Here is a 55639-nt window from a genome sequence, read left to right as displayed (position 1 = left end):
ACAAGCCGCAGATTGGGCAATCGAGTGATCGTGGTCTCGATCGCGACTTTCATATCCAGACGTGCGATGTTGATGCCGATGCAGGTGTGCGGCCCGGTGCCGAAGTGCATACTCTTCCGCATTTCGGCCGCGGGACGGTCGATGTCGAATCGCTCGGGACAAGCGAAGACTGCTTCGTCATTGTTGGCCGATTGGACCAATGCAAAGATGTTCGCACCCTGAGGAATCCGATGGCCGCGGATCTCCACGTCCTCCTTGACGTGGCGTACGATTCCGCGGGCAGGAGTGAGCCGGCGAAGCGACTCTTCAACAACCCTCGGCACCAGACTCAGATCATTGCGGACTCGCTCGAGCAGGTCGCGGTCTTGGCTGAGTTTGTAGAGCGTGAAGCTGATGCCACCGGCACTGGTCTCGAATCCGGCGATGACCAACTGTCCTACCACACCGAGGATTTCACGGTCGGTGAGACTCTTCTCGCTGTGCTCCTGGGCCAGGATCAAGCCGCTGATCAGGTCGGCATGAGGTTCGGCGCGCCGTCGTGCAATCGCATCGAGCAGGTACTCGTTGAAACCGACCTGATCGCTCGCCAACTCCAGACGTCGGGCAGCGGAGATCGACGGGACGAACAATTCGGTGATACCCAACGTCCAATTCCGAAACTTCTGCCGATCTTCTGCAGGCACACCCAGGACTTTGATGAGCACATCGATCGGCATTGGCGTGGCGAACCGCTCCACGAGGTCAGCTCGACCGTCACCAACGAAGTCGTCGACCAGAGAATTGGCGGCCGCCCGGATCACCCCTTCGTGTTGTTTCACTGCGGCCGGTGTCAGCGGCTTGGCTGCCAACTTGCGGATCCGGGTGTGCTCCGGCGGGTCGGTGTTGATCAATGCGGGCTGCCAGGGCGCATAGCCGTGGGGCAGAAGGTGTTTCAATTCCTCGGGCACCTCGCCAACGAGATCGTCCGGCATGCAACCGAATCGGTCGATGTCTTTGACGATCGCCAGCACATCGTCGTACCTGCTGACCACCCAGGCATCGAGCTCGGGAACGTGCAGCACCGGCGCGTATTCGCGCATCGGTCCGAACAGAGGGCAGGTGTCCCAGGTGCTGCGAAACACCTCCATCATCGATGGCTGCGTATCGGTTTGGTCAGTCACGGTCATACCTCGGGTCGGGTGTAGGGCGGGTAATCGGGCGAATCCGGAAAGCACTGCAAGAGACCGGGATCCTCCGCCAGCAGCCGCTTCCAGTACTTGCGGTAGTGCCGGAACGTCATGAAATCCTGGTCCTCGCCGTAGACCACCTGGCCGTCGTACTCCCAGCGCACCAACGACCACCAGTTCAGGATGTCGCTGTTGATAGGCCATTTCAGCCAGTTCATTGTCTGACCGACCGCGTGCAGCTCCCTGCCCAATTCGTCTACGCAGTCGATGACCTGGGTGAGCACTCGCCCGTCCCGACCGCGTTGCGCACGCCGAGTACCCCCGACGACCAGCGCCTTGATCCCGTCGCGAATGTAGAAGCCGGTGGTGACGGTCTCCGTCGTCCCCTCGATCGGGTCCTCGTCGAATGCCAGCGAGGTCTGCGGATCATAGAGATGCCAGCCGCTCTGCGGGGACGCGAACACGTACGGCCAACCCGCGCGGAGCGGGTCTGACACGTCGGCATGTCGCGGTCCCCAGCCGCGGTCACGCAGGCCGCCGCAATTGATATCGATCTTCTCCCCCTCGATGTCGAGGGTGCCTCTGATCCATCCGGCGTGCTCGTAGTGGCCGACCGAAAAGTCGCCCTCCTTCTTGACCCAGTTCTTGATACCCGGATCCTCGTCGCCGCTGCTGGAGAGCTTCATGTAGTGCGGCTCGGCGCTCGCAGTCCACGTCAGATCGAACTTGACCCCATGTCGGTCATAGCCGAGCCGGTATTCCTGTTGTGGCTCGATCATGCGGCAGCTCAACGAGTTCGACAGTGTGAAGTCGTACATCTGCGCGCCGTCTGGTATCGCCAGGTGCTGATCCCACCCGTAGTACAGGCAGTTGTAGACATCCTCGCCGGTGTGGTCCCACATCGCTGGGCCGGCCACCACCAGGTTCATGTTCGGCCGGAAGTAGAAGTAGATGAAGCCGCACAGGTTCCGCTCCGGGACGGTAAACCCGAACAGGCTGTTCTCGCTCCAGTAAGGGTCGGCGCTGCGCTCGTGGAAATACTCGTCGGCGATGTCGATCTTGTCGGTCCACCCCATCGTCACACCAGCCCTGCAGCCTGCGGAGAATCCAGATCCAGCGCCATATCGGCATACCGGCGGATCTGATCGACGATGATCCGGTCGCCGCGTTCACTGGACTCGACTTGGCTGGCCATACCGACAAAGAGCAGCACCCCGTACATCGCGCCTTCCCGGTAGGCGGACCAACACGAGTCGAAGTCATAGCCCTCGACACCCGAAAAGAGCAGTCGGTCATGGTATTCGGCGATCAGCTCACGCTCGGACGCGCGGCGGTCGACCGTGGGCAGTGACGACCCGAGGTAGTACGCGGGGTCCAGACCTGGCGGCCCCAACCGCACCGTCTGGAAGTCGACGACGACAGCTCGCCCGGCCGCCGGATCGGTGCTGAACATCAGGTTGTCGCTGCGAAAGTCCCCGTGCTGAACGACGGTGGGAGGCTTCCAGCTGCGCACCCACTCGCCGGCACGGGGTACCACCGCCTCGAACAGCCTCACATGCGACGGGTCCAGATGGTCACCGAATCGGTCCAGGAAGGGCGTAAGGCCGGCCGGCAGGGAATCGAATACCCCCAAGGTGCGCCGCGGGTCGGCGAGCCACTCCAGGCGTGCCAACGCAGCGCTGTTCCACAACGGTGCCTGGAACTTCACGAGTTCGCCCAGTGCCGTCGAACACTCGGACAACGTCGCCACCTCGAGCACGTTGCCTGGACACATCTCGATCCCCAGATCCTCGAGGACCAGGTTGAATGACTGTGCGTCCTCCGAAAGCCGGGCCGAATAGCACTGTGCCACTGAAAATTCGGGCACCATGGGGGCGATATCGCGGTAGAAGAGCGTCTCTAATTCGTACATGCCCATCGCGACCGCGAGCCCGCGGCTGCCCGGGTCACCGCTGGGGAACTTCACCACGACCGACGCGGGCGCGGCCGTCGGCCTCGTGTAAGTCAACGTGGCTCGCACCATCCGGGCGATGATCCCGCCTTCGACCGGCTCGAGATCGACTGCAGCGAGATCGGCTTCGGCGAGAAGTCCCGCTTCGGTAAGCACGGCATGAAACCAGTCGCGCGTCATCAAGTCCGCCGAGTCGAGGATCGGTGGCGCAGTGGCGTTGCTCATCGGCTTGGGCTCCTACCGGACAGGGGATTTGAGGCGTCGGGCTCGGATGTCGAGACAATCTCGAACAACTTATTCGAACAATATGTACGATCTGCTGAGTGTTGTCAATCACCCCGAACGGAGACCTGCCCATGAACTCGAACCTGCGCATCCTCGGCGTATGGAGCGGCGCTGCGTTCTTTCTGCTCTGGCTGATCGGGTTCGTGTTCTTTGCGCAGTGGATTCCGCCGATACCCCCGTCGGATTCGGCCGACCAGGTCGCCGATCTCTTCCAGGCCCGATCGGTGCCCATCCGGATCGGGATGGTGCTGATGACGATCGGTACCGTGTTTTATCTGCCGTGGACCACGATGCTCTCCGACCTGATCAAGGAAATCGACGGCGGGTCAATCTTTCTCGCCGGTACTCAACTGGCGGCCGGCGTGGTTTCGGCAATGACATTCTTCGTGCCGGCATTCCTCTGGACCGCGGCCGCGTTCCGCCCGCAACGAAGCCCGGAAATCACCCAGGCGCTCGTCGATCTCGGTTGGTTGTTCTTCATCACCCCGATCGCACCCTTCATCCTGCAGTATGTGATCTTGGCGATCGCCATCTTCCGCGACAAACGACCCCGCCCTGCCTTCCCGCGCTGGACGGCCTATCTTCAACTGTGGGTGAGCATTTCATTCCTGCCGGCCCTCGGCGCGATGTTTCTGAAGACTGGGCCGTTCGCCTGGAACGGGCTGCTGGTGTGGTGGATTCCGTTCGCCATGTTCACCGGGTACTTCGCGCTGATGATCACTCTTAGCTGGCGAGCAGTGCGGCCGGCGGGCCAACCAGCCGAAATCGGTTGAGCAGCTAGCCTGTTGGGGCGTACAGCGTCCGCCAGACCACCGTGGTCATACCGTCGAGCTTGTCATCGACATCGGCGCCGGTGCTCGTCAGCTCGTACAGTCCGCGTTCGATCATCCAGGTAAGCCACGGCGCTACGAGGGCCACGTCAATGTCGGCAGGGATGAAACCGGTCTCTTGCTGGCGGCGGAACCCGACCCGCAGATCCTCGGCCCGACGCTGCATGACGCCGGCGAACTGAGCACGAACCCGCGGATCGTAGGTGGCGGTCTCGACTACGGCAGCCAGCAGGTACCGGTGGTCGGTGTAGGCGTCCGCGATCTGCTTGAGCGCCGCCTTCAAGTCATCGGGGGTCGACCCCGGCGGCAAGCTGAACCACGCGTCGGCAGCCTCGCCGACTGTCTGGGTCACCCGCTCGGCCAACTCCATCAGCAGAGCGCCCTTGTCCTCGAAGTACACGTAGAAAGTGGAGCGTGCGATCTCCGCACCCGTGATGAGCTGTTCCACACTGATTTCGGCGAATCCGATGCCTTCAGCCAGCAGTTCTTCGGCCGTCGCGAACAGCTTGCGAGCGATTTCTTCGCGCCGCGTCGCGCGGCTGACCCTCCCCTTTCGAACCGTCACTGCCATCGCGCGATACGCCTGCCCGTCCTCGAAGAGTTGGCTAACTCACCGGATTCTACGCAGCGCCCCTTCCGTCGACGCGGATCAGCGCAGATTCAGGCGGCGCAGGTCAACTCACCGCGGCGTTCGTTCACGGGCTGGGATTTCCTCCAGGTTCGCCGACCGCAACACCACGCCCATCACGATGAGGAACGCGGCGTAGGCGAATAGCGCCAGCCAGAAGACGAATACGCCGCGCCACGAGAACGGCCCGTCGTGGAAGAAGAAGGCCAGCACATCGGGGATGAAGGCGGCCGCGACCCAGAAGTTGAGGTACCCGACCCAACGCGGCAGCACCGAGCGCTTGTCCGTCAGGATCGCGGTGCCGACTGCGATGTTCTGAATCATGAACGGCGCGATCGGCGTCAAGAACAGCAACCAGGCGATGTCGTTGAGGGTGACCGTCAGTTCCGCTGTTCGGTCCGGCCGGAACGCGATGATCGCCATCAGCAGCATCGGTATCAGTAACAGGACACCGGTCGCGGCGCCGGTGACCACTTGGATGATGGTCAGCAGCGGCGTGCGCCCCTCGATGCGCAACATCGCCAGCGCGATCAACGCGATCAACGGGAACACCAGACAGATGCCGAGTTGCGCGATCACCATGCCGATCAGTACCCGGGTGTCGTGGCTGTAGAAGGCGACGACCTCATCCGTGGTGCTCGACGATCCCAGCGGCAGGGGTAGTACGCCGGCGATGAGCCAGCCGATCAGGGTCACTACGACGGCGGCCGGTCCTGCCCAGGCGCACACGTTTTTCAGAGTCGTGGACATGGATCAGCTGCGAACGGTTGGACGGTAACTGGCAACGATCTTGTCGGCCACGAGCTTGGCGGTTTCCGCGCACGCGGTCGTTCCGCCGTTGGCGTATTCCTTGACCGCGTCGCCGACGTTCCACAGCCCCTCGATCGGGGTTTCGTGGGGTAGGTCGAATCCGGCGACCGCCCGCTGCGGCGGCCAGCCGTCGCGGGTGACGGCGATGTTGAGAACCTTTGCCCGGCTGTCGAAGTCGTCGATGGTGTCGCGAAGGTCGTCGAGCAGCAGCTGGGTCTCGGCGGCCTCGTCGAAGTCTCCGATCGAGGGCTGGGGCACCGAGGTCCCGACATAGAGGTGCCAGCCAGGCGGGGCCATCTCCGGACAGAGATCGGTGAAATTGGCGATGTAGGCCAGCCGCCGCGATTTCGCGAAGCTGAGCATTCCGGGAGCGGCGATCAGCGGTTCGGTGCTGGCGAAGTTGACCGAGATCATCGCCGTGGGCCGGTCACCGCGGGCGACCAGCTCACGGTAGTCGGCCGGAACGTCATCGATACCGAGCAGCGTCAGCGTCGCTGCGGGCCCGACGTCGCTGATCACGATTGGCGCGTTCACCGTGATCGGCTCGCCGTCGCGTAGGACCTCGACCCCGGCCACCTTGCCGTCAGCCGACACAATGCCGGTCACCGCCGTCGACAGCCAGATCTGGCCGCCGTCGCGTTCGACGGCCGCAGCCAAGCCTTTCCAGATGCCGATGGTTCCTTCGGGGTGGAAGCCGAACCGCTTGAACGCGCTCTTGCGGGTGAAGTAGGTCAGGAACACCCGCGCGGGCAGATCTTCGGAGCCCACAGCGAAGATCGAGGCGCACATGTTGCGAAAGATGCCGTGCACGCCTTCGTTCTTGGTGTACTTCGCCACCCATTGCGCGGTGGAGATCTCGTCCTCGGGCAGGCCCGAGTCGCTGCGGGCGGCGCCGATTCCCTTCACCAGCTTGGCGCCCTGCCGGGTCAGCTTGCCCAGCAACAGGCCCCAGCCGCCACCGGTGACGTCGACGTCCTTACCGCCGATGCGGTACAGCAGCGGCGGTTTGGGCTCCCTGATGTCGAACGGTGCACCGACCTCCGCGCATGTCTCCTCAGTGATACCGCCGACCTCGATCACGATGGCACCGTTGTTCACCTTGAAGCCGTCGATGTCGTCGGTGGATGCCCGTCCGCCGACCTTGTCGAGGCGCTCCACGACCAAGGTTCGAAAGCCGCTGTGCGCCAATCGGGCTGCGGTGAACAACCCTCCGGCACCGGCGCCGATCACAACGACGTCGAAATCTGTTGTTGCCATGGATTTTTCTCCTCTTCCGTGGTCAGTACGAACGGGGCAGTCCCAGTGAGGTCTGGGCGATGAAGTTGAGAACCATCTCTCGGCTGACCGGAGCAGTACGCATCAGCCGCGTGACGAACCACAGCTCCGACAAGCCGTATTCATGGGACAGGCCGTTGCCGCCGTGTGTCTGGATGGCTTGATCCAGTGCGGCAAGCGCAGCCTCCGACGCGGCGAACTTGGCCATGTTGGCCGCTTCGCCTGCCTGCTCGCCGGCGTCGAACAACTCGGCGCTGCGCATGGTGGCCAGCCGGCCCACTTCGACATTGATGTGACATTCGGCCAGCGGGTGGGCCACGCCCTGGTGTGCGCCGATCGGCGTCGACCACACCGTGCGCTCGTTGGCATAGAGTGCGGCCTTGTCGACCGCATAGCGACCGAGGCCGCCACACAAGGCGCCCACCAGGATACGTTCCGGGTTGAGGCCGTCGAACACCTGTCGCAGCCCGTTGCCGACGCTGCCGATCAGGGCGTCCTCGCCCACTTCGACCTCGTCGAGAAAGACCGTGAACTGCTGGTCGGGCGACACGATCGAGGTGTCGATCTGCTGGTAGCTCAACCCTGGCGAGTCGGTGGGCACCACGAACAGCGAGAGCCGGGACTTGTCGGGTGTCGATTCGTCGGCGTCGCGGGTGACGAGCAGGATCGCGTCAGCCTGGTCGACTGCCGAGATGTAGTACTTCGCACCAGAGATCCGCCATCCGCCCTCCTTGGTGCGCCGCGCTGTGGTTTTGACGTTGTGGCTGTTGGACCCGGCGTCGGGCTCAGTGAGCCCGAAGGCCATCTTCTGCGAACCGTCGGCGATCGCCGGCAGCCAGCGGCGCTTCATCTCCTCAGATCCATGGTGGGCGAGGATGCTTCCGCAGATGGCCGGCGAGATCACCCAGATCAGCAACGGCATGCCGTGCGCGGCGAGTTCCTCGACCACCACGACCGCCTCGGCCATGCCTCCTCCGCCGCCGCCGTATTCCTCAGGAAGGTGTACGCCGAGCAGCCCGGCCACGCCGAGGTCCTTCCAGAGCTCGTCGATATCGCCACCGGCCCGGGCCCGCTCCAGAAAGTATTGCGGGCCATAGCGATCGGCGATGGCCGCGACGGTCGCGCGGATCGCGCTGTGTTCGTCAGAATCGTGGACGAGTCCAGGCATTGGCTACCTTCCGGTGAATTCGGGTGTGGTCTTGGTCGCGAACGCGGCGATGGCGGCGGCTGCGTCGGCGGTGTCGCCGGTCAACCGCAGCCCGTGCGTCTCCGCGATGAGCTGAGTCGGCAGGTCGCGGTGCCACGACTCCCGCAGCAATCGGCGCATGGTGGCGAACGCCTTCGTCGGGCCGTGCGCGAGCTCGCCGGCGACGACTTCGGCGCGTTGTCGCAGTTGGCCACCGGGAACGATCTCGTTGATCAGCCCCCAGTCGCGGGCCTCCTCGACGCTGATCGGGGTGTTGCGCAGGTAGGCCGCCGCAGCGCGACGGGCACCGATCAGACGGGGCAGATGCCAGGTGCCACCACCGTCACCGGAAACGCCGATCCCGGCGAATGCGGTGACGAAACGGGTTCCCTCGGCTGCGATTACGAGGTCGGCGGCGTAGACGTATCCCAGTGCCCCGCCGGCCACGGCCCCGTGCGCGGCGGTGACGATCGGCACGTCGAGCCGACTGAGGACGGTGAACGCTTCGTGGAACGGGACGGTCATCTCGACGAAGAGGTCGCCGAAGCGCGCACGCCCGCCGTCGAGGAAGAACGCGATGTCGCCGCCGACCGACAACGAGGGGCCCTCCCCGCGAATGAGCACACACCGCACCGTGTCGTCCGCGGCGATGCGCCGTGCGACCGCGAGTGTCTCTTGCGCGACGCGTAGGTCAATGGCGTTGCGGTCATCGGGCCGGTTCAGACACAGCGTGGCCACCCCGTCGTCGACGCGGTAGTCGATCGTCTCCAAACGTGGCGGCGCATCGAGTGCCGCATGCCAGGCCGCGGTGTCGGTGAGCTGGTGCAGTGTCGTGATGCGCCCGTCGGCGGCGAACTCAAGCAGGTGAACGAACTCGGCGTCGAGCGGCTGACCGGACCGGCGCGCCGTTCCTCGGTAACGGCCGATCACCATCAGCCGTCCGTCACTCAGTTGCTGGAAGTCGCCGGGCACGGCGCGGGCGGTGAAGTGCCGACCGATACGCCACCAGAGGTTTGCGCACATCGCGTCTGCCCCGGCATGTCGCCCGCCCATGCCCAGCGGCAGCCCCTCGGCGGCGTGCCCGACGAAATCAGGATGGAGCAGCGCGTCGATACCGTCGCGATCGCCGGTGGCGAGCGCCTCATACAGCCGTTGGGCCGCAGCCACCTTCGCATCGCCGAGAATCTCAGGCGACACAGCGCACAACCGCCGAAGTGGCTTCGGCCGAGTAGGCACAGACTTCCATTTCGCCTCCCGAGTAAGTCAGCCGGCCAGACCACGGGCCAGGCCGTCGCGAGGCCGTAGGGCTGGGGTCAGCGTGCGAATATTTCTAATTTTCATTTGAATCAGTACCTGCAGGCCAACATCGCCATACGAGGCGACCGTAGCATGTTTTCTATTTGATGTTAAATTTGGCGCAGCCAGACGGAGGGAGCCGCGGATTACCACCGAGACACTGCTGGACACCGGCAGTCACACCATCGTGAGAATCCCGCTGCCCCTGCCACTACGAGATCTGAGGGTCGTCAACTCCTATGCGGTCGGCACCGCAGGTGGTGTGACGCTGATCGACCCGGGGTGGGCCAGCCGCGAATCGGAGACGATGCTCCTGATGGCGCTGGACTCGATGGGCTACGCCCCCACTGACATCCGGCAGATTCTGGTCACCCACGCGCACTGGGATCACTACACGCAGGCGGTGAAATGGCGTGACGAGCTGGGTGTTGAGATATTGCTCGGGGCCGAAGAGCGGCACAGCATCGAGGGATTCGACGCTCTCGCTGGTGTCCATCCCAACCAGGTGCCGGTGTTGATCCGGGCAGGTGCGCAGGAGTTGGCCCGGGCTGTCGCAGCACTTCGCTGGGAGCCCTACGAACGCGACATGCCGTTCACGGCGCCGGATCGCTGGCTGAGCGACGGCGACCTCGTCGACGCGGATGGCGTCACGATCACCGCGCGGGCGACGCCTGGCCACACCCGTGGCCACACGGTCTTCGAAGCGTCCGGCATGGCCTTCACCGGGGATCACCTGCTCCCCCGCATCACCCCGTCCATCGCCTTCGAACGGGTTCCGGAGCGGCTGCCGCTGCGCTCATTTCTGCGGTCGCTGCAACTGTTCCTTCACCTTCCGGACGCGCGCATGCTGCCCGCACACGGCGATACCGACCACCGCACCCGCCAACGGGCACAAGAGCTGCTCGACCACCACGACGTGCGCCTGACGACCATTGCCGACCTGGTCGTGGCCGGCGCTTCGACGGCGTTCGAGGCCGCCCGTCGAATGCGCTGGACCCGATCCGAACGTTCACTGTCAGAGCTGGAGACCATTCACCAGATGGTCGCGGTCCTGGAAGTGTCGGCGCACCTCGAGTTGCTGGTGAGTACCGGCGTGTTGCGGGCAGACGAATCCGGCGAGGTGACGACCTTCGCCGTGTGTTGAGCTCAGAACTTAATCAGCTCTCCGGCACCTGAAGGCCACGGACCGTCAGCGTCGTCATCGCATCGATGACTTGTCGGTAGGCTTTGGTGTCTTTGAGGCCCATCCAGTCGCCGTGCAGCGATACGGACAAGACCATCGCGAACATCGCGCGCACAGTCGGACCCAGATCGAAGCCGGAGAAACCGCGTTCGACCGATTCGGTGCCGACAACTTCCTCGATGACAGTGAGCACCTCGGCGAAGGCCTGATCCACCTGGCGGGCCGCCGCCTCAGGGAGGTCGTCGAATTGGCGGGCGGCCATCAATGCGAGAAGGACCTCCCGCTCACCGTGGAGGACCTCGAACAGTCCCGTGTAGAGATCGAGTCCCTCGTCGTAAGGACTGCGCACGCCGTGTTGGCGGCCGCGGTAGTCAGTCAGGTACTGCTCGATGAAGGACGTGAACGGGGTGACGACCGCTTCTTGGAACAGGTTGGCCTTCGTGCCGAAGTGACGGAAGATCATCACTTCCGTCACCCCGGCACGTTCGGCGATGTCGCGGGTCGACGTGCCCTTGTAGCCACGCTCGGCGAAGATGGCACGCGCTGCGGTGAGCAACAACTGGCGTCCCCGGCCTCGCACGCTCGCGGGGGCTTTTGCAGCGGCCATGGCACGTGACACTAGCCTGTTGCGAACTCGATCTTGGCCCGACGGTAGAGCAACACGGTGTTCACGGTCATGCCGGCCGCGAAGAACAGCGTCGGCAGCCAGATGCCGACGATGCCGTCCCACGAGAACGGTCCGGCTTTGAAGAAGACGGCTGCGACGCCGCCGGCGCCGATCGTTGCCACCCACAGGTTCATGTATGCCGCCCAGCGAGGCCACGTGGGGTTCGGCCGCGTGTCCATGAAACCCGCAATCGCCATGCAGACGTATTGCATGGAGTACGTGGGGATCAGCATCGTCCACACCAACCATCCGTAGTCGTTGAAGCCGCGGATGATCTCCGGGCTGATGTCGGGCCGAAAGCTCGCCAATAGCCAGAACAGGCAGATGATCTGGAAGAAGGCGACGAGAATGACGGCGCCGCCGAACTGGATTGGCGCGAGCAGCGCGCCGCGACCCTCGATCTTGCGAATCTCCTTGGAGATGACCGTGTAGAACGGCAGCAGGAAGCTGGATGCGAACAGCGCACCGATCAGCCCGATGCGGATCGAAGCCTGATTGTCGAGGTAGAACTTGGCGATATCGGCTGCGCTCGCGCCGGGCGACGGTGGGGGGAAGAACCCCGCGAGGAAGACGAAGGGAACTCCGAAACCGACGATAGCGACGGGCCAGGCCCAGATACAGGCGTAGTGCAATCGGCGACGGATTGCCGCAGCGGCCGGCGTCGTCTTGTCAGTGCCTACTGAAGGATAGGTGGTGGACATTGTATGCCTTTCTCCTAGAGTCGATTTCAGACGATCTGTTGGGAAACTCCGAACAGGACGACGAGCACGCCGCAGGTCACGACGCAATAGGCCTCGAAGACGACGCGAAGCGCGACGGGCGCGTGCCGTAGTTCCATGAAATACAGTCCGATGAAGCGGACTTTGACGAACGCGATGAGCAGGATGCTGAACCCGGCGAGGGAGTGCCCGCCACCCGCGCCGGGCGTATGGTGGCTGCCGCCCAATGACCAGGTCAACAGCGTCGCAAGAATCAGAACGAGCCAGACGATGCTGGTTCGTGTTCGCAGAAGAGGTGCGATCGTATCCATCGACTCGCTCAATTCAGAAGGTAGATAAGGGGAAACAGGACAATCCAGAGCAGGTCGACCATGTGCCAGAAGCAGCCCCCACCTTCGAGCCAAGCAAGTTGGCGTGCGTCATGGCGTTTCCGGCGGGCAGAAACCAGGAGATAGGTCAGCACCGCCAGACCGAGGATCAGATGGAACCAATGCAGTCCGGTCAGCAGGAAATAGAACATGTAGAACGTGTTCGTCTGTGGCGTGATGCCGACATCGATCTTGCCGACATACTCGACCACCTTGAGGACCGAGAACGCGAGACCACACGCAATCGCGCCGGCGATCAAACCTGGTGCGGGCCGCGGGTTTCTACTGCGGACGGCGGACACTGCCAGCACCACGAGCACCGAGCTCACCAGCAGTAGAAGGGTGTTGATCAGACCGAAGGTGGTGTTGAGGTGCGACTGGGCGCTGTCAAACAGCGCAACGTCCTTGCTGCGGTATACCAGGAAGGTTCCGAACAACACGGCGAAGACCGCCATGTCGCCCAGGATGAAGATCCATATTCCGGGCTCGCCCGGAATATGCCCTTTGGCCTGGTCGGGCGTCGTGACGGACTCGGCGACTTCGGTGGTGCTCAACGAAACAACCTGTGGCGCAGCGACGTCTGACTGCGTTGTGCGCGCATGACGGCACGGGCGGCCTGCTGACCGGGAACGCCGCAGATTCCGGCGCTGGGATGCGTGCTGGCCCCGCTGAGGAACAAGCATTCGACAGGTGTGCGATAACCGGCAGCGCCGCGCAACGGCCGCAACGGGCCAAAGCGGGTAGCGACCGGATCAACATGGTAGACGTTGCCGTCGGGTGCGCGGAAGCGCGCCTCGATGTCTTCAGGTGTCAGCACCTGGCGGTCGATCTCCAGTTTCTCCAGCCCGTCGATGTACTTCGCGGCATCGCCAAGGACTTGTGCCGCAGTAGAACTGGCCAGCTCCGGCCACGGGCGCACGGGGTTCGCAGGCGCGATCCCCGACCAGAACCAGAAGGTGTCCTGACCGTCGGGAGCTTGCGAGGGGTCCATTCCGGTCGGCAGGATCGCGAAACCCGGGAGCGGGTCGGCGACGGCCCCGCGGGCGCATGCGCTCCACGCGGCGACGTGGTCATCAAATGTGGTCAGGCACAATGCCGGTCGCCGCAGATCGACATTGTCGTGACGATTGTTCTGATGAGTTGACAGCTCCGCGCGACCACTCAGGGCGACATCGATCTTGAACGAGGAGGCATGCGTGGACGAAGTCGGAATGTGGGGCACCCGCTTCGCGATGCGCTCCGGCAGCACACCGTCGGGCAGCCAACGATCGAGCACCGTCGCTGCATTGTTGGTGGTCACCACAGTGTTCGCCGACAGCTGTTCGCCGGATTCGAGTTGGACCCCGCAGGCTCGGCCGCCCCGAACCACAAGTGACTCGACGGCGGCGTCGAGCCGGATGCTGCCGCCCGCATCGGTAAAGCAACGGGCCAGCGCGTCCGTGATCGCGCCGGTCCCGCCCTGGAATCGGCCGACCCCGACACGATGAATGAGCCCGAAATAGATGAGGACCCAGGCAGTTCCATCGGCGCCGATCGGCGCATAGCACGGGACGGCGGCCAACAGCGACTTGATCCGGTGGTCAGCGAAACGGCTGTCGATGAACTCCGCCTGGGAAGTCGTCAAGAACTCGGTGAGCGGCCCGAATCGCCGCGGATGACGCGCGGAACGAACGGCTCCCCTGGCGATGTCGGGCAGAGCCGGACGCAGCGGGTTGCTGTTCATGTACGGCACCGCAATGTTCATTGCGGCTTCGAGCGCGTTGGCCAACTCCAGGTAGGCGCGTCCGTCAGCCCGATTGAACCGGCCGACCTCCTCGGCAGTGCGGACCGGATCCCGGTGGATGCACAGCGAGCTGCCGTCGTCGCCCAAAAAGGCGTATGGCGTGTCGATATCGAGTTCGCACAGGCCGTAGCGAGTGAGCTCCAGATCGCGGGCAATGGTGGTCGTCCGCCACAGCGACGAGTCCATCGCGCCCTCGTTGATCCGGTGTGCCGGCGCACCGGGGAGGACCGCGTTGGTCGAGGTCATCCCCCCGATCGAGGGCGACGACTCGACGACGAGCACGTTCAGTCCCGCACGGGCGAGATAGCACCCCGCAGTCAGGCCGTTGTGACCGGCACCGACGATGAGAACGTCAGGTTGGGAACGTTGCTGCGACATCCACTCTTCCTTCATCGAACCAATGGTTGTATGTTAAGCACCTGCTATACGAGCTAGTGACAATCTGGACTTCGAGGAGACGAATGTCAACTACCACGCGGTCACGACCAGGCGGGACTGCCCTCGCCAACCCCCAGATGACCTTTCAGCGCGTCTGCGCCATCAGCGGGATGATTTGTCCACTGTTGTTCTTCGGCGCTTTCATCGCCGCCGGCTTCGTCCCGCCGTTGGCGCCGTCGTCCAGCGCGAGTGAAATCGCCGCGCACTACCGGGACCACGCGAACGGCATCCGACTTGGCGCCGGAATCATGCTGCTGAGCGGGATGTTCTACGCCGCGTATACCGCCGTGATGTCAGGTCAGATGCAACGGATCCGCGGCGTGCACCAGACGGTGGTTTTCACCCAGCTCGCTGCCGGAGCGTTTGCCTGCCTGACGTTCCTTGTGCCGGCATTGTTCTTCGCCGTCACGGCATTCCGGCCCGAGCGGGCACCAGAGACCACCATGCTGCTCAACGACATGTCGTGGATCTTCCTGGTGATGCCCTGGCCGCCGTTCATGGTGCAGAACTTCGCCTTTGCGTTCGCCATTCTCTCCGACAGGGGCCCGAAACCGATACTGCCACGGTGGCTGGCCTACCTGAACATCTGGGCGCCGATCGTGTTCACCCCGGGTATCGTCCTTCAGTTCTTCAAGTCCGGGCCGTTCGCCTGGAACGGGATATTTGTGTTCTGGATTCCTGCAACGGTTTTCGTCATCCAGTTCGCCGTGAACATGGTGTTCCTGTTGCGTGCCATCAAGGCCGAGCAAGCAGAATCACCGGCCGCCGGGCCACTTCCGTGACTGCGCCGAAGCTGTAGCTATCGACAAGAAAATCGAGTGGACGTGTCGACAGCTACAGGATCGCCGCGACCGCACAGCACTCACCGTCGCTGGAGCTGCTCCACCAGCCGGAACTTCTGCACCTTTCCGGTGGCCGTCGTCGGCAGTTCGTCTGCGCTGCAGATCACGACCTTCTTGGGCACCTTGAACCGCGCGAGCCGGCCGCGGCATCGATCGATCACATCATCCTCGGTCAACGACGCTCCAGGGACGGGAACGACGACGGCGCAGCCGATCTCGCCCCACCGGTCGTCGGTGAGACCGATAGCGAAGACCTGGCTGATGTCCTCGTAGGCGGCCAGCAGGTCTTCGATCTCCTTCGGCATGACCAGCTCGCCACCACTCTTGTACAGCTCCTTGCTGCGCCCGGTGACCCGCAGGTACCCGTCGGCGTCGACACACCCGACATCGCCGGAGTGCAACCAGCCGTCCCGCAACGCCGCCGCCGTCTCGTCCGACCGATTCCAATACCCGATCATGGTTGTGGGACCGCGGGAGACCAGTTCACCCTCGACTGTCGCGTACACCACCAAGGCATCAGTTCCCTCGACACCGGCGGCGCCGGCGAGCTTGGGGCGACCCACCGTCTCGGCACAGCGGGTCAGCGGGTCCTCGGGCAGGGTTAGCGTCATGGCTCCCCCGCACTCGGTCATGCCGTATCCCGTCACGATCTCGCTGGCGCCCAGCACTTCTCGGATCTGCTGCCACAGCCGGATCGGAGCCGGCGCCGACCCGCACAGCACGGCGCGAAGCGAGCTCAGATCGTAGTCGCGACGAGCCGGGCTCTCGACCATCGCGAGCGCCATGGTCGGAACGCACAACATGTCGGTAGCTCCATGCTTGTCGATGCCGGCGAAGTACCCTTCCGCGCTGAACGTCGGCTGCATGATCACCGCACCACCGACGAACATGACCGACAGCAGGCCTTCGATATACGCAAACATGTGATAGCAGGGCAGCGAGAACAGGATTCGCCGACCGTCCTCGTGGGCGCGGGTAAGCGCCGACGCATAGGCGGTCCGCAGAACGGCGTCGTGAGACGTCAAGACACCCTTGGGAAAACCGGTACTGCCCGACGTGTAGAGCATGTCCGCCGCAGCGTCGGGTGAGACCGGTGGAGAAGGCTTCCCCGATCCGGCGAGGTCGTCGAGCGACAACGTGCCCGGCGCCCCCTTGGCAGTCAGGACCACAGTGAAGTCCGGCCCCGACCATCCGGCCAGAATCTCGTCGAACAGCGCGCAATAGTCGATGTCGCCGAATCGGTCCATCGTCACGACAACCCGGCACCCCGAATCGGCCAGCACATAGCGAAGTTCGTCGCGCCGGTACAGATAATTGAACGGCACCGCGATGGCCCCGAGCCGGGCGATGGCGAATTTCACCGTGACGAACTCGGCGCTATTGGCCATCACCATCCCGACGCGGTCGCCCGGTCCGACGCCGAGCGCGGCCAGTCCGGCCGCCAGCCGGGCCGACGCGTCGGCCACGTCGCGATAGCTCAGCGTCACCTCATCGGTGATGACGAACGGCCGCTCGGGAAACCAGGCCGCGCAGCGCTCGAGCCAATCAGCCAGCGCCATCGGCTGCCACACCGGGAACTGCGCCCGTAACACGTCCCGGCGCGAGCCGATGCTGGTACTCACAGCTCGGTGATCCGGCCCTGCAGAATCGCGTCGCGGACGGCAAACCGCTGAACCTTGCCGGTCGGGGTGACCGGGAACTGCTCGGCGAGATACCAGCGAGCCGGCACCTGGTAACGGGCGAGCCTGCTCTGCGCGTGGTCCACCAGATCTGCTTTCAAGCCCTGGTCTCGATGCGTGGTTATCAGCACTGCCGCAACGATTTCGCCGAGTCGATGGTCGGGTAACCCCACGACCACCACCTCGCGCACCGAATCGTGTTCGGACAGCACCTGTTCGACGTGTGCGGGTGAGATGTTCTCGCCACCGCGGATGATGAGTTCTTTGAGACGCCCAGTGATCGTGAGGTAGCCGCGGTCGTCCATGGCGCCGAGATCGCCGGTGTGCAGGAAGCCGTCCGGGTCCAGCGCCGCCGCGGTGGCCTCGGGATCGTGCAGGTAGTGCACGAACTGCTGGTAGCCCCGGGCGCACAGCTCGCCGACCTCGCCAGTTGCGACCACCCGTCCGGTCGCCGGATCGGTCACCTTGCAATCCACCTGGGGCAACGGACGTCCGACCGTGTGACGACGGTCCTCGATGCTGTCGTCGGGCCGCGTCAGGCTCAGCACCGGCGCGAGTTCGGTTTGGCCGTAGAGGTTGTAGACGTTCGCACCGAACAGGTCGGTGGCCGCGTCGATCAGCCTGGACTCCACTGGGGAGGCGCCGCCCATGATCACCGCGAGCTGGGGAGCAGGCAGAGCCCTGTCCCGCTGCTGGTCGACCAACGCCGACAACACCGCGGGAACGTAGAACAAGACCTCGACGGCTTCCTCGCGCATCGCCTCGAGTACCGGGCCGGGCACGAACCGCTCGACCAGGACGATGGTTCCCCCGGCCCACAGCGGCCCGAGGGTTCCAATGACGCATCCTGCGGTGTGGAACATCGGCAGCGGGTTCATGCAGACCGGGCGATCGGGCAGCGCGGCGGCCTCGACGGTGAGCTTGGCGACGTTGACCAGCGAGCGGTGCCGCAGCGCAACGCCTTTGGGTCGGCCGGTGGTTCCCGACGTGTACTGCAGCATGGCGATCTCGTCGGCACTGCCCACGGCGTCGTCGAGCACCGCCGGGTCCGGCACTCGAGCGCACCACATCGCGCGATCCGACAACGAGATACAGCGGAGTCCGGGAATCCTGGCGGCCACCCGCGTGGCTACCTCGGCCATCGGATAGTCGCGGTTGACGTCACCGTGCAGCAGAATCGTCGACCCGGAATGCGCGACGGCGTAATGCAGATCATCCTCCGGCAGTGCCGGGTTGAGCGCCACCAGCACCATACCGGCCAGTGCAGCGCCGTACTGGATGATCGGCCATTCGACGACGTTCGGGGCCCACAGGGCGATCTGGCTTCCCCGGTCGGCCAGCCGCGCCAGCGCGGTGGCGACCCGGCACGCCTCGACGAACAGCTCGCCGTAGCTCAATCGCACGGGAGTTGCACTGCCGTGGCATGTTCCGATCAGCGCTGTGCGCTGCGGGTCGCTGCCGGCCCGCTCGGCCAGCAACTCACCCACTGTCAGGTCGACCAGCTCCGTGGAGCGGTCGGCCGTCCAGTAGGCGTGCGCCGGGCCGCCGGTCATACCGGGTTGGTGCCCAGCTTCGCCTGGCTCATATCGCTGACCTCCGACCAGCGTTCGGTGATCTCGTCCAGGCTCGGTGCTGCGGAGAAGGTGACCCCATCGTTCTGGAACTGGGCGACCCGCTGCACCAGCCCACCCCCGACGACGAAAACCGAGCCGGTGTCGTGGTTCTGTTCGGAGAGCAGGTAGCCGACGGCAGGCGCGACCAGCTCGGGGTTGAGCTTGTCGAGGACTTCCTGGGGCGCAACGTCCGCAGTCATCCGGGTGGCGGCCAGCGGCGCAATAGCATTGGCGGTGATGTCGTACTTGGCCCCTTCGATGGCCAGGGTGTTGATCAGTCCGACCAGCCCTGCCTTCGCAGCACCGTAATTGGCCTGCCCGAAGTTGCCGTACAGCCCGCTGGTCGACGTGGCGACCACGATCCGGCCGAAGCCCTGTTCGCGCAGATGCGGCCACGCCGCCCGGATCACGTTATAGCCGCCGTGCAGGTGCACCTGGAGCACCGCATCCCAATTCTCCTGCGTCAGCTTGTGGAATGCGCCGTCCCGGAGGATTCCCGCGTTGCTGACGATGCCGTGCACCGCGCCGAACTCCTCCAGCGCGGTGGCGACGATCTCGGCTGCCCCCTCGGCGGTGGCCACCGACGAGTAGTTCGCGACGGCACGGCCACCGTCGCTGCGGATCTCGTCCACGACCGCGTCGGCCATGCTGGTGGACGATCCCGAGCCGTCTCTGGCTCCGCCGAGATCGTTCACGACGACCAGTGCGCCGTTGGCGGCGAGGAATCGCGCGTACGCGCGGCCCAGCCCTCCCCCGGCTCCGGTGACGACGACGACGCGGTCCTGCAATCCTGGCACTAGCTGTTCTCCTTGAGCTTGTCGATTGTCATGAGCCGCGACGCGGCTCGCGGGACACCACGGAAATGAACGAGACGCACCCTCCCGGCCGACCGCCGAGGTTGTGGGTCAGCGCGGTGTGCGGATCGGACAGCTGGCGGGCACCCGCCTCACCGCGGAACTGCAGCCACGCCTCATAGAGCATGCGCAGACCGCTGGCCCCGACCGGGTGACCGAAACTCTTCAGGCCACCATCGGGGTTGACCGGCAGCCGGCCCCCGGCGTCGAACTCACCGCCCAGCACGTCCTTCCACGCCTGACCGGGCTCGGCGAATCCGAGGTCTTCCATCAAGACGATCTCGGTCGGGGTGAAACAGTCGTGGACCTCGGCCAGCGACAGCTGGACAGCCGGGTTGTCGATACCGGCCTGGGCGTAGGCGTCCCTGGCCGACTTCACGACCTCCGGAAAGGTCGTGAAGTCGTAGCCGGGGTCGGTCGTCCCCCTGGTCGAGCCCGCCACCAGTGACAATGCGTTGACATACATTGGGCTGTCGGTGAATTCGTGGGCCCGCTCGGCAGGCACGATCAGCGCACACGCCGCGCCGTCGGACACGCCGGAGCAGTCGTAGACGCCGAGGCGGCCGGCGACCTTGGGCGCGGAGTCGATGGCCTCTTTGGCGACGGACTTCCGGAACTGCGCCTTCGGGTTACGTGAGCCGTTGTCGTGGTTCTTCCAGGCGACGTGGGTCATCGCCGCACGCATCTCGTCGGGGTGCACGCCGTACCGCGCGCAGTAGGCCGGGTCGAGGAGGGAGAACGCCGCCGGCGCCGTCATCGACAGCTCGGCAGCAGTACCGTCGGCCGGCGGGTCCTGGCGCAGGAGTCCGGAATAGCCGGAGTCCTTCAGCTTTTCGACGCCAACGGCCATCGCGATGTCATAGGCACCGGACGCCACCGCATAACAGGCGTTGCGGAACGCTTCCGATCCCGAAGCGCACATGTTCTCGACCCGGGTGACGGGTTTGTCGTCGCTGCCGAGCGCGCGGCTCAACGTCAGCCCGGACATTCCTGAGCTCAGAGTCCCCAGCCAATAGGCATCGATGTCGGCGGATGTCAGCCCGCCCGCCCCGCTCAGGCATTCCTGATACGCCTCGAGAATCAGGTCCTCGGTCGAGGTGTCGAAGCGCTCCCCGAAGTGGCTGCAGCCCATCGCGACAACGGCGACCCGCCCGGCGATTCCATTACTGCCCATCGCGCAGCACCGCCTTCCAGAAGTAGTTGTGCACACCGTCGGCGGTGAACAGGCGGCGGAACGTGAAGCCGACCCGGTCGCCCACCTGCACCTCCCGCGACCCGACGTCGGCCATTTCGACGGTGAACCGCCCACCGCCGTCGACGTCGACGACGGCCTGGACCATCGGCGGCGACGGCGAATAGGCGAGCCGATCGACGGTGTAGGTGACGACCGTCGCACCGAGTTCGGCGATGCGGACCATGCTCATCGGTTCCGAAGACCCACACGCCCGGCACACCCGCAGCGGCGGCAGATGGACGAATCCGCAGCCGTCACAGCGGGTTCCGGTGAGGCCGAACTTCCACTCCTGAGCCCGCGCGGACGGTGGTCCCGCCGGCTTGTCGGGTTCAGGGCGTCGGGGTGGCTCGAAGGCGACCAGCCCACGCCAGGACAGGTACTTCAGGTAGTCGGCCGGGATGCCGTCGGCCCGTTGGGCCGCTACGGCGCGCTGTTGACGGGCACCCGGCAACGCCGCGGTGGTCTGCAGCACCACCGCGTCGCAGCCATCGGTCGCCGAGACCACCAGAATGGTGTCGCCCGGCTCGGCGACATCGAGCGCGTCGCAGAGCGCGATCGCCGCATCCGCCGCCCCGCTGTGCCCTACCGGTGAGGACCTGATCGACTTCCGCCCCTTCACCAGAGCTCCGGCGCCCTTGACGATCCCGGCGTTGGGGCAGGCGACGACGACATGGTCCGCCTCGACCACGCCCGCAGCATCCAGGACCTGCTCGGTGGCGGCGCGCACGAGTGCGGAGTAGCGCGCAAAGCCGAAGCGCTCCTCCCATTGCCGGCCGGTGATGTCGGTGGGAACCCGCCAGCGGTCGAGGAATTCGTCGGTCAGCGCGGTGGTAGCCAACACGTCGGCGATCGACGGACCGTCACCGAACAGCAGTGCTGCCGCCCCGTCGCCGCCCAGTTTCTCGTCGGCCGAGCCGGGACGACCGACGCGGACGTCGGCGCATACCGCCAATCCGCCGCCCGCCGCCGCGGCCCGGATCGCGGCGAATCCACTACGGCCGGAACCGCAGAAGTCGGCGGCGAACACCTCGGGTGGTAGACCCAGCGCAGCGTGAATCGCCGTGGCGTTGGTCTTGTCGGCGTACGCCGGGCTGGACGTGGCGAAGTAGATCGCCTGCGGTGCGCTCTGCTCGCCCAGCGCCGAACCCGCTGCGGCCACCGCCATCGTGGTGGAATCCTCGTCGTAGCTGGCGACGACGCGGTCACGGCTGGGCGTCCCGATGTCGGCGCCGGCGAGCCGGAACCGCGGCACATAGCTCGCATAGGCCAGCAGCCCGGCGGTCACGACACTCCCCGGAACACCGCGGCGATCCCCTGCCCGCCGCCGATGCACATGGTCTCCAGCGCCAATCCGCCTCCGCGGCGGCGCAGTTCGTGCAGCATCGTGGCCAGGATGCGCACACCGGTCGCCCCGATCGGGTGGCCCAGCGAGATTCCCGACCCGTTCACATTGAGGCGGTCCTCGACGTCCTCGAGTTTGACGCCCCATCCACTCAGCACGGCCAGCACCTGCACGGCGAAGGCCTCGTTGATCTCGATCAGGTCAAGATCGTCGAAGCCCAGTCCCGTTCTGGCAAAGAGCTTTTCGACCGCACCGACGGGACCGATGCCCATCCGCGACGGCTCACAGCCGACCGCTGCCCATCCTTCGAGATAGCCGATGGGTTCCAGGCCGAGTTCCTCCAGCCGGTCCTCGGCCACCACCAGGCAGGCCGCGGCGGCGTCGTTCTGCTGGCTGGAGTTGCCTGCGGTGACCGTGCCGTCCGGCACCACGGTGCGCAGCCGGGCCAGCGTCTCGGGCGTGGTCTCGGGGCGCACCCCCTCGTCGCGGTCGACGGTGACCGGCTCACCGCGGCGTTGCGGTACGGGCACCGGGATGATCTCGTCGTCGAAAGCGCCGGCCTGCTGTGCGGCCACGGCGCGCTGATGGCTGCGGGCGGCGAACGCGTCGGCGGCGTCGCGGCCGATACCGTAATCGCGCGCCAGGTTCTCGGCCGTCTCGATCATCCCGCTGATCGCCCCGAATCGCCATGCCGGCTGGGACATTTCGCGGCCACGGTCCAGCCGGTCGTAGAGGGTCTGGTTGCCCGACCTCGAGCCCCAGCGCGCAGTCGTGGTGTAGTGCTCGATGTTGCTCATCGATTCGACGCCGCCAGCCAGCACGACGTCGGCGGCCCCGGTCTGCACGGTCATCGCCGCGGTCACCACCGCCTGTAACCCGCCGCCACAGCGGCGATCGATCTGCAGGCCGGGGACGGTGATCGGCAGGCCGGCGTGCAGCGCCACCCAGCGGCCGATGCAGGGCGCCTCCGAGTTGGCGTAGGACTGGGCGAAGACGACATCCTCGATCAGCACAGGGTCGACACCGCTGGCCTCGACGACGGCACGGGTCACCTGCGCGGCGAGGTCCTCTGCGCGCAGCGGGCGCAGCGCCCCGCCGAACGTGCCGACCGGTGTGCGCCGCGGCGCGACGATCGCGGCCCGTCTCATATCGTTCCCTCGTCCCGCCATCGGTTCGCCGATGGGTCGAGCAGCGCCGTCAGGCGCTCGTCGGGCAGCCACACGAGGGTCTCCAACTCCAATGCGTCGAGGAAGCGCACCCGATGGGTGCGCAGGTCTTCCAGCCGCAGCCGCGGGCCGTTGGCGTCGAGGTCGACGGTCACCGAGACCTGAGCGAATTCACTGGCCACCACTGCCGGTTGTGCCTGATCCGGTTCCATGCGCCCCTCAGATCAGGAAGCCGAGGGTGGGCAGCGGGCGGTCGTTGTCTACCAGGACGACCTTCTTGTACACCAGGCGCAGGCCAGCGTCGGTGCGCCGCAGCCGGTAAGTCGTGCGCCCGCCCCACAGATGCGTGCCCCGGACCCGCGATTCGAGCAGCAGGAAGTTGGCGCCGACCTCGAGGTCGACACCACCCACGGAAGTGGTCCTGCCACCAAGGAATTCGATGTTGCTCAGCAGGCGGCGCATATTGGACGGGGGTGCCTGGGCGTACCGCTTGCCGGTGCGGATCTGCTTGAGCCGCGTCCCGATCCGGCTGCGGTTGTCGCAGATGATGGCCATCTGGTTGCCGGGCTGAGCAGCACTGGCGCCGTTGGCCGGCACCCAGTAGAGCGCGTCGTCGGTCCACAGCGCTTCCCACGAGTCAAAGTCGTTCTCATCGGCGAGGCGGGCCTCGCGGAACAGGAACTGCTCGACCTCGAACCGATCGAATTCGGTTGGTACGGGCAGAAGTTCATCGCTCATTGTCGCGGTCATCGTCAGTCCTGCTCTATCAACTGCTTGTAGTGCGACCAGAACGCCCGCATACCCGTCTCGTCGGTGTTGGTGCCGATGGTGAATCCGTGCTCGTCGACCCGCTCGCGATTCAGCCCCCGCCGTACATCGAGCCATTCTGGGTTCAGCACCTCGAGGCCGGCCTGGTTGCGCTCGTACATCTCGGTGTCGTCGGCCAGCAGCATGCCCGCAGGCCCCACCGACGCCAGACACTGTGACACCAAACGCTTGTTGAGCTCGGGTGCACCCACGAGCTGCACAGCGGTGGAGTACTGCACGCACTCCCGGACCGACACCGGCTGCAGGTTGAACACCTGGATCTCGGCGATGAACAGGTTCGGGAAGATCATCACGTGCGGGGCACCCTCGATGAGGATCTGTTCGGCCGCCTCGCCATGACGTGCCCGCATGGCCGCGACGTATTCGGGGACCCGTGATTCGGTGGTGCCGAACCAGCGCATCGGGGTGGCGTGCTTGCGGAACTCCGGACGCAGGTCGTTCTCGCTGTGGCCGTTGCCGAGATCACGGGTCACCGCGGTCGAGGAATCGCTGTAGAGCGGGCCGATCGTGGACTGTGTGACACCGAGGATCGCTCCGTGCACGAACTGCGGGTGGTAGCCGTCAGTCTCGTTCTCCACCACCAGCTTCCAGTTGGCGCGGGTCTGGTGCTGCAACCACCCGGCGTTCAACTCGACGGTGCCCTCGGGCGACAGCCCGCACAGACGGTCGATCTCGCCTGCCGCGGCACCGAGGTGCTCGAGCAGACTGGGACCGTCGGAGGCGAAGCTGCCGAAGACGAAGCCGCGATAGGAGTCCATCCGCGGCACCCGGCCCATCGGCATGTCGAGTTGACGCTGCCCGTATCCCTTGAAGAACGGAAACCCGATCAGCTCACCGGTATTGCGGAACGTCCAGCCGTGGAAGGGGCACCGGAATGTGCTCGAGTTGCCCTTGGCGTCGTCGCAGACCTGGTTTCCCCGGTGGCTGCACCGGTTGAGCAGCAAGTGGATCTGTCCGTCTCGGTCGCGCGTCATGATCACGTCCTGCAATCCCAGCTTCTTGCGGACGTAGTCGTTCGGCCGGGCGACCTCACTCTCGTGGCCGACGAATACCCAACTGCGGTACCAGATCTTCTGCAGTTCTTCAGCGAAGATCGTCGGGTCGGTGTACATCGACCCGTGCACCTTGTCGTGGCGGATCAAGCGGTCGTAGCGGCCTGCGGTAGCCGCGGCCGGATCGATCACCGAAGTCATTGCCGTACTCCTTGTGTGGTTCCGAATACCGGGCTCCGCTTGGCGGCGAACGCGTCGACCGCCTCGGCGAAGTCATCGCTGTCGAACAGGCGCGCCTGTTCCGCGGCCTCCCGGTCCAGCACGTCCAGCGGGTGCATGGTCGGGGCGGTCGCCAACATCGTCTTGATGACGCCGAGCGCTTGTGCGGGCCGCTGTGCCAGCGTGGCGGCATCCGCGACCGCTGCGGCAAGCGCTTGGCCCGGCTCGGCCAGGCTGTCGACCAACCCGAGTTCGAATGCGTCGGTGGCGCTGATCGGCGCGGGGAACAGGATCAGCTGACGGGTTCGGGCCACGCCGATGCGGGCAGGCAGCGAGACGTAGGTACCCATGTCGCCGGACAGGCCGACGTTGGTGAAGGTCGCCGCGAAGCGGGCGTCGCGGGCGGCGATCACCCGGTCGCAGGCCGCCGCAAGGCCGACACCGGCACCGAATGCGGATCCCTCGACCGCGGCCAGCACCGGCTTGGGGGTGGCCCAGATCGCACGAATCACCCGCTGCGCCAGATTGATGCGCTCGAGGGCCGCTTCGGCGGACATCCTGGTCATGGTCGCGATGTCGCCGCCGGAGCAGAACGAGCCGCCCGCACCGGTCAGCACGATCACCCGCACTCCGGCGTCGGCGTCGGCCGCCTCGATCGCCTCTGCCAAAGCGATGCGCAGCGGCAGGTCGATCGCGTTGCGGACCGTCGGCCGGTTCAGCGTGATCGTGCGAACGGGGCCGGCGTCGTCGATGAGGACGCTCATAGGCCGCCGAACTTCGGGGGACGCCGTTCGATCACCGCGCGCAGTCCTTCCAGCGCGTCCGCCGTGCCGGAAAGCTCGGAGACGGTACGGGCTTCTTCGGCCAACCGCTGTTCTACCGACTGCCCGACCCCGCTCCACACCAGTCGCTTGGTGGCCGACAGCGCGGCCGTGGGCAGTTGGACCAGCTGGGCGGCGAGTTCCTCGGCACGTGCCGTCAGGGCGTCGTCGTCGACGACTTCGGTGATGAGCCCGATGTCGGCGGCCTCGCTGGCCGACAGCGTGGGATTCGTCAGCAGTATCCGCAGCGCCTGCCGCAGCCCGACGAGCTGCGTCAGCGTCACCGACGAGCCGCCGTCGGGAGCCATCCCGACCCGGACCGCACCCGAGAAGAATTTCGCCGACCGTGCGGCGACGACGATGTCGGAGGCACACACCAGGCCCAGTCCTCCGCCGCCGGCGGCGAACCCCTGCACGGCGGTGACGACGGGGACCCGCAGCTGGATCAGCGCCGCGGTCGCCAGCTGCAGCCAGGCCGTGGCTTCACGCAGGTAGTCGGGTAGATCGGCACCCTTGGATTCGAAGGTCTTGACGTCGCCGCCCGCGCAGAAGTTGCGGCCCTCACCGGTGAGGAGGACGACGCGTACCGCCGGGTCGGCATGGCAGGTCAGGATCGCTTCGTGCAGCGCCTTGAGGATCTCAACGTTGAGGCCGTTGGACGCCTCGGGCCGGTTCAGCCGCAGCCGGGCGATGCCGTCGCCGACTTCCAAGACCACTGGCGCGTCGATCGATGTCGTCATGCCCGAACCTCTCTGCTCTGGAATGCCGTGACGCTGTCCGATCCCGCGTCGCCGGCGATGTGGCGGACCACCGCATCCATCTCGGCGTCCAATCCCGCGCGCAGGCCGTCGTCGATTCCGACGGCCACGAGTCGTTTGATGGTGATCACCGCGTCGCGGCGGCGGTCAGCGAGCCGGGTGGCGAAACGCGCAACGCCGTCGTCGAATTCATCCTGCGGAAAGGCCCGGTAGGCCAAGCCCAGTCGCACGGCGTCGAGCCCGGAGAGCCGATCGCCCGATAGCAGTACGCCCAGCGCCTGCTGGCGACCGATGATGCGCGGCAGCCGGGCCGTGCCGCCCCCGCCGGGAACCATCCCGTAGTTGACGTGGTTGTCGGCGATCTTGGCCGTCTCACTGACCAGGACGATGTCGACGGCCTGCATCAGCTCGAAGCCGCCCGCCGCCGCGGACCCCTCGACCGCGGCGATGACCGGGATCTCGACACCGGCGATCGCGTCGCACGCTGCACGGAAGGCGGCAAACAATTCTGCGAGCGCGACAGGTCCCTGGGCACGCAGTCGTTCGACCTCTTCGAAGTCACCGCCGGCGCAGAAGTTTCCGCCGCTGCCCCGGATCACGATCACGTTGACCGCGGGTTCGGCGCCGAGGGATTCGATGGCCTCGCGCAGCGCACGTGCCAGGCCGGTGTTGATCGCGTTCATCCGATCCGGACGGTTCAGGGTGATCCACCCGACGTGACCGTCGAGCGACGTCGTGACGCTCATCTGGGTCTCCTCGAAAGCCGGATATGGACAAATCTAATCGAAATTTCTAATCTAGGTTAAACCAATTGCCGGGGTGGCCTCAAGTGCGCCCCAACCAGGAAGGGTCAACGTGGATCTGGGACTGGCCGACGCCCGCGTCGTGATCACCGGCGGCGCATCCAACATCGGCCGCGGCATCGTGCACCAGTTCGCCGCCGAGGGTGCGCGGATTGTGTTGAACGACATCGACGAACCGCAGGCCGAGAAGGTCAAGACCGAGGCGCTGGAGTTGGGGGCAGCCGCTGTCGAACTGGCGATCGCCGACCTGACGACGCAGATTGGCGCCGAGACCGCGGTGGGTACCGCCGTCGACAACTGGGGCGGCATCGATGTGCTGGTCAACAACGCCGGGTGGAGTGTTCCCGGCTTCGTCGCAACCGACACCGACCGAGACAAATGGCAGCGCACCATCGAGATCAATTTGTTCTCGGCGATCGGCGCTACGCAGGCCGCGATCGGTCCGATGAAGGAGGCTGGCGGCGGGTCGATCGTCTTCATCGCCAGCGACGCCGCCTTCGGACAGATCCGCCAGGGCGTCTACGGTGCATCGAAGGCAGCCATGGTGGCACTGGCCCGCACGACGGCACGCGAGCACGGCAGGCACGGCATCCGCTCCAATATCGTCTGCCCCGGTCTGGTGATCCCGGAGAGCCCCGACGCGGTGGGCGCGGCCAGCCTGTGGTCGGTCGGCCAGGACGAGGTGTTCAACCCCAAGCAGATCGAGTTCATGCTCAAGGACACCCCGACGCGCAAGCTCACCACCGCCCACGATGTCGGGAACGCGTGTTTGTTCTTCGCCTCTCCGGTGGCTGCCGGTCAGGTGACCGGGCAGCTGATCTCGGTCAGCGGCGGCTACACGATGCCTTAGCGATTCGCGCGAGACGATTCGCGCGCCGAACGTGAGTGTTCTCGTCGAGATCAGCGACGTTCGTCAACGGAGAACACCACGCTCGGCGAGGTCGCGCCTGGGTTCCACCAGCACCCTGCCCAACAGCCCCACCGAGCTGGCGATGCCACCGACGACCGTCAACGCGGCCAGATGGACGAGGAGCATCGGCGGATTGTCGACGGAATGGCGCACCGACAGGTACAGGATTCCGGAGCCGAAAAGCCCCGCCGCGAATGCCATCGGCACGATCGGGATCAGGTAGAGGTACGCGGCGCCGCGCAGGAGTGGCGCGAGTCGATAGATGACGATGCCGCTGACCAAGGCCGACATCGCATTCGTGAAGCCCAGGAAGATCGGGTAACCGAGCACGACGAACGGTTGACTGTCTTGATACTCATAGACTTTCAGCACGCTGACGTAGGTCATCTCCGCCGCGATCGCCATCACCACGATGAACGCGTACATCATCCACACGGTGCGGATCGCCGGCCGGCGAGCGATGGTGCGGGCGATGAACACGCTGGCGCCCCCGTAGAATGCCAGGTAGGCCGCGGGCACCCAAATCGGTTGGTGGCTGCCGAATGTCGTGTAGAGGTGCCATTGCCCCTGTTCGCGGAACCACAACCCGTACAGGTGGTCGAACAGCGGTTCCATCAGGCAGGTGAGCGTCCCGCTGACGAGGACGAACAGCGGCCACACGATCGATTCCCGACGACACAGGCGGGCGACCCAGATGAGCACCGCGACCGCCAGCGCGAAGGTGAGCACGGTGGCGATCCATTGGCCGGCCGGCCAGACGGGCGTATCGATTCCCATCGTCGTCACAGGTGCCATCACAACCTCCGATCAGCCGGCCAGCAGGTAGCTGGGCAGGTCGGCATACGACGTGCCGATCAGCCCGAGCCAGTTGAACGGCAGGTGGTACACGAACACCAAAGTGACCATGCAGAATCCGAGGACCGCGAAATTGCGGACGTGCGGACGTAGCGACGGGCGCCACCGGTCCGCGCCGAGCTCGATCGGCGACTCCCCCACCGGCCGCTCCTGCGCCTCCATCCGCGCCCACGTGAAGACACATCCGACGAAGGCGACCAGGACCGACTCGTAGATGGGGAACTGATGCACCTCTCCCGGCCATAGCGTCAGGGGCTCATAGGTTTTCGCGAACGCGTACGCGTGGGTGGTCCTGATGACGACGTTCTCCACCACAAAATCGAAGATGAATTCGAAAATGAAGATGAAGACAAACAAGCGGAACTTCGACATGGCCGGCCACCGGCGGCGTACGCGCTGCGCCTCGTGGCAGGCCACGATGGCCACGCCGGCACAGAAGTAGATGTACATCGGCGGTCCCCAGATCAGCGACTCCGCATAACGACTCGGCGCGTCCGGATTGTGGAACGGCAGGAAGCGAACCCAGACCCCGCGGTTGACATTCGCGCTGTTCCAGGCGAACAGATACTGCTGCACGTTGAGGAAGGCATCGGCGACGAAGCAGATGATGCCGCCGATGACGAACTTGCCGTCCAGACTCAGCGAGCCGGTCTGGCGCAGCGGCTTGACCACGCAATACCAGATGAACGCCGCCATCACCGCCAGACTGATCGCCTCGAAGATCCGCAGCGCGATCAGTCGCCAGTCCTCCATGACATCGGGCCCGATCCTCGGCGCCGGGGTGAACTCCTCACCCGAAGTCACCCATCGCACAATGACTTCGGCGCAGATCGCAAACCAGACGACGCCGATCAGGGCCAGGAACGTCGCGGGGCCCTGCCGCCCGAGCGGCGGTGGATTCACGGCCGGCTTCTCGGCGACCGCGTCATCGGCGCCCGTGGTCAACGACATCCGACCTCCAGTAGACAAATAGGACACTTTGTAATCGTTAGGGTGATAATGACGCCATATATGCGATGATGTCAACGCCGTCTTCACCTGAGGAGTCCGCTGACATGACGCCGGTCCCACGCGCCGCTGCCCGCAGCCGTGTTGTCGCCGCGGCGCGGGAATTGTTCCGCACCAACGGAGTACGCGCGGTGACGATGACGGATGTCGCGCGGGGCGCCGGCTACAGCCGACAGATGGTGTACAAGGTGTTCTTCGATCGCCGCGAGTTGGTGCTGGCCGCCGCCATCGAGCGGATCGTCGAGATCGCCGATGCCGCCACGCCCGGCGCCAGCGTTCCGGACGGAAGCTTCACCGAATCGTTCGTCGAACTGTCCGTCCAGATCATCGAAACCCTGCGCAACGACCCCGAGTTGTCGGTGCTCCTCGGCGACGGCAGTCCGATCACCGCCCACGAGGCGCTGTGGTCCCCGGAACTGGTAGAGCGCGGGTTGCGGTTCTGGCAGCCCTGGCTGGATGTCGGCCGCGCCCGACACCTGCTTCGCGACGACTTGTCGAATCGGGATCTGTCCGACTGGCTGCACACCGTCTACGCGTCGATCATCTTGCGCCGCAACATCCCCCAGGACGAGGAGCGGGCGATGATCGAACGATTCGTGATGACCTCACTGGCGATGGCCAGCGCCGTTCCCCGCTGACATCGAGTTTCACGTTTTGCGGCGCTGCACTCGAACTTCCCCTGCGAAACGTGAAATTCGAATGGGTCACTTGCCGTAGAGGGTGCCGTTCCACATCGCGACGAGTGGGCCGACCATGGCCTCCTCGTCGGTGAGTTCGGGATCGACGCCCATACCGGCAATGTGCAGCACCCGCTCGGTACTCCAGAACAGGGTGGCCGCCAGGGTCCGGCTCGGCAGATCCGACGTGATCAGCCCCGCCTCGCGCTCCCTATCGATCTCGACGGCACCGGCGGCGACAAAGCGCTCGACGACCGCGAGCCAGAGCGAACGCAGCGGCCGCTCACTGTGCCAGTGCTGATTGGCCGCCTGCAACACCGCACGGTGCCGATGCCACGCGCGGGTCACCGCACGGATACTGCGCTCCAACGCCAGTGACGGCGGATCATCGGGTGAACGCTCCAAGAACGGCTGCACCGTACCGAAGATGTCCTCCATCGCGGCCTCGAGCAGACCGGACAGGACCGAGAACTTCGAGGAGAAGTAGAAGTAGAACGTCGCCCGCGAGATGCCCGCTTCGGTGAGGATCTGCGCCACGCTGATATCGGCGAACGGCTCACGTTCCATCAGCCGGGCCGTCGCCGCGTAGATGGCATCGACCGGCGGCACCCCGTTGAGGTCGACCGATCGCGGTCGACGCGTCGCCTCTGTCATCGCAGCCACCTTACCGTCGCCCGGCGCCGCTCCAGGCGGCGCGTTCGAGAAATTTAATCCAATTTCAAACAGGGTATACACATTGTCTAGACACGATGTTAGTGTGAGCTGGTCCACAGTCGCCAGACGGCGGCGCCGCGCCGCTCGCCGCGGAGAAACCGCAGGTGGAGCGGGCATGCGGGCACCCGATCATAAGGAGAGGCCGAATCGATGAGTCCCACGTTGAGCCTGAGTTGGTCACCCCTGGTGCAGGGCCAGGGCTGGCCGCCCAATATCCAGCCGGCCCCCGGTGATTTCAGCGTCAGCCTGGGCGCGGAGATCGCCTTCTTCCTGATCGCCGGCGCCCTGGTCGTCGTCTTCGCCCTGCCCTGGGCCATCCGGGCCGCAGTGAAGAGCCGCAACTACATCCCGCTGATCGTGATGGCCAGTGGGCTGATCTGCAGCTTGCTCGAGCCGATGCTCGACCTGCTCGGCCATCTGCATTGGGCCAACAACCTCATGCCGGCGTTCACCAACTTCGGCATCACCGTGCCCCTGCTGATCCCGCCGTGCTACGTGGCGTTCCTGGGGCTGGAAGCCTATTTCTGCTACTTCGTGATCCGCAACGGCGCCCACGCCAGCCACTTCGTGATGCTGCTGGGGATGGGAATCGTCACCGACGCCGTCATGGAGACCGCGGGCATCAACCTGGGCACCTACCTCTACTACGGTGTGCAGCCGTTCAGCTTCCTGAACTTCCCGTACTGGTGGGGCTTCATCAACGGTGGTTCGTTCGTCACGATCGGCGCCATCCTCGCCTACGCCGTCCCGAGACTCAAAGGCGCGCACAAGCTCTGGCTGCTACTGGTGGCTCCATTCGGCATGATGGTCGCCTACTTCGGTGTGGGCTGGCCGCACATCCTGATCCACAATTCCACGCTGCCGACCGCGGTGCGCTGGATCGGCGCCGCCGTGATGATGGCGATGATGGTGGGCTGGATGTTCGTGCTGCATCGCCTTGTCGGCCGGCCGAATTCGCAGCCTGCTCCGAAGTGGACCTTCTGGCGGGTGTTCGCCTACGGCAAGTTCATCCCGACCCGCACCGGCCGCCAGAACCTGTGGCGCAAAATGTGCGAGGAAGGTGGCGTCAAGCCCGGTGACGGAATCGCGGTCGATCCCGAGGATCCTGCTCAGGCGATCGTGGTCGGGCCGACCATCATCATGAACGGTGGCCAGCAGAACCGCCAACCGGCCGCCACGCTCTGACCCGCGGAGACGGTGGGCCGGTTCCGAGTGCAAACCGGTTCCGGCCCATCGCCTTCCGTTCGTTCCCACTTACACTCGATGAGGTTCTTGTCATGTCCCAAACTGCCCAGCCCCCACGTGAAGCCGATGTCGTCGTCGTCGGCTCCGGGCACAACGGTCTCGTCGCGGCGGCCTACCTGGCCAAGGCGGGGCTCAACGTCCTCGTCGTCGAGGCGGCGGCCACCGCCGGCGGGATGACGTCGACGAACTCCTTCGCACCGGAAGCACCGGAATACACCATCAACGAGGCCTCCATCCAGGCGTCGCTGTTTCGTACCACCACCATCAACGACGACCTGGAACTGTCGACCCGCTACGGCCTGCGCCAGACGGTCATCGATCCCGCGCACTTCCAGCTCGCCGCCGACGGGAGTTCACTGGGGCTCTGGCGCGATCCGCGCAAGACCGCCTCGGAGCTCGAGCACTTCTCCCGCAAGGATGCTCGCGCGCTGCTCGAACTGTACGAAGTGATCGACGCAGCCGTGGAAATCGGCCTGCCGATGATGCAGACCAATGTCGTGACACCCGATATCTCGGCAATTCTGAAGGCCGCCAAAGGCGTTGCGAAGAATCGCAAGCAACTCAGCGCGATCGGGCGCTGGATGGCCAGTTCCCAGACCGAAGCGGTCGAAGAGAGCTTCGAGCACGACATGATCCGCGCGCCGTTACTGACGTCGCTGCCGTTCATGCCCTTCGACGCCGACCTGTCCGGCTGGTCGCTGATTTACCTGGGCGTGCTGTCCAAGTACGGCGTTGCGATGTTCCACGGCGGAACCGGCTCACTGCCGAAGGCGCTGATCGGGGTCATCAAGGACAACGGCGGCGACATCATCACCAGCTCGCCGGTCGAGGAACTCATCGTCGAGTCCAACCGCTGCGTCGGTGTCCGCGTCCGTGGCGGCAGCGAGATCCGGGCCCGCCGTGGAGTTTTGACCGCCTGCAGCCCCAAGACCACGCTGACCCGGCTGCTCCCCCGCGGAATTCTCGAGCACAAGAAGCAGGTCGCCGCCGATCACATCCCGACCCGCAAGCGCGGTATCGCAGACGCCAAAGTCAATGTCGCGCTATCGGGACGAGTCGACATGTCCAAGCACGAGAAGTGGCGTGGCGACGGCATCGACCTTAGGCTGGCCTGCAACTGCTACCACACCTACGAACAGGCCAAGGAAGCCGCCAAGGCCTGCGTCCGCGGCCAGGTGCCCGACGCGATCCCCGGTTTGGCACAGGTGACCAACGCGTTCGATCCCTCGATGTCGCCGCCGGGCAAGGATTTGTGGTGGTTCTGGACCGGGCTGACCCCGTCGTTCCCCGAAGAGGGCTGGGACGTGGCGCGCAAGAAGATCACCGACAGCATCATCAAAGACGCCGACCAGTACTACAAGGGCGTCGAAGATCTGCAGGTCGCGGTGCGTCCGCTGGTGCTGCCCGATATCGAAGAACGGTTCTGGGCGATCGACGGTTCGGTCTACCACGTCGATCCGACGATCAGCCGATTCGGGCCCAACAAGCCGGTGAGCGGATTCGCCGGCTACCGCACGCCGGTCGAAGGGCTGTTCCTGACCGGGTCAGGCACCCACCCGGTCGCCGGGATCAGCGGTATGCCGGGCCAGAACGCCGCGCGCACCATGCTCAAGCAGTTCCGGCTGGAGGATCAGGGCGGACGCCTCGGTGCTCTCAAAGACCGACTGCGCCGGGAACGCCGGCGCGCTGCGCTCACCGAGAACCCCTACACGAGCGGGCCCAACGACCCCTTCCCGGGCCGATGACGCGCGAGATTCAACGCACCATGGCGATCTGCGGTGCGGCATTCGTCCTGTTGCTGTTCCCGTCGATCATCATGATCGGGCTGCTACCGCCGATGTCACCGCTGCGCACGGCAGACCAGGTGGCGCAGTTCTGGTCGACCAACACCGGCCTCAAACGGGTGGGGCTGGTGATCATGCTGGCAGCAGCGGGATTACAGGCACCCTTCGGCGCTCTGATGGCGGTCCGCATCCGGCAGATGGAAGGCAGCCGATATTCCGCACTGGCCTACACCCAACTGGTCGGCACCGGTCTTGCGGTGGTCGCCATTCTCATGCCGACATTCGCCTTCGCCGCCGCGTCCTACCGTCCGGAACGCGATCCCGAGATCACCCAGGCGCTCAACGATCTGGGGTGGCTGCCGTTCGTGATGAACTGGCCGGCAGCCACTATCCAGTGTCTGGTCATCGGATTCGCGATCTTCGGCGCCAAGACCATGATCTGGCCACGGTGGCTGGGCTACTTCAACGTGTGGTGCGCCTTCATCTTCGCCGCCGGCGGGCTGGTGGTGCTGTTCAAGGACGGCGTCTTCGCGTGGAACGGGCTGCTGGCCTTCTGGCTGGTTGCGGTGTTCTTCGGGGTGTGGTTCCTGGTCATGTCGTGGCAGCTGTGGGTCACCGCGCCGAGTGACGACGAAACCCACACGGCTGAGGGCGTATTGACGTCATGACTGTGCTGGACGACGTCGAACCGGCCCGGACGACCGAGCGCCGCATTCCCGGCGAGGAAGGCATCTGGGTCTTCGTCCTCGGCGACATGACGGTGTTCGCGCTGTTCTTTGCGACCTTCATGTACTCGCGGGGCAAGAACCCACAATCCTTCGCCGCAGGGCACTCCGAGCTTCACGTCGCACTGGGCACCGTGAACACTGTTCTGCTGCTGAGCAGTTCATTGCTCGTCGCCATCGGTGTGCAGCGGGTGCTCGGCGGTCGGCATCAGGATGCCACCCGGCTGTTCATCGGTGCGCTCGGATGTGGCGCCGGCTTCGTCGCCGTCAAAGCCATCGAGTGGACGCAGCTGTTCAGCGCGGGCAAGGGCGTCGGCAGTGGTGAATACTTCTCCTACTACTTCGTATTCACGGGCATCCATCTGATGCACGTGCTGATCGGTGTGGCGATTCTCGGGCGACTCATCGCCCTGACGCGTCGGCCCACTCTCGACGGCAAGCAGCAGCGGCTGTGTGAAACCGGTGGAATCTTCTGGCACATGGTCGATCTGCTCTGGGTGGTTCTGTTCGCGCTCTTCTACCTGGTGAGGTGACGATGACGGCCACACGTCGATTGACCTTTGTCTGGGCTGTGCTGCTGGCGTTGACCTTCGGGTCGTTTGTCGTCGGCATCGAGCAGAGCGCCGATTTCGCCGGGGCGGCCGCGATCGCCATCATCGGGATCGCCCTGCTGAAGGTGCGTCTGATCGGCTTGCATTTCATGGACGTTCGGGTTGCACCGACGGCTCTGCGGGTTCTGTTCGAGGGTTATGTACTCGTGGTGTTCGTCGCGCTGGTAATCCTCGACGTGGTGGTGAAGCCCTAGTCGGCGGTGCGGCGATACACGACCCGCCAGAGGATGTCGGTGAGCGCGTCGAGTTCACGGCTGACCTCGTCGTCGTCGACGGTGCCGACGAGCTGATAGAGGCCGCGCTCGATCATCCAGACCAGCCATCGCGCAGTGCGTTCGGCATCCAGTTCCGGATCTGCGGTGCCGGCAACCTGTGCTCGGGCGATGTAGTCCGCGAGGGCGGGCACCACTTGATTGATGAGCGACTGGTGCTGTTCTCTCACCCGCGGGTCGTAGGCCGCGGTCTCGACGACCGTGCCCAGGATCGTGCGGTGCTCACGATAGGTGTCGATCGGGATCCGCAATCCCGCGTGAAGATCCGCTTTGGTCGCGTCGGCGGGCAGGTCCCACCAGGCGGATCCCGTCGACACCAGATCCCCGATCACGTCGGCCGCCATCGCGACCAATAGGTCGCCCTTGTCATTGAAATAGACGTAGAACGTGGACCGCGAGATGCCACCCGCTTTGATGATCGCCTCGACGCTCAGATCGGCATACGTCGCGCCACCCTCGACCAGCTTCTCGACGACAGCGACGAAATGCCTGCTCAACATGCCGCGCCGCTGTGCGTGCGACAGCTGCAGCGGGCGAGGCGGGGCGGGTTCCACGGGAGTCAGTGTACTGATTATCGGTGAATCGAACAGATTGTATGGACTGTCATACACGGTGTCCGATACGGTACTACCGTGAACGACCGTTCGAGAATTTTCGTAGTCGGAGCCGGGCCCTCCGGGCTGGCCGCCGCATGGCGGCTGCGCGAGGCCGGCCGCGATGTGGTGGTCTTCGAATCCCGCGACCGCGTTGGCGGGCAACTGTTGTCGGTCCGGCGCGACGGCTTCCTGATGGAGGCCGGCACCACGATCCTGCCCGAGGCCTACGACAGCGTGATGGGTCTGGTCCGCGACATCGGAATGACCAACGATCTGGTACCGGCCAACTCCCTGATGGGCTTCATGCGGGGCGACGAGCTGCATCTGATGCGGTCCAACCACCTGATTCTCGACGCGGCGCGTACCAAGCTGCTATCGCTGCGCTCGAAGGTGAAGGTCGCCAAGCTTGCCCTGGACTCCTTCCGGCTGCGCAAGTTACTGAGCTACGAAGATCTTTCGATTGCCGCCGACTACGACGTCGAGACGCCCGAGGATTACTGCCGTCGCCGCGGGCTGGACGGCGAACTCTACGACTATCTGATCGAGCCGACCGTGCGCGGCGGGGCTGGCGTCCCCGGCGACGTCATCTCGGTCGTGGAGTTCTTCTTCCTCTGGCAGAAGGTGCTCGGCACGAGGCTGTTCGCCTTTCGCGACGGCTATTCCTCATTCCCACAACGCCTGGCGGACAAGCTGTCCGACGTACGACTGAACACCCGGGTGCGCACGGTCGTCGAGGACGACGACGGGGTGACCATCACCTACGAGGACGCCCGCGGGGTTCACACCGAGACCGGCGCCGGGGCAATCGTCTCCAGCATGGGAAACGAGGTCCCCGACCTGCTCCCCCAGCTCGACCCGGATCGGGCCGACTTCCTGCGCAAGCTCAACTACACGTCGACCATGTCGATCAACCTGGCGCTCAGCCACCTTCCCGATTGCGCGGCATCGTTCATCGTCGTGCCCCGGCCGGTATCCGAAGGGCTGTTCGCGATCATCCTCGAGCACAACAAGGTTGCCGGCCGCGCACCGGACGGGAAGGGACTGGTCTCCCTGTTCATGATGAACCAGTGGGCGATCGACCACATGGACGCCACCGACGAGGACATCGTCGCCGACGCGCTGCGCGAGGCGGAGAAGGCGCTGCCGGGGCTGGGTGCAGACATCGAGTTCAGCCGCGTCAACCGCTGGTATCCGGTTCTGGTCTACAGCCATCCCGGTCTCTACAAGAAGCTCGGCGCATTCCACGCCAGCCGAGATCGGCACAGCCGCATCCACCTTGCGGGTTCGTACAACTCCTCGGGCAACGTCAACACTGCGACGACCGCCGGTGAGCGTGCCGCGCGGGAACTGCTCGCGGCTCTGCGGCGCGGGTGATCATGTTTTTCGCGACTGAGCAATTCAACATCCCGGTCCCGTCGGACATGGTCTTTCCGCAAGTACCCCAGATCGCTGCCGAAGTAGTTTTGTGGCTCGTCGTCGCGGGCTTCGTGATCTACGCCGTACGAGAGTGGCGCCGAACCGGTTCAGCACTGGGCCTGGTCTTGCTGGCCGGTGGCGGTATCGCCCTGTTGAACGAGCCGCTCGACGACATCCTCGGGCTGGTTCATCATCCACGGCCGGGTCAACACGTGCTGTTCGAGACGATGGGCCCGATCCCGCACTGGGGGTTGCCGACCTACATCATCTTCTTCGGCGGTATCGCCTACGTGCTGCTCGCCGAACTGCGAAAGCTCACGTTCACGCCGAAGGCGTTCTGGACCGGTATCGCCATCACATTCATCGCCGACCTGCTGATCGAGGTGCCACTGCTGCACTTTCGGCTCTACACGTACTTCGGCTACGGCGACGTCCCCATGTCGGTCGGCGGTTTCCCGCTGTACTGGTTGTTCATCAACACCACCGGGCCCATTTTGACCGCCGCCATTCTGTTCGCCGCACCGAACTACTTTCGCGGCTGGCGGGCACCGCTGGTCATCTTCCTTCCTCTCGTCACCGACACCGCCTGTAGCGCCGCGGTCGGTCTGCCCGTCTACAACGCGTTGCACACCCCGGGCGCAACGGCGTGGGTGACGTGGGGCGGTGCGCTGGCTTCGTGTGCGATCGGGGTGGTCCTGCTCGACGCCATGGCGCGCTGGATCTACGCCCGAACCCGCGAACTACAGCTCCAACGAGATGTCGATGCGGCGCAGCCGTCGCAGAAGGAAACGATATGAAGTCGCGCAAGGTAGTTCAGCGTGCGGGCGCTCTGTGCGGAGCGCTCTGTGTGGGAGCACTCCTCAGCGGCGCGATCGTCACCCGCTTGCTCCCGCCGTGGGTGCCACTGTCATGGCGGCCGCGACGGGTGGCCGAGCCCCGTCAGCACTTGGCGTGATCGCGAAGGGCGGTCTGCGCGGCCAGCTTTCCGGGCAACGCGCACACGCCCCCGACCGGATGAGTGCCCGCCCCACTCAGGTAGAGCCCCTTCACCGGGGTTCGGTAGGCGCCGAGGCCGGCGGCCGGCTTGAGCGGTCCGAACCGGGTGATCAACGGATCCACGTGGTAGACGTTGCCGGCAGGCGCGTTGAAACGCTGCTCGATATCCGGGCCGCCCAACACCGCCCGGTCGATCTCGAGGCTGTCGAGTCCCTCGTAGTACAGGGCACTGTCGCGCAGCACGGAGTCGCCGATCTTGTCGCGGACGTCCTCCCACGGTTCTCGCGGTGTCACCGGAATCACGCCCGACCACAACCACAGGTTGCTGCGGCCCGGAGGTGCCTGTGACGGGTCGACCGCCGACGGAATGATCGCGCAACTCACCGGCACCGGGTCGGGCCACTCGCCACGAACCAGGGAGTTCCACCCGGCGTCCTGCTCCTCCAGGGTGTGCCATGCGACCAGATACTTACGCAGGTCGAGATCGTCGCCCCGCCACTTCTCGTGGCGCCGCATGGAGACCTCGCCATCGATCGCGACGTTGATCTTCAGCGAGGTGGCGTGCGTCTTGCGGATCGGGATGTCCTTGGCCCGTGCGGAGAGCTTGGTGTCCAAAACACCCTGGGGCAGTAGCTCATTGAGCGTGATAACCGGATTACAGGTGGTGATCACGGCGTTGCGTGCCCTGACGACCTGCCCGGTGTCGAGCTGGATCCCACTGACCCGATCGCCGGTCATGACAAGTTCATGGACCCGACTGTCGGTGTGCACGCTGCCACCGAGGGCGAGCAGGCAACGATGCAGCGCGGCCGGCAGCGCACCGGTGCCGCCGACCGGCATCGCATTGGCGACCTTCTGCACCACGCCCAGATAGATCATCGCCCAGGCCGTCATGTCCAGACGCATCTGGGAGAAGGCGGCCATCGCAGCCAGTGCCCCCTTGGGCAATTCCGATTCGAAGGTCTCTTCCAGGAACTCGGTGTGCGATGCGGTGGCCATGCTCCGCAGTGACCACAACCGCTTGGGGTGGCGAGCTGCCCGCGCAAAAGCCTTGCCCATCTCGGCATTCCAGGGCCGCAGCGGATGGGACTTCATATAGGCCACCACCACATCCATGGCGGGGTCCAGGGCATTGGCCAGATCCAACCAGGCGCGGGCATCCTTTGGCGAGAACCGCCGCAATTCGTCGGCGGTTCGGCTGGCATCCTTCCAGATCGCCAATGAGCTTCCGTCCGGGGCCAATTGGACGTGAGCGGGGTCGACGGAGATCTCCCGCAGGCCGTACTTGTGCAATTCGAGGTCTTCGGCCACACCCGACAGGCGGAAAATCCCGGTCAGCTGGATGGCGCCTTCGTTGAAGAAATGGCCGGGCGCGCTGGGCAGGGTGGCATTCGTCGACGTCATCCCGCCGACCGTCGGTGAGGCTTCGAGGACGGCGACGCTGTGGCCCGCGCGGGCCAGGTAGCAGGCCGCCGTCAGCCCGTTGTGCCCCGCCCCGATGATGACGTAATCGGACTCGGCAGGAAGAGATTTGGTTGACACGGGTGACGTCTCCTTAGTGACCGGGAAGCATGTAGGACGGCGGGGTGATGGTCGAGTCCGGGTTCACCGACATCCAGCTCCAGGGAATGAAATAGGCCAGCGCGGCCCAGACCGCGCAGAACCCGATGACAGCCAGCAGCTTCACCGGCGTCCGGAACCGGCTGGGCCAGCGCTGGATTCCGCGATGCAGGAACGGAGTGCCGTCGGCACTGTCATGGGCTGACATCCGCAGGTAGGTGAACCCGGCGGCATAGATCGCCACGAACACGCTCTCGTAGACGGGGAATTGATACGGTGTGCCGGCGAACAGGGTGAACGCCTCCCAGGTGCGCGGAAACGCGTACACCCGGGTCCGGATGAACACCTGCTCGATGAGGATGTCCACACCGAAGATGGCCACGAACGCGATGCTGAACGACCGGATGTTGGCGATGCCCGGGTAGCGGCGCCGCAGCGCGAGGATGATGCGGCACTCGATGGCGGCCAGGCCGATGCCCAGGTACAGATACTGCGGGATGAACCAGGCCAGCCCCTCGGCGTACCGCGTCGGCCCCTGGTGCAGCGGGAAGAACGCGAGCCACGATCCGGCGTTGAGCGCGTGGGCATTCCACGCGAACGTGTAGTGAAAGTAGTTGATCAGCGGATCGATACCCGAGGCCAGCAGTGAACCGATGACGATCATCCCGTCCAGCGTCAGCCGCCGCTGCGCGACCAACGGCTTGACGAGAAACACCCAGATCGTTGCACCGGCGATCAGCAGGCTGACAACCTCGATGACACGAAGCACCACCAGCGCGGTGCCGTCGAAGGTGTCCGGTCCCTGGATGGGCGCCGGCCCGAACTGGGTGTCGGACAGGATCCATCGGGTCCACGCCTGCCCGACGAACAGGATCCATCCCACCCCCAGCAGTGCCCACAGCGACACTGCGCCGCGCCGCGCTTCGGCGTCGGTCGCGTCTGAACCCGCTCGGCTGGGAGCACTGTCGGTCAGCACGGGCTGCTCAACGGTTGCCGATGAACGTAGCGGTCTCACCCGTCGGAGCGGAGAGGCCAAGCAGTTTGGCCAACAGCTGACTGGCCGGATTGTTCAGTGCCATCGGCGAATCCGGAGGCATCAGGCCCATCGCGATCATCATGTGTGCGGCGCGCACCATGATGATGGACAGCTTGGTGGCGGCGAGGATCTCGTAGTAGTCGATATCGATCGGAGCGTGGCCGGTGATCGAGGTGTAGTACTCGAGGGTGGCCGTGCGGTCCGGAACCCCCTCCGGCAGCGGAAATCCGATTCCCTCGGTGTGGTGCCGCATCAAGAACAGCCACCAGCCGAGGTCGAGTTCCCGGCTACCCAGGGTCACCATCTCCCAATCGAGAACCGCAGCGGCGGAGAGGTCGTCGTCGAACATGATGTTGCCGACGCGGGCGTCACCCCAGTTCAATACCTTCGGCGCCGCTGTGGCGGGAACGTTGTCGACGAGCCACTCGAGTGCGTGCTCGATGGTGGGGTTCGGTTCGCCCTCGGCCCCCCAGGCGAACGATTCGCGCCAGTTGGCGATCTGCGCGTGCACTCCACTGCCGTTGGCGTCGGTGTCCAGGAAGTCCAGGCCGAGTGCCTGCCAGTCAGCGGCATGGATCTGCGCGAGCACCGCCAAGCTATTGTGCCACATAGCTGTTCGCTGCTCGGGAGCCAAGTCGAGGACCCAACCGCCTGCGGTGAACGGCGGATCGTCGGAGGGCACCCGGCCGTCGACTCGCCGCATCACCAGGAACGGCGAGCCGAACACCGCGGGATCCTGCTCGAAGAAGTACACCTCGGGCACCGGCACTCCCGCCGAGCCCAGCGCGCTGATGACCCTGGCTTCCTTGCCCAGATCGTAGGAGGCGAACACACCCGGCCCGGACGGTTGCACCCGGGCCACCATCTCGCGGGTGTGTTCCTGCCCGTCCCGGCTCCACGATGCGGTGAAGAGCACCGTTTCGTTGGACAGGCCCGCCGATGCCGGCACGTCGAGATCGGTTATTCGAACCTGTTGGGCTCCATCGATTTTCGATTCGATCCAGGTCGCCAGCCGCCGCGAGGCTTCCTCGGTGTCGATCTCGTTCTTCAACGCCATCGTGGTGTCCCTTTCACGCCGTCGGTGTCGGTAGCAGGCGGTGTTTCAGCATCGCCCGCTGGTAGATGTCGAACCAGATCTCCTGGTAGGTGGCGTGGGCGACCCGACCGTGGTCGTCTTCCCAGCGGTAGACGCTGTCGTGGAACGAGACGTTGGGCCAGGCGGGAAGTACCGCCGACGCGATCGCTTCGCCGCGGAATCGGTAGGTGTCACCGTGATCGTCCTGCGCGGTGATCTCCTGGCGGGTGGCCAGGTGGATGGTGGGGTGATACTCCAGCACGTCGCGGCGCACCGACGTGACGGCCCGGGTTTCGTCGCCACGCTGCACCCAGGCGAAGTGGTGCGAGGGGCGATCACCCACTTCATATAGGCCCGCCCAGCGCGGATTGGTGTCCAGCGGTTCGAAGCTGATCTGGTTGAAGACCAGGTCGGGCCCGAAGTACATGGGCGACCACCCAACCGGCGGGCTCGGGACCGCGCCGCGCCGCTCGACCCGGATCTGGCGCCAGGACCGGTCCCGCGGAGCGAAGCAGTCGACGCCGTAGCCTGTGCCGTCCAACTGCAGGCTGCCGGTGACGCGCATGAACTGTTCGCTGCCGCCGGGCTGACGGGACACATCATGATGCACGTCCTCGCCGGGCATCACGTGCCCGCGCGCCAGCAGGGGCGTCACCGCCTCGGCGATGAGGTCGAACGACATGCGGTCGTCGACGGCGCGGTAGCGCAGCCGGGCCGTCCTGCCGGGCTCGACGAACTCGATCGACAGACCGTTGTCGGTCGTGATCGTGTTTCCTTCCACGGTCGGCCACGGCATCGTGATCTCGTAGTCGTGGTAGGCGATGTCGGTCAGTTCCACGTTGTCGTTGCCCTGGAACACGCACACGCCGCCCTGCGACAGCGGGAACGCCGGCTGATAACGGACATAGATGAACGCACCGATCACCGCCTCGGGCACCGAGAACCCGAAATAGTGCGTATGGATCAGATGCGGATCCCAGCTCTCGTCGGGGCCGGGCAGCGGGATCAGCAGATCGGTGTCCGGGGCATGTACCGCCAACTGCGAACTCACTGCGCACCATCTCTCATCGTGAACCGCCCAACCTTCGCTAACATAACGTCCGATGAACGGACTATCAAGTATGAAAATTCATTCATGTTGAAGAATCACGGTGTGCCGCCACACGAAAAGCCCGCGACGCGGACCGAACGCCAGCGCGAACGAACCCGCCGGCAACTGCTGGATGCCGGCCGAACCCTGATCGCCGCGAAAGGTGTTCCCGGACTTCGCATCCAGGAGATCACCGAGCAGGCCGATATCGCGTTGGGGTCGTTCTACAACTACTTCCCCTCCAAGGAAGAGTTTCTCGAAGCGGTCATCACCGAGAGCCTCTCCGATCTGGCCTCGGCGACCATCAGCAACGTCGATGACGCGACCGATCCCGCCGAAGTCGTGGCCCTTGCCAACCTGCGGGTTATCCGCTTGGCCTATGCCGAACCCGATTTCGCACGACTGATCGTCAACATCGGCCATTCCGAGGCCCTGTTCGGCGCGGCCGTACACCCCCACGCCCGAGTGGCAGTGGAGCGCGGAATCGCCAGCGGCCGTTTCGATGTCGCCGACGTCGAGGTGTTGCTGACGACAGTGATCGGCGGCGCGTTCGCCCTCATCCGCGAGATCCTCGACGGGCGTCATGGCGATCATGCCGAACGGGCCTTCGCTCGCCTCGTCCTTGCCGCACTGGGACTGAGCGCATCCGAGGCCAAGACCGTGGTCACCAAGGTCGCCAAGCTCGAGCGATCCTGACCGGTCAGGCCGTCGCCGGCTCTTTGACCTTGACGGTGTCGTCGGCACCGAAGACCGCCGCTTTGATGATGCCGACCTTCGATTTGATGAACACGTCCTCTTCGGCGCGGGCGACCACGAACGACAAGACCCACACGAACGTGAGCGCCAGACCGAGGGTGACGAGCCAAGCGAAGTGGGTGACCCACAGTGACGCGTCGAGGTTCAGCGCCGTCCACACCGGCCACGCGGCCGCGCCGTTGGCGATACCGTCCGACATCGGAATGAAGGCAATCACCAGGGCCAATCGCCAGCCCGGCAGGTGCTGGCGCATCCGGTAGATCAGCGCGCCCGCCGTCATCGGCATCAGCGGGTTGACGCACACCCACCACAGCGGCAAGCCCCAGAAATTCAGCGGCTGCGGCCCGTAGTACTCGTAGGCGCCCATCAGGACGCCCGGGCTCTCCAGAAAAATGTTGATGAACACGTCGATCACGTAGAGCTGGAAGATCTGCTTACGGGTGACCCCGGTGGAGTAGATGCGATACGCCAGATAGGCCAGGCCGCCGACGTACCAGATGTAGACGAAGTTGATGAAGAGCGGGAAGTCACGGCCCATCGAGGAGAACGTCATCGTCACCGCGCCCTGGCGGATGTAGCACAACCCCAGCGTGTCCACGATCGGCTCGAACAAGCACGCGATACCACCGCCGATCAGGCAGAACAGCAGCAACGGCCCCTTACCGACGATCAGGTGCTTGACCGCGAAGAACACCATGACGACCACCGGGATGCCCAGGAAGATCGTGAAGATCACCTCGGGCACAAACGGCATCGGGGTGGTCGGGTGCGCGGGTATCGGCGGCGCGGCAAGCACGTACTCGAGCGCAGACATTCTCTCTCCTTGAGTGCTGATGCATCGGCACCCGGAGCGTAACGTCGAGTGAATCAGTATTCAAGTATGAATAATCATTCATCCTTGCGAGCCGATCACGGGCGGCGACCCCCATCGCCGATGACCAGCGCGGCGGGAACTCTCCGGACCAACAGGGTTGCTGTCCGCCTCTCAGCGACAACGAAACTGTCGCCGCCTTGAATGCGGACGACATCGCGCGATGCTGGGCATCCCACGCGGTACGGAGCACCGGATTCGTCTGCGCGTCGCCGCGTTCCGGGCCGACGCCTGCCAGTTGTCGCGCTGAGGCGGGCAACAACCCCGACCGATCCAGAGGGCTCCGCCGAGGGGCGCCCGCGCGTCAGGAAAGGATGGTCAGTCCCCACTGCCCGAGCAGGGGCTGCACCAACGTGAAGTACGTCGTGTAATCGTCACCGTCGGGTGAGGACATCAGAATCCCGACCGCGCTCACGGTGCCGTCGGGATTCTTGACGAAACCCGGGCTGCCACTGTCGCCTTCCAGGCTGTAGACGTTGGCCTCGACGACATCGCCCTCGATCCCCTTGACCTCGCCGCAGGTTTCACCGGTGACCGCGCCGACCTTGCAGAACGGCATGCCGACACTGAGTTGACTGGCCCCCAACACATCTCGCACCTGATACTGGCCACCGACGTCTCCGTTCGGCGCGCCGACGGCGGGGTCGATCCGGATGATGGCGGCATCGCGCTTGTCACCGTCCACCTCGCTCGCGCTGATCGTCCCGAGCAGCGTGTCGTCGCTGCCGTACGTCCAATCCGAGCCGTCGTGGCCGTCGCAGTGCCCGCTGGTCAGTAGGTAGTAATTGCCATCATTGCCCTGCGCTGCGAAACCGGCTGTGCACCTACCGCTTTCGTCGTCGACCTCCATACCTGGAGTCGGCGGGGGTACCGCTGCAGCGGGAGCGGCAAGCTCGACCGCCGCAATCAGAACCGCACCGGCAACCGTCGGAAGCCATTTACCAGTGGCCATCTCGGCCTCCTCCCCTCAATCGGCCAGATGCTACCGAGCGGACGCCCACGTGGGAGAGTTTCTTCACATGACGACGACGGTCGCGGTGATCGGGGCCGGCCCCGCGGGGCTGGCGGTATCGCGCTGGTTGCTGTCGCAGGGATTCGAGCCGGCGATTTTCGAGCAGGGTCCGGCGTTGGGCGGTCAGTGGACCGCGCTTCCCGGCCGAAGCGGGGTATGGCCGGGCATGCACACCAACACCAGTCGCATCCTGACCGCGTTCAGCGACCTACCGCACGACGGCGATCTCGTGTTCCCTTCCGGCGGCGCCGTCCTGGACTACTTGCACCGCTACGCCGCGCTGTTCGACCTCACTTCCCGCCTGCGCTGCGACACCCGCGTCGACACCATCACCCGTGCCGGTCGCGGCTGGCGGGTGCGCCACGGCGACACCCGGGAGACGTTCGACAAAGTCGTGGTGGCCGCCGGCCGGTTCCATACCCCGGCGATCCCGGATGTTCCCGGCCTGGCCGGCTTCAGTGGCGACACCGGCGTCATCGCGTCCTACGACTACCGCGGGCCGTCGACATACCGCGGCAAACGGGTCCTCGTCGCGGGGTGCGCGGTCAGCGCCCTGGAGATCGCCGCCGAACTCGCCGCCGGGGGCGCCGAACACGTCGTGGTCACCCAACGCCGCCAGCGCTACGTGCTGCCCAAATTCGTCGCCGGCGTGCCATCGGATCACCGGATGTTCACCCGTTACGGGGCCCTCGCCGACGAGACCCTCGCTCCCGCGGAGGTCGACCGCCAGCTCAAGGAAATCGTGGTCGAGTCCGCAGGCAGCCCTGAGCAATACGGCGCCCCTCGCCCGGCCGAGTCACTCTTCGCCGCGGGCGTGACGCTCAGCCAGAACTACCTCCCCGCCGTGGCGGACGGATCGATCCGCGTCCGGCCGTGGCTGGCATCGGTCGCTGGAAGAGAGGTGACATTCGGCGACGGACACATCGAGGAGTTCGACGGCATCGTGTTCGGGACCGGGTTCCAGCTGAGGCTGCCGTTCCTGGACGACGACGCGCGCGCGATCCTCAACCTGGACGCCGGGGGTTTCGCCACCGATCGATACACCTTCCACCCCGATCTGCCCGGGCTGGCGTTCATGGGTATGTGGGACCAGTCGGGCGGCTACTTCGTCCCATTGGAGCTGCAGGCCCGGTGGATCGCCTACACCTGGGGCGGCGTCGCCGAGGCGCCGGACGAAGCCGACCAGCGCGCGGCGATCGAATCCTGCCGCGCGATCGGGCAGCGCAAGACCCGGATGAATCTGGCCGCGGTGACATTCGCCCGCGCCGCGGGCGTGGAACCACAGCTGGACCGCTGGCCTGGTCTGCACCGCGCTCTGCTGTTCGGGCCGCTGGCTCCGAGTTGTTTCCGGCTCGAGGGCCCCGACGCGCTGCCGGACGCCCCGGCACGGTTCGCCCGCGAAGCCGCGGAATTCGGCGCGATCACCGACAACGAGCTGACAACCCGGGAACGCAGCTATTGGTCGAGCGTCCGCGATGCGTGAACGAAACAACACAAGCCGATACCGGCGAAGTAACGGCCGAACAGCCTGATCACTACGACAGCCGTCCGCGCATTGGCCGGCGGGAGTGTCGGGCACCCCGAAAATAATGGCGTCTTGGCAAATTTTCTTAGCGACGTATTACCGCTTGGACCTCGCCACCTTATTTTTGAGCCCTAGCGTGAGTCACATGTTGCTCGACGTTCGCTGGCTTCAGTACCTGCTGAAGCGCCCCGCGCATAAGTAAGTCCGCTACCCGCGGCGACGGCCGGCCTGCCCTGCGCACGGTTGGCCCGCCCGGACATCGCCGTTTCTCGGCACTGCTCCCCGACTTCTGCCCTCACGCGGCATCACCCAGCGAGCGACGCATGCTGGCCCGGCTGCGGTGCATGCGCGACATCACGGTTCCCTCCGGCACACCCATGATGTCGGCGGTCTCCCGGTACGTCATTCCTTCGACCGCCACCCAGTAGAGCGTTTCGCGCATTTCAGCCGACAACGCGAACAATGCCTCGCGGACATCGGGATCGAACTGGTGGCGAAATACCTGACTCTCAGCGGACATTGCGCGCTCGGATGCATCGTCGACCTGACCGACCAAGCTCTCGTCAGGCCTACGCAGCCGGGCCCGGTAGTCCGAGATCCAAGTGTTGCGCGTGATCCGCAGCAGCCATGCCCTCAGGTGCGCATCCTCCCCAAGCCTGCCAAAAGCGTTGTACGCCTTCAACATCGTCTCCTGTACCAGGTCCTCGGCGTCGGCGGCGTTCATCGTGTAGCCCAGTGCCCGTCGATACAACTCGGCGGTGAATGGCATGACGTCTCGTTCGAATTCGGTGACGTGGTTCATGAAGATAGCCCTGTCCTAATCGATTTCACGGCGCTGACGGCCACCACTCATGCTTGTCAGCGCCGGGATTCGCTGCTTGGTGATTGCGTGGAGATCCGATGGAGATCGCTTGTACGATGCAGGTCTCTTGCCAGCCAGATAGAAGCCCGGTCCGTGTCAGAACCAACCGTTCAATTCCGTCGCCTCGCCGAACAGGTCGCCGACCAACTGCGACGACGCATCCTGCTGGGCGAACTCGCCGACGGGAGCATCCTGCCCAAAGAGGACGAGCTGCTGCGCGAGTTCCCGGTGAGCAAGCCGTCACTGCGGGAGGCCATGCGCATCCTGGAAGCCGAGGGGCTGCTGCGGGTGCGGCGCGGCAAGCTGGGCGGTGCCGTGGTTCGCCGGCCCGATGCGGCGAACGTGGCCTACACGATCGGCCTGGTGCTGGGCTCCCAAGAGGTGAGCCTGGCCGACCTCGGCGGCGCGTTGAGGCAGATGGAGCCGGCGTGCGCTGCGCTGTGTGCCGAACGACCCGACCGGATGCGCACGGTGGTCCCGGCGCTGCGCCACCTGCATGCCGAGGCCGTCGCCGCCGCCGACGATTTTCAGCAGGCCATCTCGGCGAGCCGGCGCTACCACGAAGCCCTGGTCGCCTCGTGCGGCAATCAGACGATGATCATGCTGGCCGGCGCGCTCGAAACGCTCTGGTCGGCACACGAACAGAGCTGGTCAACCCGGGTGCGCGACCACAGCATCGTGCCCGTCGAGGAGCGGCTGGCCGTGCTGGAGGAACATCGGCAAGTCATCGACGCCATCGAGGCCGGCGATTCGCGCCGAGCGCACGACCTTGCCGCAGCCCACCTGATCAATGCCCAGCACTACCCAGGATCAGCGGGAACGGTCGACCCCACGATCGTGCGCCATTGGGACCATTGACGCGGTCCTTTATTTTCATATGATTTGGTGATGGCTGTCGACGCTGCCGTCACGACCAGCGCCGAGGCGGCGCGCTATCGGGCCGCAGGCTGGTGGTCGGACACCACGCTGTCCGACTGCGTCCACCACAACGCGGCGGTCTCCCCGGACAAGGCGGCCTACGCCGACTTCACACGTGACGCACCGGGCCAGGCGCTGACCTGGTCGGAGTTCGACAACGCCGCCACCAACCTGGCCCTTGACCTGCACCGGCTGGGCGTGACGCCCGGCGACCTGGTGGCGGTCTGGCACGGCGACCGTGTCGCCATCCACGTCCTACTGATGGCCATCGAGCGGTGCGGCGCGGTGAGTGTCGGGCTCGGGGCGCGCGCCGGCGTGCGGGAAGCCGCACAGATCATCCGGACCGCACAGCCGTCACTCATGGTCACCGACGCCACCCGGGGTCCTCAGGCCACAGAGGTCCTTCGCGCGGTTCCCGAGATTGCGTTGCGGGCCGTGGTCCTTGGAACCGGCGGCCTCGGCATCGACACCACCGCCCCCGCCCCGACGGCGGAACTGTCCCCGCTGGGGCCGGACGACGCCTTCCTGATCAATTCGACCTCGGGCACCACCGGGCTGCCCAAATGCGTGGTGCACACCCAGAACCGGTGGCACTACTTTCACCAAAAGGCGGTCGCCAACGGCGAATTGAGTGCCGACGACGTGCTTCTCCCGGTCATCCCGACACCGTTCGGCTTCGGGATCTGGACCGCGCACACCACCCCGATCTATCTGGGCGCCACGACCGTGCGCATCGAACGGTTCGACCCCGTCGCCACGTGTGCAGCCATCGAGCGTCACAGGGTCACGGTGTTGTGCTGTGTGAGTACGCAATTGATGATGATCGTGGCCAACCCCGCCGCCAGGGACTACGACCTGTCCAGCCTGCGGGTGGTGTTCACCGGCGGCGAGCCGTTGCCGTATGCGCAGGCCGCGCAGTTCGAAGAGCTGACCGGCGTCACCATCCTCCAGTTCTACGGCTCCAACGAGACCGGCATGCTCAGCGCCACCACCATCAAGGACTCGCTGCACCACCGGCTGCGCACCGCCGGGCGGATCGTCCCCGAGATGCAGGTCCGCCTGTTCGACGGCGACGACGACGTCACGACATCCGGTCGCGGACAGCCAGTGTGCCGAGGCCCGGCGCTGAGCCTTGGCTATCTGGGCGGGACTGACCACGACAAGCTGTACACCAAGGACGGCTGGATGCGGATGGGCGACATCTGCGAGCTGGACAGCGACGGCTATCTGACTCTGGCCGGGCGGACCTCCGACTTCATCCTGCGCGGCGGCAAGAACATCAGCGCGGTTGCCGTCGAGGAGGTCGTCGACACCCATCCCGCCGTCGCCGTGGCCGCCGCCGTGGCGATGCCCGATCCCCTTTTCGGGGAGCGCGTCTGCGTCTTCGCAGAACTGGTGAACACCGGCGACTCACTGGAGCTACCCGCCCTCGTCGACCACCTCCTGGCCCAGGGCGTCTCCAAGGAACTGCTTCCCGAACGTCTCGAGGTACTCGACGAACTGCCCCGATCGTCAGGCGGGAAGATCGCCAAAGGCCAACTCCGCGAAACCATCCGATCGATACTGGAGCGATCATGAGCACATCCGAAGTGCGCAGGGGCGGGCTGGGCGTGTGGGCGCCGTCGAAGACGCCGCCGATCGGCGTCGAGCTCACCGACGAGCAGACGATGGCGGTGGCGTTCCGTCACCTCGCCGACATCGGGTTCGCCGAGAACATGGCCGGGCACATCACCTGGCAGCCGGACGGGCAGACCGACATGTTCGTCAACCCGTGGGGACTGTGGTGGCAGGAACTCACCGCATCCGATATCTGCGTGGTCGACGAGGACGCCCGCGTCGTGCGCGGCCGATGGGACGTCACACCGGCGATCCATCTCCACACCGAGATTCACCGGCAGCGCCCCGACGCCAGGGTGGTGATCCACAACCACCCCTATTACGTCAGCCTGATAGCAGCACTGGGAGTCCTGCCCGATCTGGTCCACCAGACCGGCGCGCTGTTCCTCGACGACATGTATCTGGTCGAGACCTACGACGGCGAAATCGACGCCCCTTGGCGCGCAGCCGAACTGGCCGGCCAGATCGGTTCGGCCAATCTGATCATCCTGGCCAACCACGGCGTCATCGCGACCGGGCACGATGTAGCCGCGGCGGTCTACCGCGCGGTGTCAATTGAGCGGGTGTGCCGGCTGGCCTACGACGTCATGATCACCGGTCGCACGCATAAGCAGATGAACCGCGGCGACATGATCGGCATGCAGGCCTCGCTGATCGAACGCGCCGCCGACGTGTACTGGGCCGGAGCGGCCCGCATGACCATCAAGGCCGACCGCGGCGTACTGGACTGAAAGGGCCTCCTGCCATGGCTTCCATCGACGAACTGCAGTCGAATCTGAACTTCACCACCGCCAAGACCGGCGCCGACCGCACGGTGACGTTCCTGCCGGAACCCGAACGCGCCGAACGCTTTTACACCGTCATCTCGGTCGACGATCACATCGTCGAGCCGCCCGACACGTTCGAGGGGCGGGTGCCGGCCAAGTTCGCCGACCGGGCGCCGCGGGTGATCGAGACCGACGGCGGCGGGCAGACCTGGATGTATGACGGCCATTCGCTGCCGAATGTCGGCTTCAACGCCGTCGTCGGGCGGCCGGTGTCGGAGTACGGCTTCGAGCCGGCCCGGTTCGACGAAATGCGCCGTGGCGCCTGGGACATCCACGCCCGCGTCGCGGACATGGACCTCAACGGAGTGTATGCCTCGCTGAACTTCCCGTCGTTCCTGCCCGGCTTCGCCGGTCAGCGGCTCCAGCAGGTCACCACCGACCGCGACCTGGCGATGGCGTCGGTCAGGGCATGGAACGACTGGCACATCGAATCCTGGGCCGGTAGCTATCCCGGGCGGATCATCCCCTGCCAGCTGCCCTGGCTACTCGATCCCGAGGTCGGCGCACAGATGATCTACGAGAACGCTTCGCGCGGCTTTCATGCCGTGACCTTCAGTGAAAATCCAGCGCTGCTTGGCTTTCCGACCATTCACTCGGGGTATTGGGAACCGATGATGGCGGCCTGCGCGGAAACCGGGACGGTGGTCAATCTCCACATCGGCTCGTCGGGTACGTCGCCGTCGACGTCAGCAGATGCGCCACCCGATGTGGCCGGGGTGCTGTTCTTCGCCTACGCGATTTCGGCGGCGGTCGACTGGCTCTATTCCGGTGTGTGCACGCGCTACCCTGACCTGAAGATCTGCCTGTCCGAAGGCGGAATCGGTTGGGTGGCAGGACTTCTGGACCGCCTCGATCACATGCTCAGCTATCACGAGATGTACGGAACCTGGAAGGCTCTGGGTGAAACCCTGACCCCGGCCGAAGTCTTCAGCCGGAACTTCTGGTTCTGCGCGGTCGAAGACCAGTCGTCGTTCGTCCAGTACGAGCGGATCGGCGCCGACAACATCCTGCTCGAGGCCGACTACCCGCACTGTGACTCGACGTGGCCGCACACCCAGCGCACCATCCGCGAACAGATCCACGGCCTACCCGATGAGATCATCCGGAAAGTGACGTGGGAGAACGCCTCCCGGCTCTACCAGCACCCGGTTCCCGTGGCAGTCCAACAGGATCCGAACGCCTTCTGATCACTGCCGGTCGAGCCATTCCGCAATAGCGGCAACCGCATCCCGGTAGAAGATGCGGTAGGGGCGGTCGGCGACATAGCCGATATGCGGTGTGGCGATCACGTTGTCCAGGGTGCGCAGCGGATGACCGGCCGGCAGCGGCTCGGTGTCGAAGACGTCGAGCGCCGCCGCCCGGATACGCTTGGCTTTCAGGGTCTCGACCAACGCGGCCTCGTCGATGAGCGGTCCGCGAGAGGTGTTGACCAGCACCGCAGTCGGTTTCATCAGAGCGAGTTCGTCGGTACCGACCAAGCCGGCGGATCGCTCGCTGAGCTTCATGTGGATGGTCAGCACATCGGAACGGCCGAACAGCTCGTCTTTGCCGACATAGGTCGCTCCCGCCTCGGCGGCCGCCGCCGGGGTGAGGTTCTGGCTCCAGGCGATCACTTCCATACCGAAGGCCTCGCCGATCCGGGCGACCCGGGCGCCGATGCGACCGAGACCAAGAACGCCGAGCGTCCGCCCGGACAGCTCGCGCCCCACCGATACCTGCCAGCCACCGTCGCGGATCGACATGCTCTCGGCCACCAGGTTGCGCGCGCCGGCGAGGATCAGCGCCCAGGTGAGCTCCACCGTCGATGCCACGGTGCCGCCGGTGGTGCCGACGTGAATGCCGTGATCCGCGGCGGCCCCCATGTCGATGGATGCGTTGAACGGTCCGGTCGAGGCGATCATCTTCAGCCGCGGAAGGCGTTCAATGATGCTGCGCGGCAACGGGGTTCGCTCCCTCATCACAAATATCACATCGAAGGGAGTCAGCCGCGCGACGAGCTCGTCGGCGTCGAAGACGTGGTCGCTGAAGACCGTGATGTCGGCGCGTTCGGCCACTGCCGACCAGTCGGCCATCTCCCACGCGACATTCTGGTAGTCGTCGAGGACCGCCACCTGGATCCGCGTCACGCGAGCTGCCCGATGAACTCGTCGGCGGTCATCGGCCGCGAGAACATCGGGTAGTCGTACTTCAGTGCGTTGTCGTGCTCCTCGACGGAGGTCGCCGCCACGCAATCGCTCAACGTGATGACCTGATAACCGTTCTCGTAGCCACTGCGCATGGTCGACTCGACACAGCAGTTGGTGAGGAAGCCGCCGAGGGCGATGGTCGTGATGCCCTTGCTGCGCAGGATGAAGTCGAGGTTGGTGCTGGCGAAGGTGTCCAGGCCACGCTTGCCCTCGATTACGATGTCACCGTCGGCCGGTGCCAGGTCGTCGACGATCGCCGCGCCCCAGGAGCCCTTGACGAAGGCGTTGCCGTCGACCACGCCCTTCAGAATCCCGTATGGATGGTTGGTGATCTCGCCATAGCCTTCGGCGAAGGTGATCGGAGCGTGCATGATCGATGCCCCGGCACTGCGCGCCGCTGCCACCACGTCGCGGGTGTGTGCGAGCATGTCCGTCTTCGCCATCACGTCCGCCACTGCCCCGTGCAGCACCCCGCCCGCGGTGGTGAAATCGTTCTGGTACTCGATCAACACCACGGCGGTGTTCTTCGCGTCAATGGTCATGTCCGCAGGCTAATCCGAACTAGAGTCAACGAACAGTGACACTGCTCAGCTACGCCGCCTCCACTGCGCTGCTTGCCGACGGCAGGCCGTGGTTGATTGTCGGCGAGGTGGTGCTGATCCCGGCGATCGGCGTCCTGCTGCTGGTCCTGGGCCTGCGTGAACGGTCGAAGGCCCGCCGCACGCAGCAGCCCCACCCACCGGGCTATCCCGGGTACCC

56 protein-coding genes and 1 pseudogene (1 of these 57 cut by a window edge) are annotated in these 55639 nt (G+C 65.3%); 19 read left to right on the top strand and 38 right to left on the bottom strand.

The features are described 5' to 3' along the window. The 3 genes in view from HPC46_RS06365 to HPC46_RS06355 are tightly spaced (at most 2 nt apart) and all read right to left on the bottom strand, a layout consistent with a single transcriptional unit that may run on beyond the window. Nucleotides 1-1166, bottom strand: partial view of a cytochrome P450 gene (locus HPC46_RS06365; RefSeq protein WP_233716264.1) — the 5' portion only. 79 nt of this gene lie to the left of the window's left edge; the window shows 1166 of its 1245 coding nt (coding positions 1-1166); the start codon lies at nucleotides 1164-1166; its stop codon lies beyond the left edge, outside the window. Continuing rightward, complete coding sequence (locus HPC46_RS06360) at nucleotides 1163-2242, bottom strand: DUF7064 domain-containing protein (protein ID WP_179467964.1); 1080 nt, start codon at nucleotides 2240-2242, stop codon at nucleotides 1163-1165. The genes HPC46_RS06365 and HPC46_RS06360 overlap by 4 nt, the downstream gene beginning before the upstream one ends. 2 nt (nucleotides 2243-2244) lie before the next feature. Continuing rightward, a complete protein-coding gene (locus HPC46_RS06355) occupies nucleotides 2245-3342 on the bottom strand; it encodes a phosphotransferase (protein ID WP_179467962.1) in 1098 nt (365 codons plus the stop codon). A gap of 131 nt (nucleotides 3343-3473) precedes the next feature. Between HPC46_RS06355 and HPC46_RS06350 the strand changes: the two genes are divergently transcribed. After that, nucleotides 3474-4175, top strand: a complete 702-nt coding sequence (locus HPC46_RS06350) for a hypothetical protein (protein WP_179467960.1) — start codon at nucleotides 3474-3476, stop codon at nucleotides 4173-4175. Between the two features lie 4 nt (nucleotides 4176-4179). On the opposite strand, the gene HPC46_RS06345 is transcribed toward HPC46_RS06350, so the two are convergent. The 5 genes from HPC46_RS06345 to HPC46_RS06325 form a co-directional block, all read right to left on the bottom strand. Next, a complete protein-coding gene (locus HPC46_RS06345; protein WP_179467958.1) occupies nucleotides 4180-4803 on the bottom strand; it encodes a TetR/AcrR family transcriptional regulator in 624 nt (207 codons plus the stop codon). A 108-nt stretch (nucleotides 4804-4911) separates the two neighbouring features. Then, a complete protein-coding gene (locus tag HPC46_RS06340) occupies nucleotides 4912-5610 on the bottom strand; it encodes a hypothetical protein (protein WP_179467956.1) in 699 nt (232 codons plus the stop codon). A gap of 3 nt (nucleotides 5611-5613) precedes the next feature. Then, nucleotides 5614-6927 carry a phytoene desaturase family protein gene (locus HPC46_RS06335; protein WP_179467954.1) on the bottom strand — a complete coding sequence of 438 codons (1314 nt, stop codon included), beginning with the start codon at nucleotides 6925-6927 and terminating at the stop codon, nucleotides 5614-5616. Nucleotides 6928-6949: 22 nt separating this feature from the next. After that, on the bottom strand, nucleotides 6950-8113 hold the full coding sequence (locus HPC46_RS06330) for an acyl-CoA dehydrogenase family protein (RefSeq protein WP_179467952.1): 1164 nt from the start codon (nucleotides 8111-8113) through the stop codon (nucleotides 6950-6952). A gap of 3 nt (nucleotides 8114-8116) precedes the next feature. After that, on the bottom strand, nucleotides 8117-9328 hold the full coding sequence (locus tag HPC46_RS06325; protein ID WP_179467950.1) for an enoyl-CoA hydratase-related protein: 1212 nt from the start codon (nucleotides 9326-9328) through the stop codon (nucleotides 8117-8119). 286 nt (nucleotides 9329-9614) lie between these two features. Between HPC46_RS06325 and HPC46_RS06320 the strand changes: the two genes are divergently transcribed. Beyond that, complete coding sequence (locus HPC46_RS06320; protein WP_325096581.1) at nucleotides 9615-10571, top strand: MBL fold metallo-hydrolase; 957 nt, start codon at nucleotides 9615-9617, stop codon at nucleotides 10569-10571. 13 nt (nucleotides 10572-10584) lie between these two features. Here HPC46_RS06320 and HPC46_RS06315 read toward each other — a convergent pair whose 3' ends face one another. The 5 genes from HPC46_RS06315 to HPC46_RS34885 are packed head-to-tail and all read right to left on the bottom strand — an operon-like array spanning nucleotide 10585 to nucleotide 14525. Next, nucleotides 10585-11217 carry a TetR/AcrR family transcriptional regulator gene (locus HPC46_RS06315; RefSeq protein ID WP_179467948.1) on the bottom strand — a complete coding sequence of 211 codons (633 nt, stop codon included), beginning with the start codon at nucleotides 11215-11217 and terminating at the stop codon, nucleotides 10585-10587. Between the two features lie 11 nt (nucleotides 11218-11228). After that, entirely contained in the window at nucleotides 11229-11978 is a 750-nt protein-coding gene (locus tag HPC46_RS06310; protein WP_179467946.1) for a hypothetical protein, read from the bottom strand. A 26-nt stretch (nucleotides 11979-12004) separates the two neighbouring features. Then, entirely contained in the window at nucleotides 12005-12319 is a 315-nt protein-coding gene (locus HPC46_RS06305) for a cytochrome C oxidase subunit IV family protein (RefSeq protein WP_233716263.1), read from the bottom strand. Next, on the bottom strand, nucleotides 12316-12918 hold the full coding sequence (locus HPC46_RS06300; protein ID WP_233716262.1) for a cytochrome c oxidase subunit 3: 603 nt from the start codon (nucleotides 12916-12918) through the stop codon (nucleotides 12316-12318). The genes HPC46_RS06305 and HPC46_RS06300 overlap by 4 nt, the downstream gene beginning before the upstream one ends. Then, nucleotides 12915-14525: a phytoene desaturase family protein gene (locus HPC46_RS34885; RefSeq protein WP_233716261.1), complete on the bottom strand. Its 1611-nt coding sequence runs from the start codon at nucleotides 14523-14525 to the stop codon at nucleotides 12915-12917. Before HPC46_RS34885 ends, HPC46_RS06300 begins: the two co-directional genes overlap by 4 nt. 83 nt (nucleotides 14526-14608) lie before the next feature. Here HPC46_RS34885 and HPC46_RS06295 point away from each other — a divergent pair, with 83 nt between their 5' ends. Next, nucleotides 14609-15367, top strand: coding sequence for a hypothetical protein (locus HPC46_RS06295; RefSeq protein WP_179467942.1), 759 nt, complete (start codon nucleotides 14609-14611; stop codon nucleotides 15365-15367). Between the two features lie 80 nt (nucleotides 15368-15447). Here the strand turns inward: HPC46_RS06295 and HPC46_RS06290 are convergent, their stop codons facing one another. The 12 genes from HPC46_RS06290 to HPC46_RS06235 are packed head-to-tail and all read right to left on the bottom strand — an operon-like array spanning nucleotide 15448 to nucleotide 27679. Next, a complete protein-coding gene (locus HPC46_RS06290; protein ID WP_179468221.1) occupies nucleotides 15448-16986 on the bottom strand; it encodes a class I adenylate-forming enzyme family protein in 1539 nt (512 codons plus the stop codon). A 59-nt stretch (nucleotides 16987-17045) separates the two neighbouring features. Beyond that, the gene (locus tag HPC46_RS06285; RefSeq protein ID WP_179467940.1) at nucleotides 17046-18659 is read right to left on the bottom strand and encodes a class I adenylate-forming enzyme family protein; all 1614 of its coding nucleotides are present in this window, start codon (nucleotides 18657-18659) and stop codon (nucleotides 17046-17048) included. Continuing rightward, nucleotides 18656-19516 (bottom strand): SDR family NAD(P)-dependent oxidoreductase, encoded by an 861-nt coding sequence (locus HPC46_RS06280; RefSeq protein WP_179467938.1) that lies wholly within the window; start codon nucleotides 19514-19516, stop codon nucleotides 18656-18658. Before HPC46_RS06280 ends, HPC46_RS06285 begins: the two co-directional genes overlap by 4 nt. A 28-nt stretch (nucleotides 19517-19544) precedes the next feature. After that, the gene (locus HPC46_RS06275; protein ID WP_179467936.1) at nucleotides 19545-20747 is read right to left on the bottom strand and encodes an acetyl-CoA acetyltransferase; all 1203 of its coding nucleotides are present in this window, start codon (nucleotides 20745-20747) and stop codon (nucleotides 19545-19547) included. After that, nucleotides 20737-22092, bottom strand: a complete 1356-nt coding sequence (locus HPC46_RS06270) for a zinc ribbon domain-containing protein (protein ID WP_179467934.1) — start codon at nucleotides 22090-22092, stop codon at nucleotides 20737-20739. Before HPC46_RS06270 ends, HPC46_RS06275 begins: the two co-directional genes overlap by 11 nt. Further along, entirely contained in the window at nucleotides 22089-23297 is a 1209-nt protein-coding gene (locus HPC46_RS06265; protein ID WP_179467932.1) for an acetyl-CoA C-acetyltransferase, read from the bottom strand. The genes HPC46_RS06270 and HPC46_RS06265 overlap by 4 nt, the downstream gene beginning before the upstream one ends. Beyond that, nucleotides 23294-23527 (bottom strand): hypothetical protein, encoded by a 234-nt coding sequence (locus HPC46_RS06260; RefSeq protein ID WP_179467930.1) that lies wholly within the window; start codon nucleotides 23525-23527, stop codon nucleotides 23294-23296. The genes HPC46_RS06265 and HPC46_RS06260 overlap by 4 nt, the downstream gene beginning before the upstream one ends. 7 nt (nucleotides 23528-23534) lie before the next feature. Further along, a complete protein-coding gene (locus HPC46_RS06255; RefSeq protein ID WP_179467928.1) occupies nucleotides 23535-24065 on the bottom strand; it encodes an aromatic-ring-hydroxylating dioxygenase subunit beta in 531 nt (176 codons plus the stop codon). A 2-nt stretch (nucleotides 24066-24067) separates the two neighbouring features. After that, nucleotides 24068-25336 carry an aromatic ring-hydroxylating oxygenase subunit alpha gene (locus tag HPC46_RS06250; protein ID WP_179467926.1) on the bottom strand — a complete coding sequence of 423 codons (1269 nt, stop codon included), beginning with the start codon at nucleotides 25334-25336 and terminating at the stop codon, nucleotides 24068-24070. Then, nucleotides 25333-26118 carry an enoyl-CoA hydratase/isomerase family protein gene (locus HPC46_RS06245; protein ID WP_179467924.1) on the bottom strand — a complete coding sequence of 262 codons (786 nt, stop codon included), beginning with the start codon at nucleotides 26116-26118 and terminating at the stop codon, nucleotides 25333-25335. The genes HPC46_RS06250 and HPC46_RS06245 overlap by 4 nt, the downstream gene beginning before the upstream one ends. Further along, nucleotides 26115-26915, bottom strand: coding sequence for an enoyl-CoA hydratase/isomerase family protein (locus HPC46_RS06240; protein ID WP_179467922.1), 801 nt, complete (start codon nucleotides 26913-26915; stop codon nucleotides 26115-26117). Before HPC46_RS06240 ends, HPC46_RS06245 begins: the two co-directional genes overlap by 4 nt. Then, nucleotides 26912-27679 carry an enoyl-CoA hydratase/isomerase family protein gene (locus HPC46_RS06235; RefSeq protein ID WP_179467920.1) on the bottom strand — a complete coding sequence of 256 codons (768 nt, stop codon included), beginning with the start codon at nucleotides 27677-27679 and terminating at the stop codon, nucleotides 26912-26914. Before HPC46_RS06235 ends, HPC46_RS06240 begins: the two co-directional genes overlap by 4 nt. 109 nt (nucleotides 27680-27788) lie before the next feature. On the opposite strand from HPC46_RS06235, the gene HPC46_RS06230 reads away from it, so the two are divergent. Further along, nucleotides 27789-28586 (top strand): SDR family NAD(P)-dependent oxidoreductase, encoded by a 798-nt coding sequence (locus tag HPC46_RS06230; protein ID WP_179467918.1) that lies wholly within the window; start codon nucleotides 27789-27791, stop codon nucleotides 28584-28586. Nucleotides 28587-28649: 63 nt separating this feature from the next. Here HPC46_RS06230 and HPC46_RS06225 read toward each other — a convergent pair whose 3' ends face one another. Both HPC46_RS06225 and HPC46_RS06220 read right to left on the bottom strand, forming a co-directional pair. Continuing rightward, nucleotides 28650-29441 (bottom strand): hypothetical protein, encoded by a 792-nt coding sequence (locus tag HPC46_RS06225; protein ID WP_179467917.1) that lies wholly within the window; start codon nucleotides 29439-29441, stop codon nucleotides 28650-28652. A gap of 12 nt (nucleotides 29442-29453) precedes the next feature. Then, nucleotides 29454-30452 carry a spirocyclase AveC family protein gene (locus tag HPC46_RS06220; RefSeq protein ID WP_179467916.1) on the bottom strand — a complete coding sequence of 333 codons (999 nt, stop codon included), beginning with the start codon at nucleotides 30450-30452 and terminating at the stop codon, nucleotides 29454-29456. Nucleotides 30453-30556: 104 nt separating this feature from the next. Between HPC46_RS06220 and HPC46_RS06215 the strand changes: the two genes are divergently transcribed. Continuing rightward, nucleotides 30557-31147 carry a TetR/AcrR family transcriptional regulator gene (locus tag HPC46_RS06215; RefSeq protein ID WP_179467915.1) on the top strand — a complete coding sequence of 197 codons (591 nt, stop codon included), beginning with the start codon at nucleotides 30557-30559 and terminating at the stop codon, nucleotides 31145-31147. A 66-nt stretch (nucleotides 31148-31213) separates the two neighbouring features. On the opposite strand, the gene HPC46_RS06210 is transcribed toward HPC46_RS06215, so the two are convergent. Continuing rightward, nucleotides 31214-31840, bottom strand: a complete 627-nt coding sequence (locus tag HPC46_RS06210; protein WP_179467914.1) for a TetR/AcrR family transcriptional regulator — start codon at nucleotides 31838-31840, stop codon at nucleotides 31214-31216. 210 nt (nucleotides 31841-32050) lie between these two features. Here HPC46_RS06210 and HPC46_RS06205 point away from each other — a divergent pair, with 210 nt between their 5' ends. The 5 genes from HPC46_RS06205 to HPC46_RS06185 all read left to right on the top strand — a co-directional run bounded on the left by HPC46_RS06205 (nucleotide 32051) and on the right by HPC46_RS06185 (nucleotide 36459). Next, nucleotides 32051-33085 carry a hypothetical protein gene (locus tag HPC46_RS06205; protein WP_179467912.1) on the top strand — a complete coding sequence of 345 codons (1035 nt, stop codon included), beginning with the start codon at nucleotides 32051-32053 and terminating at the stop codon, nucleotides 33083-33085. 92 nt (nucleotides 33086-33177) lie between these two features. After that, a complete protein-coding gene (locus tag HPC46_RS06200) occupies nucleotides 33178-34890 on the top strand; it encodes a phytoene desaturase family protein (RefSeq protein WP_179467910.1) in 1713 nt (570 codons plus the stop codon). Then, nucleotides 34887-35597, top strand: coding sequence for a hypothetical protein (locus HPC46_RS06195; protein ID WP_179467908.1), 711 nt, complete (start codon nucleotides 34887-34889; stop codon nucleotides 35595-35597). Before HPC46_RS06200 ends, HPC46_RS06195 begins: the two co-directional genes overlap by 4 nt. Beyond that, nucleotides 35594-36187, top strand: a complete 594-nt coding sequence (locus HPC46_RS06190; protein WP_179467906.1) for a cytochrome c oxidase subunit 3 — start codon at nucleotides 35594-35596, stop codon at nucleotides 36185-36187. Before HPC46_RS06195 ends, HPC46_RS06190 begins: the two co-directional genes overlap by 4 nt. Nucleotides 36188-36189: 2 nt before the next feature. Further along, nucleotides 36190-36459 carry a cytochrome C oxidase subunit IV family protein gene (locus HPC46_RS06185; protein ID WP_179467904.1) on the top strand — a complete coding sequence of 90 codons (270 nt, stop codon included), beginning with the start codon at nucleotides 36190-36192 and terminating at the stop codon, nucleotides 36457-36459. Here HPC46_RS06185 and HPC46_RS06180 read toward each other — a convergent pair. Beyond that, nucleotides 36456-37091 carry a TetR/AcrR family transcriptional regulator gene (locus tag HPC46_RS06180; protein WP_179467902.1) on the bottom strand — a complete coding sequence of 212 codons (636 nt, stop codon included), beginning with the start codon at nucleotides 37089-37091 and terminating at the stop codon, nucleotides 36456-36458. The two genes, HPC46_RS06185 and HPC46_RS06180, sit on opposite strands and share 4 nt — an antisense overlap. Before the next feature lie 78 nt (nucleotides 37092-37169). On the opposite strand from HPC46_RS06180, the gene HPC46_RS06175 reads away from it, so the two are divergent. Together HPC46_RS06175 and HPC46_RS06170 are read left to right on the top strand one after the other, a co-directional pair. Beyond that, on the top strand, nucleotides 37170-38507 hold the full coding sequence (locus tag HPC46_RS06175) for a protoporphyrinogen/coproporphyrinogen oxidase (protein WP_325096580.1): 1338 nt from the start codon (nucleotides 37170-37172) through the stop codon (nucleotides 38505-38507). 2 nt (nucleotides 38508-38509) lie between these two features. Next, nucleotides 38510-39346 (top strand): hypothetical protein, encoded by an 837-nt coding sequence (locus tag HPC46_RS06170; protein ID WP_179467900.1) that lies wholly within the window; start codon nucleotides 38510-38512, stop codon nucleotides 39344-39346. 142 nt (nucleotides 39347-39488) lie between these two features. Here HPC46_RS06170 and HPC46_RS06165 read toward each other — a convergent pair whose 3' ends face one another. Genes HPC46_RS06165 through HPC46_RS06150 form a run of 4 tightly spaced genes read right to left on the bottom strand, consistent with a single transcriptional unit; the run spans nucleotide 39489 to nucleotide 44267 of the window. After that, entirely contained in the window at nucleotides 39489-41087 is a 1599-nt protein-coding gene (locus HPC46_RS06165) for a phytoene desaturase family protein (protein WP_179467898.1), read from the bottom strand. Between the two features lie 13 nt (nucleotides 41088-41100). Then, nucleotides 41101-42081: a spirocyclase AveC family protein gene (locus HPC46_RS06160; RefSeq protein ID WP_179467896.1), complete on the bottom strand. Its 981-nt coding sequence runs from the start codon at nucleotides 42079-42081 to the stop codon at nucleotides 41101-41103. Between the two features lie 7 nt (nucleotides 42082-42088). Further along, nucleotides 42089-43198 carry a phosphotransferase family protein gene (locus tag HPC46_RS06155; protein ID WP_179467894.1) on the bottom strand — a complete coding sequence of 370 codons (1110 nt, stop codon included), beginning with the start codon at nucleotides 43196-43198 and terminating at the stop codon, nucleotides 42089-42091. Nucleotides 43199-43211: 13 nt separating this feature from the next. Beyond that, a complete protein-coding gene (locus tag HPC46_RS06150; RefSeq protein ID WP_179467892.1) occupies nucleotides 43212-44267 on the bottom strand; it encodes a DUF7064 domain-containing protein in 1056 nt (351 codons plus the stop codon). Between the two features lie 84 nt (nucleotides 44268-44351). On the opposite strand from HPC46_RS06150, the gene HPC46_RS06145 reads away from it, so the two are divergent. Beyond that, complete coding sequence (locus HPC46_RS06145) at nucleotides 44352-45002, top strand: TetR/AcrR family transcriptional regulator (RefSeq protein WP_218893799.1); 651 nt, start codon at nucleotides 44352-44354, stop codon at nucleotides 45000-45002. A 4-nt stretch (nucleotides 45003-45006) separates the two neighbouring features. On the opposite strand, the gene HPC46_RS06140 is transcribed toward HPC46_RS06145, so the two are convergent. Beyond that, nucleotides 45007-45876, bottom strand: coding sequence for a hypothetical protein (locus HPC46_RS06140; protein WP_179467890.1), 870 nt, complete (start codon nucleotides 45874-45876; stop codon nucleotides 45007-45009). A 361-nt stretch (nucleotides 45877-46237) separates the two neighbouring features. After that, nucleotides 46238-46885: a S1 family peptidase gene (locus HPC46_RS06135; RefSeq protein ID WP_179467888.1), complete on the bottom strand. Its 648-nt coding sequence runs from the start codon at nucleotides 46883-46885 to the stop codon at nucleotides 46238-46240. Between the two features lie 67 nt (nucleotides 46886-46952). On the opposite strand from HPC46_RS06135, the gene HPC46_RS06130 reads away from it, so the two are divergent. Continuing rightward, nucleotides 46953-48428, top strand: coding sequence for a flavin-containing monooxygenase (locus HPC46_RS06130; RefSeq protein ID WP_179467886.1), 1476 nt, complete (start codon nucleotides 46953-46955; stop codon nucleotides 48426-48428). A gap of 337 nt (nucleotides 48429-48765) precedes the next feature. Here HPC46_RS06130 and HPC46_RS06125 read toward each other — a convergent pair whose 3' ends face one another. Next, nucleotides 48766-49272: a sigma-70 family RNA polymerase sigma factor gene (locus HPC46_RS06125; protein ID WP_179467884.1), complete on the bottom strand. Its 507-nt coding sequence runs from the start codon at nucleotides 49270-49272 to the stop codon at nucleotides 48766-48768. Nucleotides 49273-49425: 153 nt separating this feature from the next. Between HPC46_RS06125 and HPC46_RS06120 the strand changes: the two genes are divergently transcribed. Genes HPC46_RS06120 through HPC46_RS06105 form a run of 4 tightly spaced genes read left to right on the top strand, consistent with a single transcriptional unit; the run spans nucleotide 49426 to nucleotide 53881 of the window. Next, nucleotides 49426-50190: a FadR/GntR family transcriptional regulator gene (locus HPC46_RS06120; RefSeq protein WP_179467882.1), complete on the top strand. Its 765-nt coding sequence runs from the start codon at nucleotides 49426-49428 to the stop codon at nucleotides 50188-50190. 30 nt (nucleotides 50191-50220) lie between these two features. Next, nucleotides 50221-51828, top strand: coding sequence for a class I adenylate-forming enzyme family protein (locus HPC46_RS06115; RefSeq protein ID WP_179467880.1), 1608 nt, complete (start codon nucleotides 50221-50223; stop codon nucleotides 51826-51828). Next, on the top strand, nucleotides 51825-52598 hold the full coding sequence (locus tag HPC46_RS06110; protein ID WP_179467878.1) for a class II aldolase/adducin family protein: 774 nt from the start codon (nucleotides 51825-51827) through the stop codon (nucleotides 52596-52598). Before HPC46_RS06115 ends, HPC46_RS06110 begins: the two co-directional genes overlap by 4 nt. 14 nt (nucleotides 52599-52612) lie before the next feature. Further along, nucleotides 52613-53881 (top strand): amidohydrolase family protein, encoded by a 1269-nt coding sequence (locus HPC46_RS06105; RefSeq protein WP_179467876.1) that lies wholly within the window; start codon nucleotides 52613-52615, stop codon nucleotides 53879-53881. Here the strand turns inward: HPC46_RS06105 and HPC46_RS06100 are convergent, their stop codons facing one another. Then, nucleotides 53882-54766, bottom strand: coding sequence for a D-2-hydroxyacid dehydrogenase family protein (locus HPC46_RS06100; protein ID WP_218893806.1), 885 nt, complete (start codon nucleotides 54764-54766; stop codon nucleotides 53882-53884). A gap of 50 nt (nucleotides 54767-54816) precedes the next feature. Beyond that, nucleotides 54817-55422 carry a cysteine hydrolase family protein gene (locus HPC46_RS06095; RefSeq protein ID WP_179467872.1) on the bottom strand — a complete coding sequence of 202 codons (606 nt, stop codon included), beginning with the start codon at nucleotides 55420-55422 and terminating at the stop codon, nucleotides 54817-54819. A gap of 35 nt (nucleotides 55423-55457) precedes the next feature. Between HPC46_RS06095 and HPC46_RS06090 the strand changes: the two are divergent. After that, nucleotides 55458-55639 (top strand): annotated as a pseudogene (locus HPC46_RS06090) (hypothetical protein); the annotation flags it as partial.

It is taken from the genome of Mycolicibacterium vinylchloridicum, from assembly GCF_013404075.1.
GTDB classification, from domain to species: Bacteria; Actinomycetota; Actinomycetes; order Mycobacteriales; family Mycobacteriaceae; genus Mycobacterium; species Mycobacterium vinylchloridicum.
This window is presented reverse-complemented; position numbering and strand designations above follow the sequence as displayed.

What these genes read in the sequence shown, in the direction of transcription:
- HPC46_RS06355 (WP_179467962.1), bottom strand. Translation starts at nt 3,342, where the DNA reads ATGAGCAACGCCACTGCGCCACCGATCCTCGACTCGGCGGACTTGATG.
- HPC46_RS34885 (WP_233716261.1), bottom strand. Translation starts at nt 14,525, where the DNA reads ATGTCGCAGCAACGTTCCCAACCTGACGTTCTCATCGTCGGTGCCGGT.
- HPC46_RS06255 (WP_179467928.1), bottom strand. Translation starts at nt 24,065, where the DNA reads ATGACCGCGACAATGAGCGATGAACTTCTGCCCGTACCAACCGAATTC.
- HPC46_RS06330 (WP_179467952.1), bottom strand. Translation starts at nt 8,113, where the DNA reads ATGCCTGGACTCGTCCACGATTCTGACGAACACAGCGCGATCCGCGCG.
- HPC46_RS06235 (WP_179467920.1), bottom strand. Translation starts at nt 27,679, where the DNA reads ATGAGCGTCACGACGTCGCTCGACGGTCACGTCGGGTGGATCACCCTG.
- HPC46_RS06340 (WP_179467956.1), bottom strand. Translation starts at nt 5,610, where the DNA reads ATGTCCACGACTCTGAAAAACGTGTGCGCCTGGGCAGGACCGGCCGCC.
- HPC46_RS06220 (WP_179467916.1), bottom strand. Translation starts at nt 30,452, where the DNA reads ATGTCGTTGACCACGGGCGCCGATGACGCGGTCGCCGAGAAGCCGGCC.
- HPC46_RS06250 (WP_179467926.1), bottom strand. Translation starts at nt 25,336, where the DNA reads ATGACTTCGGTGATCGATCCGGCCGCGGCTACCGCAGGCCGCTACGAC.
- HPC46_RS06170 (WP_179467900.1), top strand. Translation starts at nt 38,510, where the DNA reads ATGTTTTTCGCGACTGAGCAATTCAACATCCCGGTCCCGTCGGACATG.
- HPC46_RS06265 (WP_179467932.1), bottom strand. Translation starts at nt 23,297, where the DNA reads ATGAGACGGGCCGCGATCGTCGCGCCGCGGCGCACACCGGTCGGCACG.
- HPC46_RS06290 (WP_179468221.1), bottom strand. Translation starts at nt 16,986, where the DNA reads ATGGCGCTGGCTGATTGGCTCGAGCGCTGCGCGGCCTGGTTTCCCGAG.
- HPC46_RS06115 (WP_179467880.1), top strand. Translation starts at nt 50,221, where the DNA reads ATGGCTGTCGACGCTGCCGTCACGACCAGCGCCGAGGCGGCGCGCTAT.
- HPC46_RS06260 (WP_179467930.1), bottom strand. Translation starts at nt 23,527, where the DNA reads ATGGAACCGGATCAGGCACAACCGGCAGTGGTGGCCAGTGAATTCGCT.
- HPC46_RS06145 (WP_218893799.1), top strand. Translation starts at nt 44,352, where the DNA reads ATGTTGAAGAATCACGGTGTGCCGCCACACGAAAAGCCCGCGACGCGG.
- HPC46_RS06245 (WP_179467924.1), bottom strand. Translation starts at nt 26,118, where the DNA reads ATGAGCGTCCTCATCGACGACGCCGGCCCCGTTCGCACGATCACGCTG.
- HPC46_RS06225 (WP_179467917.1), bottom strand. Translation starts at nt 29,441, where the DNA reads ATGGCACCTGTGACGACGATGGGAATCGATACGCCCGTCTGGCCGGCC.
- HPC46_RS06285 (WP_179467940.1), bottom strand. Translation starts at nt 18,659, where the DNA reads ATGACCGGCGGCCCGGCGCACGCCTACTGGACGGCCGACCGCTCCACG.
- HPC46_RS06275 (WP_179467936.1), bottom strand. Translation starts at nt 20,747, where the DNA reads ATGGGCAGTAATGGAATCGCCGGGCGGGTCGCCGTTGTCGCGATGGGC.
- HPC46_RS06100 (WP_218893806.1), bottom strand. Translation starts at nt 54,766, where the DNA reads ATGGCCGACTGGTCGGCAGTGGCCGAACGCGCCGACATCACGGTCTTC.
- HPC46_RS06295 (WP_179467942.1), top strand. Translation starts at nt 14,609, where the DNA reads ATGTCAACTACCACGCGGTCACGACCAGGCGGGACTGCCCTCGCCAAC.
- HPC46_RS06095 (WP_179467872.1), bottom strand. Translation starts at nt 55,422, where the DNA reads ATGACCATTGACGCGAAGAACACCGCCGTGGTGTTGATCGAGTACCAG.
- HPC46_RS06140 (WP_179467890.1), bottom strand. Translation starts at nt 45,876, where the DNA reads ATGTCTGCGCTCGAGTACGTGCTTGCCGCGCCGCCGATACCCGCGCAC.
- HPC46_RS06345 (WP_179467958.1), bottom strand. Translation starts at nt 4,803, where the DNA reads ATGGCAGTGACGGTTCGAAAGGGGAGGGTCAGCCGCGCGACGCGGCGC.
- HPC46_RS06110 (WP_179467878.1), top strand. Translation starts at nt 51,825, where the DNA reads ATGAGCACATCCGAAGTGCGCAGGGGCGGGCTGGGCGTGTGGGCGCCG.
- HPC46_RS06105 (WP_179467876.1), top strand. Translation starts at nt 52,613, where the DNA reads ATGGCTTCCATCGACGAACTGCAGTCGAATCTGAACTTCACCACCGCC.
- HPC46_RS06185 (WP_179467904.1), top strand. Translation starts at nt 36,190, where the DNA reads ATGACGGCCACACGTCGATTGACCTTTGTCTGGGCTGTGCTGCTGGCG.
- HPC46_RS06200 (WP_179467910.1), top strand. Translation starts at nt 33,178, where the DNA reads ATGTCCCAAACTGCCCAGCCCCCACGTGAAGCCGATGTCGTCGTCGTC.
- HPC46_RS06240 (WP_179467922.1), bottom strand. Translation starts at nt 26,915, where the DNA reads ATGACGACATCGATCGACGCGCCAGTGGTCTTGGAAGTCGGCGACGGC.
- HPC46_RS06135 (WP_179467888.1), bottom strand. Translation starts at nt 46,885, where the DNA reads ATGGCCACTGGTAAATGGCTTCCGACGGTTGCCGGTGCGGTTCTGATT.
- HPC46_RS06310 (WP_179467946.1), bottom strand. Translation starts at nt 11,978, where the DNA reads ATGTCCACCACCTATCCTTCAGTAGGCACTGACAAGACGACGCCGGCC.
- HPC46_RS06210 (WP_179467914.1), bottom strand. Translation starts at nt 31,840, where the DNA reads ATGACAGAGGCGACGCGTCGACCGCGATCGGTCGACCTCAACGGGGTG.
- HPC46_RS06205 (WP_179467912.1), top strand. Translation starts at nt 32,051, where the DNA reads ATGAGTCCCACGTTGAGCCTGAGTTGGTCACCCCTGGTGCAGGGCCAG.
- HPC46_RS06360 (WP_179467964.1), bottom strand. Translation starts at nt 2,242, where the DNA reads ATGGGGTGGACCGACAAGATCGACATCGCCGACGAGTATTTCCACGAG.
- HPC46_RS06215 (WP_179467915.1), top strand. Translation starts at nt 30,557, where the DNA reads ATGACGCCGGTCCCACGCGCCGCTGCCCGCAGCCGTGTTGTCGCCGCG.
- HPC46_RS06195 (WP_179467908.1), top strand. Translation starts at nt 34,887, where the DNA reads ATGACGCGCGAGATTCAACGCACCATGGCGATCTGCGGTGCGGCATTC.
- HPC46_RS06335 (WP_179467954.1), bottom strand. Translation starts at nt 6,927, where the DNA reads ATGGCAACAACAGATTTCGACGTCGTTGTGATCGGCGCCGGTGCCGGA.
- HPC46_RS06315 (WP_179467948.1), bottom strand. Translation starts at nt 11,217, where the DNA reads ATGGCCGCTGCAAAAGCCCCCGCGAGCGTGCGAGGCCGGGGACGCCAG.
- HPC46_RS06350 (WP_179467960.1), top strand. Translation starts at nt 3,474, where the DNA reads ATGAACTCGAACCTGCGCATCCTCGGCGTATGGAGCGGCGCTGCGTTC.
- HPC46_RS06155 (WP_179467894.1), bottom strand. Translation starts at nt 43,198, where the DNA reads ATGGCGTTGAAGAACGAGATCGACACCGAGGAAGCCTCGCGGCGGCTG.
- HPC46_RS06130 (WP_179467886.1), top strand. Translation starts at nt 46,953, where the DNA reads ATGACGACGACGGTCGCGGTGATCGGGGCCGGCCCCGCGGGGCTGGCG.
- HPC46_RS06190 (WP_179467906.1), top strand. Translation starts at nt 35,594, where the DNA reads ATGACTGTGCTGGACGACGTCGAACCGGCCCGGACGACCGAGCGCCGC.
- HPC46_RS06125 (WP_179467884.1), bottom strand. Translation starts at nt 49,272, where the DNA reads ATGAACCACGTCACCGAATTCGAACGAGACGTCATGCCATTCACCGCC.